General features: G+C 49.3%; 48 protein-coding genes and 1 pseudogene. 28 read left to right on the top strand and 21 right to left on the bottom strand.

Annotated elements, in window-relative coordinates:
- Positions 1–324 precede the first annotated feature (324 nt).
- The 5 genes from KNP87_RS15690 to KNP87_RS15710 all read left to right on the top strand — a co-directional run bounded on the left by KNP87_RS15690 (position 325) and on the right by KNP87_RS15710 (position 5,989).
- Positions 325–723 carry a MerR family transcriptional regulator gene (locus KNP87_RS15690; RefSeq protein ID WP_028107138.1) on the top strand — a complete coding sequence of 133 codons (399 nt, stop codon included), beginning with the start codon at positions 325–327 and terminating at the stop codon, positions 721–723.
- A 34-nt stretch (positions 724–757) separates the two neighbouring features.
- Positions 758–2,071 (top strand): hemolysin family protein, encoded by a 1,314-nt coding sequence (locus tag KNP87_RS15695; RefSeq protein ID WP_214722238.1) that lies wholly within the window; start codon positions 758–760, stop codon positions 2,069–2,071.
- Between the two features lie 174 nt (positions 2,072–2,245).
- Positions 2,246–3,931 carry a LytS/YhcK type 5TM receptor domain-containing protein gene (locus tag KNP87_RS15700; RefSeq protein ID WP_214722239.1) on the top strand — a complete coding sequence of 562 codons (1,686 nt, stop codon included), beginning with the start codon at positions 2,246–2,248 and terminating at the stop codon, positions 3,929–3,931.
- 103 nt (positions 3,932–4,034) lie between these two features.
- Positions 4,035–5,063 carry an aldose epimerase family protein gene (locus KNP87_RS15705; RefSeq protein WP_214722240.1) on the top strand — a complete coding sequence of 343 codons (1,029 nt, stop codon included), beginning with the start codon at positions 4,035–4,037 and terminating at the stop codon, positions 5,061–5,063.
- A gap of 71 nt (positions 5,064–5,134) precedes the next feature.
- On the top strand, positions 5,135–5,989 hold the full coding sequence (locus KNP87_RS15710) for a DegV family protein (RefSeq protein WP_214722241.1): 855 nt from the start codon (positions 5,135–5,137) through the stop codon (positions 5,987–5,989).
- A gap of 65 nt (positions 5,990–6,054) precedes the next feature.
- Here the strand turns inward: KNP87_RS15710 and crcB (KNP87_RS15715) are convergent, their stop codons facing one another.
- Entirely contained in the window at positions 6,055–6,402 is a 348-nt protein-coding gene (crcB, locus tag KNP87_RS15715) for a fluoride efflux transporter CrcB (RefSeq protein ID WP_214722242.1), read from the bottom strand.
- On the bottom strand, positions 6,399–6,800 hold the full coding sequence (crcB, locus tag KNP87_RS15720) for a fluoride efflux transporter CrcB (RefSeq protein ID WP_214722243.1): 402 nt from the start codon (positions 6,798–6,800) through the stop codon (positions 6,399–6,401). The genes crcB (KNP87_RS15715) and crcB (KNP87_RS15720) overlap by 4 nt, the downstream gene beginning before the upstream one ends.
- A 146-nt stretch (positions 6,801–6,946) precedes the next feature.
- Here crcB (KNP87_RS15720) and KNP87_RS15725 point away from each other — a divergent pair, with 146 nt between their 5' ends.
- Complete coding sequence (locus KNP87_RS15725) at positions 6,947–8,419, top strand: methyl-accepting chemotaxis protein (RefSeq protein ID WP_214722244.1); 1,473 nt, start codon at positions 6,947–6,949, stop codon at positions 8,417–8,419.
- Positions 8,420–8,520: 101 nt separating this feature from the next.
- A complete protein-coding gene (locus KNP87_RS15730; protein ID WP_026834143.1) occupies positions 8,521–9,450 on the top strand; it encodes an NADP-dependent oxidoreductase in 930 nt (309 codons plus the stop codon).
- Here KNP87_RS15730 and KNP87_RS17415 read toward each other — a convergent pair.
- Together KNP87_RS17415 and KNP87_RS15735 are read right to left on the bottom strand one after the other, a co-directional pair.
- Positions 9,399–9,621, bottom strand: a pseudogene (locus tag KNP87_RS17415) (hypothetical protein); the annotation flags it as partial. The gene KNP87_RS15730 and the pseudogene KNP87_RS17415 sit on opposite strands and share 52 nt — an antisense overlap.
- 102 nt (positions 9,622–9,723) lie before the next feature.
- On the bottom strand, positions 9,724–10,494 hold the full coding sequence (locus KNP87_RS15735) for a nucleotidyltransferase domain-containing protein (protein ID WP_214722245.1): 771 nt from the start codon (positions 10,492–10,494) through the stop codon (positions 9,724–9,726).
- Positions 10,495–10,601: 107 nt separating this feature from the next.
- Here KNP87_RS15735 and KNP87_RS15740 point away from each other — a divergent pair, with 107 nt between their 5' ends.
- Positions 10,602–12,515, top strand: a complete 1,914-nt coding sequence (locus KNP87_RS15740) for a 3'-5' exonuclease (protein ID WP_214722246.1) — start codon at positions 10,602–10,604, stop codon at positions 12,513–12,515.
- Between the two features lie 7 nt (positions 12,516–12,522).
- Here the strand turns inward: KNP87_RS15740 and KNP87_RS15745 are convergent, their stop codons facing one another.
- A complete protein-coding gene (locus KNP87_RS15745; protein WP_214722247.1) occupies positions 12,523–12,882 on the bottom strand; it encodes a winged helix-turn-helix transcriptional regulator in 360 nt (119 codons plus the stop codon).
- Between the two features lie 121 nt (positions 12,883–13,003).
- Here KNP87_RS15745 and KNP87_RS15750 point away from each other — a divergent pair, with 121 nt between their 5' ends.
- Positions 13,004–13,864 (top strand): VOC family protein, encoded by an 861-nt coding sequence (locus tag KNP87_RS15750; protein WP_026834138.1) that lies wholly within the window; start codon positions 13,004–13,006, stop codon positions 13,862–13,864.
- 329 nt (positions 13,865–14,193) lie between these two features.
- Here KNP87_RS15750 and KNP87_RS15755 read toward each other — a convergent pair whose 3' ends face one another.
- Positions 14,194–15,114, bottom strand: a complete 921-nt coding sequence (locus tag KNP87_RS15755) for an Rgg/GadR/MutR family transcriptional regulator (RefSeq protein WP_214722248.1) — start codon at positions 15,112–15,114, stop codon at positions 14,194–14,196.
- A gap of 365 nt (positions 15,115–15,479) precedes the next feature.
- Here KNP87_RS15755 and KNP87_RS15760 point away from each other — a divergent pair, with 365 nt between their 5' ends.
- Positions 15,480–15,896 (top strand): CPBP family intramembrane glutamic endopeptidase, encoded by a 417-nt coding sequence (locus tag KNP87_RS15760; protein ID WP_214722249.1) that lies wholly within the window; start codon positions 15,480–15,482, stop codon positions 15,894–15,896.
- A gap of 98 nt (positions 15,897–15,994) precedes the next feature.
- Here the strand turns inward: KNP87_RS15760 and KNP87_RS15765 are convergent, their stop codons facing one another.
- Positions 15,995–16,780, bottom strand: coding sequence for an NUDIX domain-containing protein (locus KNP87_RS15765; protein ID WP_119923755.1), 786 nt, complete (start codon positions 16,778–16,780; stop codon positions 15,995–15,997).
- Positions 16,781–16,957: 177 nt separating this feature from the next.
- On the bottom strand, positions 16,958–18,169 hold the full coding sequence (locus tag KNP87_RS15770; protein ID WP_214722250.1) for a dicarboxylate/amino acid:cation symporter: 1,212 nt from the start codon (positions 18,167–18,169) through the stop codon (positions 16,958–16,960).
- A gap of 302 nt (positions 18,170–18,471) precedes the next feature.
- Here KNP87_RS15770 and KNP87_RS15775 point away from each other — a divergent pair, with 302 nt between their 5' ends.
- Complete coding sequence (locus KNP87_RS15775) at positions 18,472–19,059, top strand: DedA family protein (protein WP_214722251.1); 588 nt, start codon at positions 18,472–18,474, stop codon at positions 19,057–19,059.
- Between the two features lie 99 nt (positions 19,060–19,158).
- Here the strand turns inward: KNP87_RS15775 and KNP87_RS15780 are convergent, their stop codons facing one another.
- Complete coding sequence (locus KNP87_RS15780; RefSeq protein WP_214722252.1) at positions 19,159–20,529, bottom strand: copper amine oxidase; 1,371 nt, start codon at positions 20,527–20,529, stop codon at positions 19,159–19,161.
- A 356-nt stretch (positions 20,530–20,885) separates the two neighbouring features.
- On the opposite strand from KNP87_RS15780, the gene KNP87_RS15785 reads away from it, so the two are divergent.
- The 7 genes from KNP87_RS15785 (at position 20,886) to KNP87_RS15815 (ending at position 27,866) form a co-directional block, all read left to right on the top strand.
- Entirely contained in the window at positions 20,886–22,259 is a 1,374-nt protein-coding gene (locus tag KNP87_RS15785; protein WP_251135655.1) for a PepSY-associated TM helix domain-containing protein, read from the top strand.
- Positions 22,256–22,708 (top strand): hypothetical protein, encoded by a 453-nt coding sequence (locus KNP87_RS15790; protein ID WP_214722254.1) that lies wholly within the window; start codon positions 22,256–22,258, stop codon positions 22,706–22,708. The genes KNP87_RS15785 and KNP87_RS15790 overlap by 4 nt, the downstream gene beginning before the upstream one ends.
- 117 nt (positions 22,709–22,825) lie before the next feature.
- Positions 22,826–24,202, top strand: a complete 1,377-nt coding sequence (locus tag KNP87_RS15795; protein ID WP_251135658.1) for a PepSY-associated TM helix domain-containing protein — start codon at positions 22,826–22,828, stop codon at positions 24,200–24,202.
- On the top strand, positions 24,195–24,683 hold the full coding sequence (locus tag KNP87_RS15800) for a FixH family protein (RefSeq protein ID WP_214722256.1): 489 nt from the start codon (positions 24,195–24,197) through the stop codon (positions 24,681–24,683). The genes KNP87_RS15795 and KNP87_RS15800 overlap by 8 nt, the downstream gene beginning before the upstream one ends.
- A gap of 169 nt (positions 24,684–24,852) precedes the next feature.
- Complete coding sequence (locus tag KNP87_RS15805) at positions 24,853–26,226, top strand: copper amine oxidase (RefSeq protein WP_214722257.1); 1,374 nt, start codon at positions 24,853–24,855, stop codon at positions 26,224–26,226.
- A 69-nt stretch (positions 26,227–26,295) separates the two neighbouring features.
- Positions 26,296–26,853 (top strand): copper resistance CopC family protein, encoded by a 558-nt coding sequence (locus tag KNP87_RS15810; protein ID WP_214722258.1) that lies wholly within the window; start codon positions 26,296–26,298, stop codon positions 26,851–26,853.
- On the top strand, positions 26,850–27,866 hold the full coding sequence (locus tag KNP87_RS15815; protein WP_214722259.1) for a CopD family protein: 1,017 nt from the start codon (positions 26,850–26,852) through the stop codon (positions 27,864–27,866). The genes KNP87_RS15810 and KNP87_RS15815 overlap by 4 nt, the downstream gene beginning before the upstream one ends.
- 44 nt (positions 27,867–27,910) lie before the next feature.
- Here KNP87_RS15815 and KNP87_RS15820 read toward each other — a convergent pair whose 3' ends face one another.
- The 4 genes from KNP87_RS15820 to KNP87_RS15835 form a co-directional block, all read right to left on the bottom strand.
- Entirely contained in the window at positions 27,911–29,701 is a 1,791-nt protein-coding gene (locus KNP87_RS15820; protein ID WP_214722260.1) for an acyltransferase family protein, read from the bottom strand.
- Positions 29,702–29,838: 137 nt separating this feature from the next.
- The gene (locus tag KNP87_RS15825; RefSeq protein ID WP_214722261.1) at positions 29,839–31,200 is read right to left on the bottom strand and encodes a sensor histidine kinase; all 1,362 of its coding nucleotides are present in this window, start codon (positions 31,198–31,200) and stop codon (positions 29,839–29,841) included.
- A complete protein-coding gene (locus tag KNP87_RS15830; RefSeq protein ID WP_028107114.1) occupies positions 31,197–31,886 on the bottom strand; it encodes a response regulator transcription factor in 690 nt (229 codons plus the stop codon). The genes KNP87_RS15825 and KNP87_RS15830 overlap by 4 nt, the downstream gene beginning before the upstream one ends.
- Positions 31,871–32,437 carry a class I SAM-dependent methyltransferase gene (locus KNP87_RS15835; protein WP_214722262.1) on the bottom strand — a complete coding sequence of 189 codons (567 nt, stop codon included), beginning with the start codon at positions 32,435–32,437 and terminating at the stop codon, positions 31,871–31,873. The genes KNP87_RS15830 and KNP87_RS15835 overlap by 16 nt, the downstream gene beginning before the upstream one ends.
- A gap of 167 nt (positions 32,438–32,604) precedes the next feature.
- On the opposite strand from KNP87_RS15835, the gene KNP87_RS15840 reads away from it, so the two are divergent.
- The 3 genes from KNP87_RS15840 to KNP87_RS15850 are packed head-to-tail and all read left to right on the top strand — an operon-like array spanning position 32,605 to position 35,029.
- A complete protein-coding gene (locus tag KNP87_RS15840; protein WP_214722263.1) occupies positions 32,605–33,657 on the top strand; it encodes a bifunctional transcriptional activator/DNA repair enzyme AdaA in 1,053 nt (350 codons plus the stop codon).
- A complete protein-coding gene (locus KNP87_RS15845; protein WP_214722264.1) occupies positions 33,654–34,706 on the top strand; it encodes a DNA alkylation repair protein in 1,053 nt (350 codons plus the stop codon). Before KNP87_RS15840 ends, KNP87_RS15845 begins: the two co-directional genes overlap by 4 nt.
- Positions 34,703–35,029 carry a hypothetical protein gene (locus tag KNP87_RS15850; RefSeq protein ID WP_214722265.1) on the top strand — a complete coding sequence of 109 codons (327 nt, stop codon included), beginning with the start codon at positions 34,703–34,705 and terminating at the stop codon, positions 35,027–35,029. The genes KNP87_RS15845 and KNP87_RS15850 overlap by 4 nt, the downstream gene beginning before the upstream one ends.
- A gap of 214 nt (positions 35,030–35,243) precedes the next feature.
- On the opposite strand, the gene KNP87_RS15855 is transcribed toward KNP87_RS15850, so the two are convergent.
- Both KNP87_RS15855 and KNP87_RS15860 read right to left on the bottom strand, forming a co-directional pair.
- Complete coding sequence (locus KNP87_RS15855) at positions 35,244–35,540, bottom strand: hypothetical protein (protein WP_119923945.1); 297 nt, start codon at positions 35,538–35,540, stop codon at positions 35,244–35,246.
- On the bottom strand, positions 35,537–36,121 hold the full coding sequence (locus KNP87_RS15860; RefSeq protein ID WP_028107109.1) for a DEAD/DEAH box helicase family protein: 585 nt from the start codon (positions 36,119–36,121) through the stop codon (positions 35,537–35,539). Before KNP87_RS15860 ends, KNP87_RS15855 begins: the two co-directional genes overlap by 4 nt.
- A gap of 136 nt (positions 36,122–36,257) precedes the next feature.
- On the opposite strand from KNP87_RS15860, the gene KNP87_RS15865 reads away from it, so the two are divergent.
- Positions 36,258–36,782, top strand: a complete 525-nt coding sequence (locus KNP87_RS15865; protein ID WP_214722266.1) for an NUMOD4 domain-containing protein — start codon at positions 36,258–36,260, stop codon at positions 36,780–36,782.
- A 44-nt stretch (positions 36,783–36,826) separates the two neighbouring features.
- Here the strand turns inward: KNP87_RS15865 and KNP87_RS15870 are convergent, their stop codons facing one another.
- Positions 36,827–38,482 (bottom strand): methyl-accepting chemotaxis protein, encoded by a 1,656-nt coding sequence (locus tag KNP87_RS15870; RefSeq protein WP_214722267.1) that lies wholly within the window; start codon positions 38,480–38,482, stop codon positions 36,827–36,829.
- A 118-nt stretch (positions 38,483–38,600) separates the two neighbouring features.
- Positions 38,601–38,786, bottom strand: a complete 186-nt coding sequence (locus tag KNP87_RS15875) for a hypothetical protein (RefSeq protein WP_214722268.1) — start codon at positions 38,784–38,786, stop codon at positions 38,601–38,603.
- Positions 38,787–38,945: 159 nt separating this feature from the next.
- On the opposite strand from KNP87_RS15875, the gene KNP87_RS15880 reads away from it, so the two are divergent.
- The gene (locus KNP87_RS15880; protein ID WP_214722269.1) at positions 38,946–40,031 is read left to right on the top strand and encodes a GGDEF domain-containing protein; all 1,086 of its coding nucleotides are present in this window, start codon (positions 38,946–38,948) and stop codon (positions 40,029–40,031) included.
- 57 nt (positions 40,032–40,088) lie between these two features.
- Here KNP87_RS15880 and KNP87_RS15885 read toward each other — a convergent pair whose 3' ends face one another.
- From KNP87_RS15885 to KNP87_RS15895, 3 genes are all read right to left on the bottom strand, one after another.
- On the bottom strand, positions 40,089–41,078 hold the full coding sequence (locus KNP87_RS15885; RefSeq protein ID WP_214722270.1) for a DNA/RNA non-specific endonuclease: 990 nt from the start codon (positions 41,076–41,078) through the stop codon (positions 40,089–40,091).
- Between the two features lie 188 nt (positions 41,079–41,266).
- A complete protein-coding gene (locus KNP87_RS15890; RefSeq protein WP_214722271.1) occupies positions 41,267–41,677 on the bottom strand; it encodes an NUDIX hydrolase in 411 nt (136 codons plus the stop codon).
- Positions 41,662–42,330 carry a Type 1 glutamine amidotransferase-like domain-containing protein gene (locus KNP87_RS15895; protein ID WP_214722272.1) on the bottom strand — a complete coding sequence of 223 codons (669 nt, stop codon included), beginning with the start codon at positions 42,328–42,330 and terminating at the stop codon, positions 41,662–41,664. Before KNP87_RS15895 ends, KNP87_RS15890 begins: the two co-directional genes overlap by 16 nt.
- 144 nt (positions 42,331–42,474) lie before the next feature.
- On the opposite strand from KNP87_RS15895, the gene KNP87_RS15900 reads away from it, so the two are divergent.
- The 3 genes from KNP87_RS15900 to KNP87_RS15910 are packed head-to-tail and all read left to right on the top strand — an operon-like array spanning position 42,475 to position 43,513.
- Entirely contained in the window at positions 42,475–42,852 is a 378-nt protein-coding gene (locus tag KNP87_RS15900) for a hypothetical protein (protein WP_214722273.1), read from the top strand.
- Positions 42,849–43,229, top strand: a complete 381-nt coding sequence (locus KNP87_RS15905) for a hypothetical protein (protein ID WP_214722274.1) — start codon at positions 42,849–42,851, stop codon at positions 43,227–43,229. The genes KNP87_RS15900 and KNP87_RS15905 overlap by 4 nt, the downstream gene beginning before the upstream one ends.
- A gap of 17 nt (positions 43,230–43,246) precedes the next feature.
- Positions 43,247–43,513, top strand: coding sequence for a hypothetical protein (locus KNP87_RS15910; protein WP_214722275.1), 267 nt, complete (start codon positions 43,247–43,249; stop codon positions 43,511–43,513).
- Positions 43,514–43,549: 36 nt separating this feature from the next.
- Here KNP87_RS15910 and KNP87_RS15915 read toward each other — a convergent pair whose 3' ends face one another.
- Positions 43,550–43,939 carry a RidA family protein gene (locus tag KNP87_RS15915; protein WP_214722276.1) on the bottom strand — a complete coding sequence of 130 codons (390 nt, stop codon included), beginning with the start codon at positions 43,937–43,939 and terminating at the stop codon, positions 43,550–43,552.
- A 110-nt stretch (positions 43,940–44,049) separates the two neighbouring features.
- Between KNP87_RS15915 and KNP87_RS15920 the strand changes: the two genes are divergently transcribed.
- Positions 44,050–44,373, top strand: coding sequence for a nucleoside triphosphate pyrophosphohydrolase (locus tag KNP87_RS15920; RefSeq protein ID WP_214722277.1), 324 nt, complete (start codon positions 44,050–44,052; stop codon positions 44,371–44,373).
- On the top strand, positions 44,370–46,715 hold the full coding sequence (locus tag KNP87_RS15925; RefSeq protein ID WP_214722278.1) for a DEAD/DEAH box helicase family protein: 2,346 nt from the start codon (positions 44,370–44,372) through the stop codon (positions 46,713–46,715). The genes KNP87_RS15920 and KNP87_RS15925 overlap by 4 nt, the downstream gene beginning before the upstream one ends.
- Positions 46,716–46,876: the final 161 nt, after the last annotated feature.

Consider the following 46,876-nt stretch of genomic DNA (forward strand, 5'->3'; position numbering starts at 1 on the left):
ATTCGATTTTATAATGAGCTACGGTATCAAAAACGATTAAACGGCTTAAGTCCGCTGGAATTCAGGGCTCAAGCCGTTTAAAAATTTTATATTATTTTACCTGTCTACTTGACGGGGAGTAGTTCAGTCAGAGACAAACAAGACCTTCTTTCCTGCCTGAATGAGGCAGGAAAACGGGCTTGTGTCTCGCCTGAGGAAAGGGCGTGGAAAGACGAGTGGTTCTTTTTTTGAGTCAGCCCCTTTTTCCTGTTGCCTAATAAGCATAACGTTGTTGTGTACGGTTTAACCGTGGTATGATAAAAACATTATCTAACGGAATAGGAGGTGAGGATCTTTGGGAAGGCGTTGCTTAAAATCGGTCAGGTCGCGGAGGCCACCGGCTTATCAAAACGGACGATCGACTACTATACATCGCTCGGTTTATTAACAACAGAGCGCACCGCATCCGGCTATCGTTTGTATACGGAAGATGTCATTCAACATATTCAAAAGATTGAGTATTTAAAAACACAACGGCTGTCCCTGCAAGAGATTCTTGCTTTCTTCACGGAGCGTGAAGTCAAAACGGGTGACGCCATTTATCAGGAAGTACAGCAGCTTCAAAACACGGTCACGGGACTCGAACAGCGTTTGATGCAGGCGACGGATTTTGAAAAACAGGAAATTCGGCTTGAATTGTCGCGTCGGTTAACATTGATTGCTTCGTTGATTGCTCAGCTGTAACAAAAAAATGGAGGTGACCCCTGTTTAGGGGATTTTGGATACTATATTATTTATCAATTTATTTTTAGTGGTGTTATTGATCGCGTTGACCGCGTTTTTCGTCGGATCAGAGTTTGCTGTCGTTAAGGTACGGATGTCGCGTCTGGATCAAATGATTCAGGAAGGAAACAAAAGTGCCATCTTGGCGAAAAAGATTGCCGGCGACCTGGATTATTACTTGTCTGCCTGTCAGCTTGGAATCACGGTAACGGCACTTGGTCTTGGGGCACTCGGTGAACCGACCGTCGAAAAAATCTTGCACCCTGTGTTTGATGAATTTGGTGTGTCGGCTGCCGTCTCGACCTTATTGTCATTCGGGATTGCCTTTATTTCCGTGACGTTTTTACACGTCGTTATCGGAGAATTGGCACCGAAGACACTTGCGATTCAGTATGCGGAAAAAATGACCTTATTGTTTGCCCGTCCATTGTATATTTTCGGGAAAATCATGTACCCGTTCATTTGGTTGCTGAATGGTTCGGCCCGACTGTTCCTTGGATTATTCGGTGTCAAACCGGCTGGACACGAACAAGCCCACTCAGAAGATGAGTTGAAAATCATCATGGCACAAAGTTTTCAAAGCGGTGAAATCAATCAGACGGAACTTGCGCTCATGCAGAACGTCTTTGCGTTTGACGAACATGTCGTAAAAGATTTGATGGTTCCGCGGATGCGGATGGCGACGATCTCAGAACGGTTGTCAAAAGACGAATTGATGGAAATCTTCATGGATAATCCGTTTACACGTTATCCGGTGACGGAAGAAAACGATAAAGACCGGATTCTCGGCTACATCAACGTCAAAGAGATGCTGACGGACTTCGCCAACGGGAATAACCATCCGGTCACACATTACGTGAAAGATTTACCGGTCGTCTCGGAAGTCACATCGCTCCAAGACACGTTGCGGAAGATGAAGAAAACGCGCTCGCACATCGTATTGGTCGTCGACGAATACGGCGGAACAGCCGGAATCGTCGCGATGGAAGACCTGCTCGAAGAGATCGTCGGTGAAATCCGTGACGAGTTTGACACGGATGAAGTCGAAGAAATCCAAGAGTTGCCGAACAATGAGTATCTGATTGCCGGTACTGTATTGCTGGAAGATCTTGAAAACCGATTCGGCTTGACGTTTACGAACGATGAGGACGTCGATACGATCGGTGGTTGGATTCAGATGCACAACATCGATTTACAACCGGGAGAACACATTGATACGGAAGCCTTCTCAGTCGAAGTGATTGAGATGGAAAACTATCAGATCAATCAAATTAAATTATGGTTGCACCCGCTTGAACAAGCGGAATAACCTGTTGCGTCTTTCGCCTTGTGCGGAAGGCGCTTTTTTTCGGGAAAAGATCAGTCGGAAATTGAAATTCACGGCGAATGTGTAAAGAATATTTCAGTTGGTAGGGAAACGGTGAAGCGACCGGGAAAGAGGTAACAAGACAAAATAGGGGGTTCATGAGAAGGGAGGTTTCCGGTGCTTGAGCAAATTCCGTTTTTACTCAGCCGTTTAGGCATGTTGGCTTTACTGGCCTTTTTATTATCGCAGTGGCGGACGTCACGGCACCTGTTCCAGACGTCTTCGCGACGTGCCCATCACCTGGTGTTGTTAAGCGTGTTTGTTGTGTCCGGCATCCTGATGAATTATGCCGGCATCGGGTTGTCGGCGGACCAGACAATTGATCCGTTGCTTGGACTTGCAGTCTCGCCCGATCAATGGGTTGTCGATACCCGACTGACGATTATCGTGACGAGTGGTCTGCTCGGCGGACCGCTTGTTGGCGGAGTGACCGGTTTGCTCGTAGGCTTTCATCGCTTTTGGCTCGGATCGTTTGGTGCGGAATCCGGTTGGATCATCGCCGTTTTAGCGGGATTGTTAAGCGGATTGTACAGCCGGCACTGGCGGATGAAGGATCAGTATGCCTTGCTCCAACCGATCGGGATTGTCTTGAGTGCCGTCATTCTTGATATCGGGATTGCCCTGCTGTTAGCTTCAGACGAAGCCCTTGTCCTGGAATTGACCCGCCAGGCCGTCTTTCCGATGTTGTTCGTCAATGCTGTCGGAATCAGTGTGTTCATTGCAATTCTGCGAGCCCAGTTAAAGCTTGAACATGAATTGTTTGTCCGGGAGTCAGCACGCGCATATCGCCTGCTTGATGCCATCCGTCCGTTACGTAAACATGGATTGACAGTCGATGTTGCCCGTCAGATCGGCACGACGATTTTGGCCGAGACGAAGATCAACCGTGTGGTGTTGCTCGGCGCAGACGGGATTCTGGCGGATGTCCGAACGGGACACGATACCGCCGATTTGTTTCAACATCAGACGATTCTCGAGTGGGTGGAAGCCGGAGTAGTCCACCGATCGGAGGATGCACTGACGCATCAAATCGTCTCCTTTCACCCGCTACAGATCGAAGGAAAAAAAGCCGGCATCGTCTGTTGGTTCCCGGCTAATTTATTTGACGATACGATGGAACAGACAATGGAACAACTGGTCGGACTGCTGGCGCGGGAACTGGTGCTTTATCAAGACGAGCAACTCGAGCAGTCCCCGAACCAAACGATCAAACCGATTTTGAGTATCAATTATCTGCTTGGCATCGTCGATGAAATTCATCAAACGGCGGATCCGGATACACCGGTCAAACATCAGCTGGGTGCGTTACGGCAACTGTTGACGACGGCTCGTCGGATTGATCTCTATCCGCTACGCGAAGAGTTGTTGACGCTGAAGTCGTATTTATCGCTCGAAGGGATACGCCGGCATCATCCGTTGACATCTGCTGCTGTCACGATTGATCTCGACATCGAGACGGCTGTCGAAGAACATTTTGTCTTTCCGCTGCTCGTGACACAACTGGTCGACAATGCGTTACGGCATGCCTTTCCGCAAAGTGGACCCCATCACCGGATCGATGTCCGGGCATTTCAGGAGGAAGCCCATTGGGTACTGGAAGTGACGGACAATGGAACGGGACTGCCGGGAGACTTCTTGAAACGATGGGAGCAGGACAAAAAGCCTGAAACGAGTAATCTCTTTTTGTTGCGCCGGGCCTTGATGCGGCGATATGGAACGACCGCTCAGTGTACGATCCATTCACGACCCGGGAACGGGACGCTGATCAAAATCGTCCTGCCGATGGAAAGTGACTGGACCTGACAATCGTTTGATTCCGCGCGTTGGAATCAGGCGATTGTTTTTTTTTAGCTGATCCTGGGTAAAAATGAAAGCAAGAGCAGATTGATACAGGAGGATAAGGCGCATGATTACAACAAAAGAAGTCGGGTATTCCAGCGAGCAACCGATCATCGCTTTTACATTGATGAATCGCAGCGGACACAGCGTAGAGCTACTCAATTTAGGCGGGAAAATCACGGCAATCCGCGTTCCGGATCAACAGGGAACGGTCGAAAATGTCGTCTTGGCCTTTGATGATATTGAAGAATATTTAGAAGATCCCCATCATTTAGGGGCGACGATCGGACGGGTCGGCGGTCGGATTGCCAACGGAGCATTTGCGCTTGAAGGGATGAACTATATCCTCGAACAAAACGAAGGGGAGCATCATCTGCATGGCGGCAGCGTCAACTGGTCGAACCGATTTTTTGAACATGAAATCGACGGCGACACGCTCCACCTGTTGTTGACGAGTCCGGATGGCGAAAACGGTTATCCGGGACAACTTGATGTCCGGTTGACGATTGACTGGACCGATGACGATGCGTTGATTTTAACGTACCACGCGACGACGACGGCTTCGACACCGTTCAGTCCGACGAACCACACGTATTTCAATTTGACGGGAAATGCGAAAACGACGATTGAGCAGCACCGTTTGCGAATGGATGCACCGTTTTATATTCCGTTAAATGAGGAGTCGGTTCCGACGGGTGAGATTTTATCCGTCAATGAGACCGTCTTTGACTTCCGGACAGCGCGTTCTCTGTATGAAGTGACACATGCGAGTGATGAAGCATTGCGTCAGGCCGGCAGCGGTGTCGACCACCCGTTTTTATTAAAAGAAGGCGGGGAAATCGTATTGGAAGAGCCGGTCAGCGGCCGGACACTGCGTGTCGAAACCGATCAACCGGGCGTCGTCGTCTATACGGGCAATCATCTGGCGGGCGACTTTACCATCGCCGGACGTCGCGCAACACCGTATCTTGGAATTTGTCTTGAGACCCAAGGGTTGCCGGATGCCATCAATCAGCCGGATTTTCCGTCTGTCGTCTTGCGGGCCGGTGAGGTCTATGAAAAACGGACGACCTTCCAATTTAGTCGGATGCAGTAACGTTTTTTTGCTAACATCCTAAGCGAGTATGGTAGGATAAAGCGAGAAGAATCTAACGGAGGCATAGGAAAATGACTAAAATAGCATGGGTGACCGATAGTATGGCCTATTTCAAAAAGGAAGAGGCAGAAGCAATCGGCGTCAATGTCGTACCGATTCAAATCTTGCTCGGTGAGACAGCATATAACGAAGATACGATTACCGTCGAACGGTTATTCCGCGCGCTTGAGGCAGACAAGAAGTTGGTCGCCAAAACCTCGCAACCGATTTTTGGGGAATTCGTCGGGACGTATGAACGATTAAAAGAAGAAGGATATGACTGTGCGATCGCTGTCCACTGTACGAACGGTTTGTCGAGTACGGTGCAAAGTTCAGCATCGGCAGCGGAAGCAGCCAGCTTCCCGGTCCATATCATTGATTCCCATACGGCGTTTGAAAACCAACAGGAATTCATCCGTTACGGCATGGAGCTCGAAGCAGCAGGCAAGTCAGTCGAAGAAATTACGGCAGCCTTGCATGCACTGGCGAAGAAAACGCATTTCTACATGATTGTCGGAAACATGGAGACGATGCGCCGGGGCGGACGTGTCTCATCCGGTGATTTGTTCCTGGCCAACCTGCTCAGCATCAAACCGATCATCACGACGGACGAATCCGGAAAAATCGTCCCGTTTAAAAAAGCGCGGTCGCTGAAAAAGGCGTACATCGAAATCATTAAACAGGTCGAAGAAGCGATGCGTCAGCAGACGTTTTATAAAAACCGGATTTATGTCGCAACGACGATGGCACCAGAGATGGCGGCTGATTTAAGGACACAAGTCGCAGCAAAATTCCCGGAACTGACGGTGCTCGACGGGACGTTCGGTCCGGCAATCGGAACACACGCCGGAGCAGAAACAGTCGGCTTGTTCTGGCTGAATGACTAAAAAACAGCGAAAAACCAGAATCGATTCCTTGAGGCAGGGAATTGATTCTGGTTTTTTCATGTCGATCAGGCAAGAATAATTCCTAAAAAAGCGGCACCAATTCCGCAAAGGTAACTGAGTCCGAGATACAGCACCAATGTCTTTCGATTTTGATTCTGAACGAGTTGTAGCGTTTCTAGCTTAAAAGTCGAAAACGTCGTAAATGAGCCGAGGAATCCGGTCCCGAGCAACAACGTCCAGGTCGAATCGAGGTGTGAGCCGATGACAAGGCCGAGTAAAAACGAACCGAGCACATTGATGAGGAATGTCGCCAACGGAAAATCCTGTTTCCACACCGTTTTCATCCACTGGCTTAAGGCGAAGCGGCTGATTGCCCCAAAAAAGGCACCGGTCGCAAGAGCGAGGAAATTCATGAGACCTCCTCCTTTTGAAAGCGGCGTAACCGGCGTGATCCGAGGAGGTAACCCACGTAAGACAACAACAGGCCGCCAAACAAACTGAGACTGATATAGGCGAACGCATAACTGTACACACCAGCCCGCAACAATTCAACCGATTCGACACTGAACGTCGAGAAGGTCGTGAAGGAACCGACAAAACCGGTTCCAAGTGCCGTCATCGCATACTGATGCAGCAAGGTTGTCTTAAATAAAAAATGTGTCGCGTAGCCGAGTACGAAGCAACCGATTAAATTGATGCTTAACGTCGCCCACGGGAACGCACCCACCGCAACGTGTCCGATGAGAAGACCAAGACCATACCGGGCAGAGGCACCGAGTATACCGGCGAGCCCGACTAATAGATAGAGCATAGAGAGCCTTCTTTCACTCATTTTGTATTTACCATACGCTTTTCAGAAATCAAGCGTCAAGTCATGAAAATTTTTATGGAGACTAAACGTCATCTCAAAATTGGACGATAAGAAAGTGTACGAATCCAACAGAAGGAGTTTTGCAGATGGTCTCACCGCTTGAACGATTGAGTACAAAAATACTCTCTCGTCTGATCCCTGTATTGATTACAATTGCCCATCCCTTGATTTTTATTTTTGCCCAAATCGGCTATGTCCCGATGAGTGTCTTTTATCAGTTTTTAGCCGGCGGACTGTTACTAACAGTCGCATTGCTTGCCGGAAATCAGTTTTTCGGTGAAAAGCCGAGCGGGAAATACATTCAAATCGTCTTGACGTACCTCGTCCTGGCACTGGTGCTTATCACCTTACCGTCCCAAAGCATCTGGACGATTGCTTATCTCTATCTGACAATCTCGATCGTCTATCTTATCCCGCACCTGGTCGTGCTCGCAGGTGTCCTCGGATTGTTTGAACTGGTTCTCTTTACGATGCTTGGAACCATCGTCTTTACGAACACGTTTGACATGATCGTCGCTTTCGTCATCTACTTGATGGTCTTTTCGGCAGCGACATTCGTCGCCGTATTTGGGCGAAACGTCATGCGGGAAGTGAAGCGCCAACAAGAAAAAGCCGAACATTATGCGGAGACGTCTCAACTGACGCTTCGTCAGTCAGCGGCGACCGCAACGGATGTCACGACGTTCACGGAAGAGATGAGTGAAACGGTCGATACGGCAAAAGCCTCGTTCGAGAAAATTGATCAAGCGATGCAGATGCTGGCTGATAATTCTTCGAAAAATGTCCAATCCGTCCGACAGATTAAACGGATGAACACTGATAACGTCGAGTTGATGGCAGATGTGGCAACAGCCGTCGATCGGGCACTTGCTCTCAGTTCATCATCAAAAGTCACGGCTGAGCAAAGTCAGGCTACGATCAGCGAAGCCGGCGAGTCGTTACAACAATTAACCGAAAGCATGGATGAATCGGTCACCGCCTTTGGACAGCTTGCAGGACGTTTCAAAGAGATCGTCAGTATCACTTCGAGCATCAATGCGATTGCGACACAAACCAATCTCTTGAGCTTAAATGCCTCAATCGAAGCGGCACGTGCCGGTGAGTTCGGGAAAGGGTTTACCGTCGTCGCTCAGGAAATCCGGAATCTGTCCGCGCAGACGGCTGCGGCTTCGACGGAAATCAATCAGATCATCGAACGGGTCGATCGTGATGTCATGCATACCGGAAACTCAATTGATGCCAGCACCAATTTGCTACGGGAGCAGGAAGCGCGGATGCAACGGAGTCAAACCGCGTTGCAGACGATTGCAACCGATTCGAACGATTCCGTGCAAGCGATCAGCGGCGCACAACAACAATTCGTGACGATCACAAACAGTCTGACGAACATCGCACAGGCGACGGAACAGCTCGACGCCTTCATGGATCTGTTACTGACGAGCAGTGATCAACTGTCCGGATTGACACGGTCGCAAGTCGAACAAATCGCTGATTTACAGCAGGCCATCCATACGTTAAATGCCACGGCATTAACACTGCAACAGACAGCTCATGCCTGACACACGTGTACCGATTCTGACGAGTCGGTACACTTTTTTCGTTTGTCGCAAGTGGTGAACGGGAACAACTAGAAGGTACAACAATCAGAGGAGGAAATGACATGAAAGCAGCCTATATTGAACAGTACGGTGGTTCGGAGCAATTTAAAGTGGGGGAACTCGACCGTCCGGGTATCGGAGCCGATGACGTCTTGATTGCAGTGCATGCAGCAAGTGTCAATCCGGTTGATTGGAAGTTGCGTGAAGGATACTTAAAAGAAATGCTCAGTTACGATATGCCGCTCGTCATCGGTTGGGATGTGTCCGGTATTATCGAAGAAGTCGGGGCGAATGTCACGGACTTGAAGGTCGGCGACGAAGTGTTCAGCCGTCCGGATATCGCCCGTCAAGGAACTTATGCCGAGTATGTCGCGGTCGATGCTCATCTTGTCGTCAAGAAACCGGAAGCGCTGACGTTCGAAGAGGCAGCGTCACTCCCGCTCGTCGCCCACACGGCATGGCAGGTCATGTTTGAAGTGATGGACGCGAAAGCAGGGGACAAAATCTTTATCGGTGCCGGTTCAGGCGGCGTCGGAACAGTCGCGATTCAACTCGCGAAAGCGCACGGATTACACGTCATTACGTCAACAAGTACAAAAAACGTCGACTGGGTCAAAGCGCTCGGAGCAGACGAAGTCATCGACTATAAACAGGAAGACCCGGCGGATCGTGTCCGTGATCTTGATTTTGTGTTTGATACGATGGGCGGCGACGGACAAGCGAAGTTGTACCACATGCTTAAACCAAACGGAATGCTCGTCTCGATTTCGACACCACCCGATGAAGATCAGGCGAAGGAAGCGCAGGCACGCGTCGCCTATGTCTTCATGCAACCGACAGGCGAGCGGCTGCAACATATCGCCCAGGCCGTTGAACGGGGAGAGTTAAAACCGGTCGTCGACCGGATCTTTGATTTAGACCAGATTAAAGAAGCGCATGATTACGGCGAAGAAGGACATGCCAAAGGGAAAATCGTCATTAAAGTGAAGTGAGCAAGAAAACAGAACGCGCTCTCAAATAGACGAAAGTCAATATCCTTACGTAATCCATGAGATACACAGGCAAGACTTCGCTTTCCTCGGGCGAAACGTGAGCCTCCTCGTCGCCTGCGCGACTTGCGGGGTCTCACCGGTTCCACTTTTCCCGTAGGAGTCTTCGTCTTGCCTGCTTCTCTAGTAATCTCCTGAAAATCACACAAGAAAGCCGATTCCTTCTTTTTTTAAGAGGAGGGATCGGCTTTTTGCACGAAGCTGGATTTTATGGTCTCAATAGACTTGTTCGGATGCCAACAGTCGATCGAGTAACTGTAACGTATCCGGCTGACGGATCAGCATCTGTTGCAGATGTGGTAATTCTGCCTGCAGAAATTCCCGGTAGAGACGAGCTGCTTCGCCATGCGTGGCCGGAACGAGGACCGCATAAATCGCTTCCAGGCGCAGGCGTGGAGCGTCCGGTAAATAATCAGGAATCGTCTTTAAACCGAGTTGGGCCCGGTCGGGGACGTAACGGTGCAGCAACACTTTGGCGAATTTCGTCAAGGCACTCCGCAACATTTCAACCGCCCATAAGGCATTGCCGCGTCCGGCTGCTTTTTGGTACTGGAACAGGAACCAGATCGCATCAATCGCTTCGTCTTCTGCTTCTTGTGTACTCAGTGCCAGAGAAGACGTGTCGGTATAACGATCGAGTTGTCCGGCCGGATCGTACAGAACACGGATCGTATCGTGGTGATTCAAGGAATCGAGTGTCACCGTAAACAAATCAATATGTAAGAGGTCGTCATAGACGGCAATCAACTGCGGGGCGACGATGAAGATGTCGTCTTTCCAGATGATGGGGCGGTAAGCAGACAGATGATCCATCCGGCGTGTCAAAAAATCGGGCAATGTGTCACCGGCGACCAGGCAATAGAGGTCAATATCTGAATAGACATCTTCCTCTCCACGGCCAAATGATCCTTTCAGAAAGACGGCTTCGACGGCAGGATCTTGTTTTAAGCTTTCAAGCAACTGTTCAATCGCATAAAGTTGACGCATTGGTTTCGCTCCCTTACGTAGTCTATTCCGTCAGTTTACTTAAATGGATACTAAATGGCAATTGTAAATGTTAAAATATTCTTAAAAATCAAGAGGAGATGAGCGAAATGGCGACGACTGTGCCGGAAACGATTCGAACATCGGCAACAACGGGAGAACGTCTGTTGTTTCGAACACTAAAAGAATATCTACCGGATGACTATATCGTTTATTTTGAACCGGAAATCAAAGGAGTACGCCCTGATTTTGTCATTATCGGACCTGATATTGGTTTGCTGGTGTTAGAAGTTAAAGATTATACAAGCAATACGTTATACCAATTAAATCAAGATCAGTGGACCATTCAATCGACGAGCGGGAATTTACATACAGTTAAAAGTCCATTGGTCCAAGCGAGAGAATATGCTTTTAAAGTGGTCGACGTATTAAAAAAAGACAAAAATTTGATTCAAGGCAGCGGGAAATATCAATTTCAGCTTAAGTTCCCTTACGGTTACGGCGTCGTATTCACCCGTCTGTCAGAACAGCAGATTGTCAAAAATCAGTTGTATCATGTAATCGATATGGAATCGATGCTAGCGCGTGAGTCCATTAATCCGGAAGATGATCTTTTTTCGGAAGAACAACTTATTGAACGCTTGATTGGAATGTTTAAAGTGAACTTCAGATTAAAAGAGCCGTTGACGTATGAAGAGATTAATACCATCCGCTACTATCTGTTTCCGGAAGTACGATTAGGTGCAGAATTTCAAAAAACAATTCCTCATCAAGATCAATTACTGTTGTCATTGTATGACATCAAAACAATGGATTTGCATCAAGAAAATCTGGCAAAACAGATCGGGGATCGTCATCGGATGATTCGAGGTGTAGCGGGAAGCGGAAAAACGCTTATTTTAGCGAGTCGTGCTAAAATGCTGGCAAAACAGCATCCGGATTGGAAAATTCTTATCCTTTGTTACAACATCTCACTGTCACAAAACATCAAACATATGGTGCAAGCGATGTATGCCCAGCCGGAAGATTTATTTGATTATGCCTACGAACAGGGAGACGCAGTAACAGGTAAGATACCTGAAAATCTCCATATTTTGAATTTTCACCAATGGTTAAAGCAAAGTCTCAAAACATCAGAACAGCGGATTGATGGATTGATTGAGTCGCTTGAAAAAAAAGAAGCGATTGTTCCCAAATACGATGCGATATTAATCGATGAAGGACAAGATTTTCAAATGTCTTGGTTGCATCTTGTCAGCCTGTGTTTAAATCCTGAGACACAATCTCTTTTACTTGTAGAGGATCGTGCGCAGTCAATCTATAAGAAAAAAGGAAGTTACGTAAAAGAAACGGGACTCGATTTTAGAGGACGCTCAAAGATCCTGAACATCAATTATCGAAACACGTCACAAATCGTTAAGTTTGCATGGGAGTTTTTCCAAAATCATTCTGTGCTAAAAAATAAAGTTGTATCGGGACAAACTGAAAGTTTCGAATTGATTTCACCGTTAAGTACCCGGCGAAAAGGACCGGAAGTAGCTCTAATGAAGGTTGACCATTTTGCGAAGGAAGTGGATTTAGTCGCAAGGCAAATCTTACGGCTAAATCAGACGAAGCAGGTGCCCTTCTCAGAGATGCTGATCCTATATCGGGTAAAGCGAACGCATAAACATGATGTCGTTGATGCCCTGCGTCGGAGCTTAACTCGATACGGCATTTCGTATCAATGGATATCTGAGAATGAAGCATCCAAACGTTCCTATAACCCGGAATCAAACAGCGTTAAGCTGAGTACAATCGACAGCAGTAAAGGACTGGACTTTCAAGCTGTTTTCATGATTAAGGTGGACTTAATACCGTTTCCTCTGGAAAAAGATGTCGAACGTGAAGTTTCTTTAATGTACATCGGCATGACGCGAGCGAAAGAATATTTATACCTGTCTTACTCAGATGAGTCCGATTTCACGAAATATTTAGATCAAGTCAGGACAGCTCAATCATCTGATTCATCTAAACAAGCATAGTAAAAACTTACGGGGTGGAGATGGACACATCATGTGATTTTTCTTTCTGCGCCAAATGTTCGACGTGTTTTTCGCCCCACGCGTTGATGGCGTTGAGAACGGGGATTAACGTCTTGCCATAATCGGTCAGTGAATACTCGACACGGGGCGGGACAACTTGATAGATTTCCCGGTGGACAATATCGTTCAGTTCCAGTTCCCGGAGCTGTGCCGTCAGCATTTTTTGCGTGATGTTCGGCAGATGCCGTTTCAGCTCGCTGAAGCGAAGGGTGTCATGGGTAATTAATTCGAGCAAAATCGACGGTTTCCATTTTCCGGTCAGAATTTCGAGTGCGGTCTCGACGCGACAGCTGGGTGTCTGTTCCATCGTGGTGCCTCCTTCGTGGTATCGTTTAGGATACTATACCACCTTTTAGTGCCTACTTCCGTTCCGGTCGCTCCTGATGGATAATGAACACACGAAGCGAACCCATGAGGAGGAAAAAAAGATGAACATTGACCCAAACATTACACTCGGACCCGTCCGTTTACGGATTACGAATTTAGCACAATCGATTACCTTTTACCGTGATTCACTCGGCTTGACTGTCTTGGCACAAGACGAACAGACGGCCACACTCGGTGCCAAAACGACACCGCTCGTGGTGCTCGACCAGCACAGTACGGCAAAACAACTGCCGAACAATTCGGTGGCCGGCTTGTATCATTTTGCAATTTTATTGCCGAACCGAAAAGAGCTCGGATTTGTCATCCGTAATCTGATTGCCCAAGGGGTTGAACTCGGACAAGGCGATCATCTCGTCAGCGAAGCGTTCTATTTGTCGGATCCGGACGGGAACGGCATTGAAATTTATGCCGATCGTCCACGCGAGACGTGGACCTACGAAGCGAACGGTGACGTCAAGATGACGACCGATCCGGTTGACTGGCAAAGCATGCTCGTTGAAGCGGGTGAGGAAGAGTGGTACGGAATGCCGGCGGATACGGTCATGGGACACGTCCATTTCCACGTCAAATCGCTGGAAGCGGCGCGGAAGTTTTATGTCGAGACGCTCGGCTTTGATGTGGCGGCGGATGCTTCGAGAATGCGGGCATTGTTCCTTGCTGCCGGTGGTTATCATCACCATATCGGAACAAACGTCTGGGCAGGTGTTGATGCGCCGGAAACACCGTCGGACGCCGTTGGACTTTCGTACTGGACACTGATTTATCCGACTGAAGCGTCACGTGAAGCAGCAGTTTCGGCAATCGAACAGACGTCGTATGAGATGAAACGTACGGACGACGTTATTTACGTGACAGATGACGCCGGCATTACCGTTCGATTGGCTCTGGCTCCGTCTGTCTGATCGAAAATGCAGATAAAACAACATCCCCTGCCACATGACGATGTCGTGTGGCAGGGGATGTTTGGGTTGAAAAGTAAATGGATACTTACATGATTTTAAAGCAAAAACAGTTGCACCGATAGGAACCCGGTTAACGGTATCATTAGCTTCGATCCGAATAAATGCGTCTGCATGTACATGTAAGCAAGCCAAAATAAAACAATGGAAATCAAAACTCGTTCTAGCAGCATCGTTCCCGAATAACGTGTTTTTTTCAAAAAAGTCACCGTCCTCTTATTTGATATAGCTTTACTTTATCGATATCAAGAGGAACGAATGTAAAAAGTCACTTATTTGATATCCGAATCCGGTCCTTCTTCTTCGAGAAGGGTGACATAAAAAGAGCGGGAGAGTTCTTCTTGATGGTGATAACCGAGTACGTTGTAGATCATCAACGTCTGCTCGACGTCCTGTTTCCCAGTGTTGTGCTCACCTTTGGCAATCAGGAGGAGTCCTGTATAAAAGAGATGAGTATTTCGATAAAACATCGTTTCGATCCCTTGCGAAAATTCATCGAGTTGGATGAGTAAAGTTTGCGCCATATTCAACTCAGAGCTCATGATCAATTCATGGATTTCATTAATCAGCAAAGTACAGATGACGGTCCGTCCGCGCTTAAAGTGCTTGTAACGATGCAGGGAGGGGAGGATGCTACGGAAGTACTCTGTTTTCCGCTCATAGTCAATGAAATCAAGTGTGTTCGCAAAAAAACGTAGTTCGCCAATCGTCCAGGTTTGAATCTGGTCCAAGTAGTCGTGAATCGTATCACGAGTCTCTTGTGAGACCGCTTCTTTCGACAGCACACCGTATTGATTGAAATAGGAAAGTTGCTCGATACGAGCATCTAATTCGGCAATCCGTAAATCATTTTGGTAGGAATCAGGAAAGTCGCGATAGGTCTCCCGTAACGTCATCAATCCTTTAATATCATTCGCATTGCCCTTTAATCCATACTCATCATAAAATTGTTCGACGAGCGATTCCTTGTATTCATGTTGAATGTACAGGAATTCATCAAGTTCTATACCGAGCCGTTCGAGGAGTAATTGGATGAGATGAAACGAGATCTCATGTTTTCCCTGTTCAAATCGGATCGCATAGGATTTGGACATGACATCGCTGTACAGTTCTTTTTGTGTGACGCCTTTTTTGATCCGCAGTTCCCTCAGTAATTCTCCGTGAGATAAGATAAAAATCCCTCCTGTATTCATAGTCAATGGACTGCTACTTCCTAATGAGAAAAGAACGAGACAAAAGAATAAACGTTCCTAAAAAGGACAGGTACTAAATAGGAGACTATTGGAATTATTCCCGAATATACGTCTTATACTTCAAGTATCAAATCAAACACGATTTAGACATCGTGTAACTACTCAAGGAGGAACATGTCATGAAAACGATGCGGACGACAAACAGTGGCTTAGTAATAGGAGCAATTTTATTATTAATTGGTTTTGGAGCGTTAGTACAGTGGGAGTCAGCATGGTCAGCACTATTTGTTTGTGGGCTTGTCGCATGGGCAGTAGCTTTTAAAAAGGATAGTCTTCAAGTACTTTCATTTCCGAAGAAAATTTGGATGATTCCCCTTAGCGTCATCCTTTACTTTGTCGTGGGTCTGCTGATTGGGTTATTATCGGGTATGGCAGGAATGGAATGGGCGGCTAATCCGGCATCCGGTCATCTGGGACAAATCATTTTTATCATGCCGTTCATGCTGATGGGTGAAGAATTGCTCGGGATCGGTATTCTTGAAGGCGCACGGAGTAAAGGATTATCAATGTGGACGAGTACGCTGTTAAGTGCTGTCGTCTTCGGTCTCATGCATATTCCGTCATACTGGGATGGTTCATTCGTATCGACACTCTTGCATGTTCTTCTTCTGCAAGGTGTGGCTCGAGTGATCTTCAACTACCTCTATATTAAAACAGGTCGTAGTATTTGGGGTTCCTGGATTGCGCACGTGATTGTCGACCTGATTGCACTCTCCCTCTAACAGAATGCATGTATGAACCTGAATTCAAAAATCCAGCAGTAGACGTATAGAGTCTACTACTGGATTTTTTTGTTGAGTACGGATGAATTATACGTTAATTAACGGAAAGATGACGTTGCATTTCCGTCATAACGGCTGATCAGTTCATACGGTCTGACTTTATATAAGGCATGCGGGAAGTAATGTGGATCCATCGCGTCAAGCGTCCGCAACTGGAAGTGTTCCCGCTTGATATACGTGTCGATAGTGTCGCGCGTCAGCGGGAAGAAGCCGACTTCCGCCGTTTCCCCTTCCTGCGGACGAAGTTCTCCGCTTGTGTACGTACCGCGGAAAGCAACGCAGAGCACGTGGCTCGAGATATTTTGATAAATCCCCGTGATGCCGTCGATTGTGACATCAGCGCCGGTTTCTTCTTTGACTTCACGCTTGATGGCATCAAGAATCGATTCATGATTTTCGACCTGACCGCCCGGCATCTCATACGTGTCCCCACGATGGAGATTGCGGACAAGCAGGACTTCCCCGGCTTCGTTCGTGATATAAGCGGTGACGCTGACGATGGCACGCGGCGGCGCATAAACACCGGTCGCCGTCAAAAAGTCTTCCGTTGATTTAATATAAAGGTTTTTTCCGAGTCGGGCGCGTTTTTTCATCGCTTCGCGGCGCAACGTGCTGCCACGGACGTCCCGGTCGACTTGTTCGTAATGTTCACGATCACGGTATTCCCAGATCGCAATGACTTCATCTTCTGCTTCGTTTACCCAGCGACCCACAAGACGGGCGCCATGGCTGATTTGTAACGGGTAGAGATACGTGTGAAAGAACTCGGTAAATTCCTGCAGTCGTTCCGGGCGAATCGTATAGGTCTTCCGGCGATGTAACATGGAAATTCCTCCTCTATCGTTTCAGCAGTTATGTTCTTAGACTACCTTCTCGTACGCGAAACGAAATCCCTGCTTTTCCCCGGAATCCGTTCACGAAAAAACGACTTCGCGTCATGCGAAGTCGTTTGGAATGTGCCGTTCAATGAATCGTTTCAGAAGGCACCGCTGAGATCCGCATCAAGCAATTTCACGCGGCTTTTTTTCATCGAGAATCGATGTGTTGCGTTTGACGGCATGTACCATTTTCGCGATGGCACCATCACCTGCAACGTTAGCGGCTGTACCGAAGCTGTCCTGCGCGATATACAGGGCAATCGCCAGACTGACCATCGTTTGATCAAATCCGAGCATCGACACAAACAGTCCGGTTGCAGCCATGACAGCTCCACCCGGAACGCCCGGTGCAGCAATCATCGTGACGCCGAGAGCGAGAATGAACGGGAAGATTTGACCAAATGTCACCGGCAGATTGTTCAAGTAAAGAATCGCAATGACTACAGAGGTCAATGTAATCGTTGAGCCGGCGAGGTGAATCGTCGCACAGAGCGGGACGACGAAATTGGCGACTTCCTCATCGGTATCGTTCGCCTTCGTTTGACGCAGCGTAACCGGAATCGTTGCTGCCGAAGATTGTGTCCCGATGGCAGTGAAGTAAGCCGGCATCATCGTCTTGAGGAGGCGGAACGGATTTTCTTTATTGACGATGCCTGCGATGACATATTGAAGTGTCAGCATGACAAAATGCAAGATGATGATGACGACGAAGACAAGGGCAAACACAGAAAGGATTTCTGCGACTTGACCGGCATACGTCATGTTCATGAAAATTCCCGCGATATGGAATGGAAGTAACGGAATGATGACTTTCGCAATTACGAGTTCAATGATGCTGCGGAAATCAACCGCCAGTTCCAACAGTCGATCACTCTTGACGGCAGCGATCCCGATGCCGAACACGAATGCCATGACAAGAGCTGTCATGACGCCGAAGACCGGCGGGATTTCGATTTCCATGAAGCCTTTCAGCAACGCTTCTTCTGGGTTTTCCATCTTGCCGAATGAGCCGCTCAACATTTTAGGGAAGAGGCTGACGGCCGTTCCATAAGCGAGGAGTCCGGCGGTAACCGTTGACAGGTAAGCGATGAGGGCAGTGATGCCAACCAGCTTTCCGGCACCTTTACCAAGTTCTCCGATCCCGGGAACGATAAAGCCGAGGATGATGAGTGGGATGGCGAACGATAAGAATTGACCAAATATGCCGTTAAACGTTACAAAAGAACGGACGATCCAATCGAAGCGTTCGGTGACGAGACTACCTACTATAATTCCAAATGCGATGGCGATCACGATACGTCCCAGTAGACCGATGTTAAACTTCAAACCAATCATCCTTTCTCAAAAGAGTAGTAAAGCTGAATAGGTGCTATTTTCGCACATTCAAAATGGTATTACCACCGTGTTTGAATCATTCCAATTATTTCGAAAACAGAAACCGATTGCAGGGTTTCCCGAAAAAATGCTTCAGTACTTTAGTACAGCCACTTCTAATCGAAACAATGTACGGATTTAAAATCATATTTTTAGGACATCGTGAAAATATAAGAACTAGTTAAGAAAAGAAAAGGGCTCAACTATAGAAAAAAAGGGCATACTTGAACTATAGAGAGAAAAAAGAGGGAAGTGAAAGAATCATGGATTTTATGGCGTTGGTTCGGTTAGCGGGCGGCATTATGTTTACCCCTTTATCGGATGATGTGCTGATGATGGGACACGTTGCATTACGGTTACGGGAAGGCATTCATCCGATTTTGATTTGGCTTGCGGCATGGCCGGTCTTTTTTATTGCGTTTACTTGGTTTTATCTGCTCGCACGTTTTTTCCGGGAGATTCCGCTCGTGAAACGTTTCATGAAATCTAAATTTCTGGAGCAGGCCGAGTCGATTTTGGAACGCCGTGGGTTGTGGGCAATCGGTTTATCGTTCTTTTTACCGGGTGTGCGGCACCCGATTCATTACGTTGCCGGGTTGCTCGGTTATCCGTTACCGCGCTATTTGGCGATGACATTCGCTGCGGCAGGTCTCTACACCGGGTTATGGACGTTTTTGATTGTTCGAATCGGAGAGGCGGTCACATGGTCGGAGCTTTGGATGTGGTTAATTCAAAACCCGAGTATGGTGATGCTGATCTTAGCTGTCCTGCTAACGGTAGTTGTTTCAAGTCTCGTACATGCGAAACGTCGGCAACGCATTAAAAAAGAAGAAAGTTACGTGACGGAATAAGACAACTGAACACTGAGAAGTGGACAGGTTGTCTTTTTTACATAAAAAGCCCCCCTTCAGAAACGAATTCTGAAGGGGGGCTTTGTTCATCCATTAATCTTATGCATTTTGACGTTTGCGAGCGAGGACGATTCCGGCTGCACCAAGTGCGAGACCGAAGAGTGCGATCGCACCAGTCGTTGCTGCTGTGTTGTTGTCGCTCATGCCGCCGTTACCAGTGTTTGGCATTGAGCCTGGTGTACCGTCCATGAACTTCTCTGGTGATTGTTTGACGATTGCGTCACCGAGGTTTGCTCCCACGCCGTACATGTAAGCGTAAGACTCACGGAACGTATCAACTGATCCTTTGTAGTCGCCTTCCGTGTACTGCATGAATGTATCTTGGATATACGTTTCGTGGCCAGATACGGCTTCTTGTGCTGCTTTTGTCGGAAGGTTTTCTTCCGTTGCTGCGCCAAGGAACGCACCGAAGTCATTTGAGAACATTTTAAGCATCTCTTGAGCGTCACCCATCAATTTCTTGTCGTCATTGATGGCTGCTGTGACAAGGTTGGCTTGTGCTTCGATGTGGTTTTTCGTCCAAACTTGCTCGAACTGGTCCGCGCCTGCTTGACCGTAAACCGATTTCATGGCCGCTTTGAAGTCAGCTGTGTGCATGTCTTCTGCCCAGTTTGCTGCATCGTAGTCTTTCGCTTGATCGACGCCTGCTGTCATGCTGATGTTAGCCAGTGCGACGTGCTCTGCTGCCAGACTGTTGAGTGTTGACCGGAGGTCAGCTGCTTTTGTATCCGCTTTTGTGTTGTCGAACTTCTCAGGCATCTGTGTTGTGATCGCGACTGAGAGTGCTTTCGAGATGTCATACATGCGGCTGTATCCTTCGCGGAACGTGTTGTACGATCCTTCGTAGTCACCGGCTGCATATTGTTGGAATGTTTTATAGACGTCCGCTTCATGGGCACGGAGAACTTCTTCCGCTGCTGCCTTCGGCAGTTTACCTTCTGTTGCTGTATCAAGGAAGCTCGAGAGATCTTGGACGAACTCTTCTGTTTCCGCTTTTGAAGCGTTGATGCCGTCTTGGTCGTCCGCTTTGACGGCTTTGACGAGATCGGTTGTGTATTTGTTATGGTCGACGAAGATTTTCTCGAACTGTTTCGCGCCTTCTTCACCGTAGACCGATGCGATCGCTGGCGTCATGTCGAGTGCGTTCTGTTTGAGAGCCGCTTCGTAATATTCTGCGTCTTTTGATCCGTCATATTGTTTTTTCATGTCCATGACGGCAAGCACGAAGTGCTCAGAGAGTAGTTGATCAAGTGTTGCACGAAGATCAGCGGCTTTTGTTTTGACCGTGACATTTTTCGCGCCATCCTCATGTTTCATCTCATCTCCGCCACCAGAAGCGAATGCCGCTGTTCCTGGTAATACGAGTGCTGCTGCCATTGCTGTTGCTGCGAATTTTTTCGTGTTTTTCATTTTGTCTCATCCTCTCAAATTTGGGTGTGTATTTTAACCAATTTGGTAATTCATTTCCTCATCGTTCTGAACAGCATACGCACCCGGATTTCGTTTGGATTTAAAAAAGATTAAAAAATATGAAAAGATTTCAAAATCATTTAGAGAACTTGTAGAAAAAGTAAGTACTATCATATAGAAGCTATGAAGTAATTGTGGAGAAAGACCTCATAATCTCACTTAATTAATACGCAGAGATATCACCGGATTGGCAAAAAATCGCCATAGTGTCAACGGTCTAAAGGTTATGTAAACGCTTATACTTATCCTGTGTTCACAGGGTGGACATATTTTTTAGGGGATAAGGGGGATTCATGATGAAAGGACGGAATCGAACTCCGAAACAACAGCGGAGTTGGTACCAATCAATGTGGCGGTGGCATTTTTATGCAGGCATTATTTTTGCACCTATTTTTATTATTCTTGCCGTCACAGGGTCGATTTACTTATTTAAACCACAGATTGAAGACAGGCTTTACAGCGAAATGGTATTTACCGAAGAGTCCGGGGAACGTGTTGCTTTAGAAAAACAAGTGCAGGCGGTGACAGAGAAGTATCCGGAAGCAACGGTTTCGTCCATCGGGCAATTTGAAGAAGCTGACCGGACAACACGGATGGGGGCAATGTTTGGTGAAGAATCCGGATTCGTGTATGTGGATCCGTATACGGCAGAAGTAACGGGTAAGCGGGTGGGTGAAGGTCCGCTTGGCTTCATCAAAACAATTCATGGTGAGTTGTTTGCCGGGAAAGTCGGCAATCTGCTCGTCGAGCTCGCAGCAAGTTGGGCCATCATTTTATTGATTACCGGTACATATCTCTTTTGGCCGCGCGGCGAACAGGGAAGCTTCAAACGGGTGTTTTTCCCGTCTTTCAAAAAGAAGGACGGATCGCGTAATTTTTGGAAAGGTCTTCACGGTTCGGTTGCCGTCTGGTCGACGTTTGGTCTTGTCCTCATCATCGGTTCGGGTCTCGCTTGGTCGGGTGTTGCCGGAGAATGGATCAATACGGTCGCGACGAAAACCAATTCGAACTTCCCGCAATATGCATTTGGACCGGATGAGACCTTGACGTCACAAATCGTCACAAAAGATATTGCGACAGACATACCATGGGCGACGCAAAATGATGTCGTACCGACTTCGGGACCGGCGAAGCCCCTGACGATGAGCGTATCGGAAGCCGATGTCGAGGCGAAACAACTGGGCATCGTCAAACCGTATCAAATCACGCTCCCGCAAGGGGAACAAGGCGTGTATACGATCTCATCTTTACACAGTAATCCGATGAACGAGAAGACGATGCATCTGGATCAATATTCAGGGACGGTGTTATCGAGCGTGACGTTTGCTGATTATGGACTGCTTGCGAAAATGATTTCGATGGGAATCGGTTTCCATGAAGGAAAGCTGTTTGGTCTGTTGAATCAACTGGTGGGGCTGGCGCTTTGTCTCGGCTTGATTTTCATCGTCGTCAGTTCAGTCGTCTTGTGGTGGAAACGCCGGAACGGAGCCGGAAAGTTAACCGCTCCGAAACGTGCCGTCGACCAACGTGTCAAAAAAATCGTGGCCGGTTTAATTTTACTGATCAGCTTGACGATGCCGCTTGCCGCCTTGTCGGTCATTGCCATCATTGTACTCGATCTGCTGATCTTTAGCCGTCGTCGCAACAAAAGTCAGGGGGTAGCTGCATGAAACGACTGTTTATGACAGGAGCATTGGTCAGCAGTGTCCTTTTACTTGCCGGATGTCAGTTTGAAACGAAAGCAGCACCGCCGATGATGAAGGTTGGGCTGTACGCACCTGAAAAAATTGCAGCCGATAAACGCACGACGGTCGCTGTTGAAATTGAAAATCCGCAGGACATTGATGTCGTCCACGTACAGGTCACGCCGATTGGAAGTGAGGACACGGAGACGTTTGAAACGGAAAATAAAGAGGGGCATTACGTAAGCAGCATTCCGTTTAAAAAGTCAGGTGTCTACGTCGTGAACGGGATGGTCCATGTGGGTGAAAAAGTCTATACACCGAAGTCACTCGTTCAGGTGGGAGACGTTTCAGAAGCAGAGCTTGAGCAGGCACAAGCGATGTATCAGTCGCAGGCACCGGCAACGCATGACGGACATGGTGCAGATCATCATTAAAAAGCAACATGGGGCGGAACTACCGCCTCATGTTCTTTTGTTTCGTCATCGCGTGCGCTAAACTAGGTAAGTTACTGAAATATTAATGTCAGGAATCGAGGAAAGTACATGAATCAAATGGAACCTACGGAATCATCGACGCAAGCCAAGTCGGCGAAACAGACAGCGTCTTCTTTCTACCGAACGGTTTGGCGGTGGCATTTCTATGCCGGGATTATAATTGCACCGTTCCTTGTCATGCTGGCTGTGACCGGATCGATTTATTTATTCAAACCGCAAATCGAACAGAACTTATATCAACACTATTATGAGGTCACACCGCAAGACGAACGGATATCGGCGACAGAACAAATCAATGCCGTCAAAGCGAATTATCCGGACGCAAGCATCACAACATATCGGCCGGGAGAATCTGACGAACGGTCCAGTGAAGTGAAGATTGCGACAGCTGATGCGTCAGCAACCGTGTTCGTCAACCCCTATACTGGGAGAATCATCGGCGAATTGGCGGATGACGACCGGATCATGAATAAGGTGGAAGAGATTCATGGTGAGTTGATGGCCGGAACGATTGGTGACCGCATCGTCGAACTGGTCGCGTGTTGGGCAATCGTCTTGATCGTGACAGGATTGTTCTTGTGGTTCCCGCGCAAGAAAACAACCGGTTGGTCAGGTGTCTTCATTCCACGCGTGCGGCAAGGGAAAAAGATATTCCGGCGCGACTTGCATGCCGTCCCGGCGTTTTGGATTACGGCCGGAATGCTGTTTCTGATCTTGACGGGTCTTCCATGGTCCGGCTTTTGGGGTACTAACTTCCAGTCGCTTGCGACCAACCAAGGGCTCGGTTATCCGCCATCGATCTGGGGAGGCGAGGCACCGGTGTCAGCCGTTCAAACGAAAGATGTGGCGGAAGTTCCTTGGGCGGCGGAGACGCTCGATGTGCCGAAATCAAACGTCGAAGGGTTGGTTCCGGCGTCGATTGACGACATCGTGTCGATTGCGAAACAACAAGGCATGGATCCGAGCTATGCCATCAGTATTCCAAACGATCCGACAGGGGTGTATACATTGTCGGCTTATCCGGCGAAAGCGGAGGACGAAGCGACGATCCATCTCGATCAATACTCAGGTGCTGTCTTGGCAGACTATCGTTTTGACAACTACGGTCTTGTCGGCAAAGCCGTTGCGCTCGGAATTACTTTGCATAAAGGAACGGAATTTGGTTTGATCAATCAGTTGATCAGTTTGTTGATTTGTCTCGGGATTATTTTGGTAGCTGTCAGTGGATTTTATTTATGGTTGAAACGTAAACCAAGTAAGGGAACAGGAGCACCCAAAGGACCACCGGCGAAATCGGTCAAGTGGTTTATCCTCGTGTTGATTCTGCTGGGCATTCTGTTCCCGCTCGTCGGTCTGTCGTTGATTATCGTTTGGTTGGTTGATTTCCTGATCATTCGACGGATTCCGGCTGTCAGGAGGTTTTTAAATGCGTAAACACGTAATTGGACTGGGCGTATTCATCAGTATCGTATCGGGCAGTGCTTTAGCCGGATGTACGGTGGCACCGGATGCGGCAGATCAGTACGCGGTCGCTGAGCCGCTTTCGGTACAGCTAGAACTGCCGAAAAACAAGCAGCCGGATCAAGAAGGGGAAAGTCACACATTCAAAGCGACGGTCTGGCAAAATGAAAAACAACTCAGTCAGGTCGACTTTGTTCACTTCGAGATTTGGAAGGCGGACGGGACGCTGACATACAGTATGGAACCGGCTGAAACAGAAAAAAACGGGGTTTACTCCATTCAAAAAGCGTTGCCGAAATCAGGACTGTATTATGTGAAGGTTCATGCGGGTGTTGACAGTACGATGATCATGCCGACAAAACAGTTTATCATCGGTGAACTTTCGAAGGCAGACCTTAAAATGTTACAAGACGGCGTGCAACCGGAAAACGGGAACAGCGGTCATCATCACTAAGGAAAAAGCATCTTTCTGCGCTCATGCAGAAAGGTGTTTTTTTAGTTGGAATTCGTGAATAGTTTGGGATTAAAAATATTTTTAATAAAAAATGTAAAAAAAGAAAACTATTTGTGAACTTCTTACGTTATCTGTGTGTAGTCCAAAAAAATAAAGGGGTGTTCACAAGATGAAGATGAAAAAGTCGTATCTCGCCGTCCCACTCAGTGCCGCATTATTGATTCCAGCAGCAGGCGTCAGTGCCCATGGTCATGAAGATCACAGTAAGATGTCGCACAGCTCAGGTAAAGTGTCTCTGGATGTCTCTTCTCCCGCATCGGATTTGCGAGCGACGCTTGATCAGCTTTTATCTGAACACGCGTTTTTAGCGGTCGTCGCGATGCAAAAAGGCATCGACGGAAAAGAAGACTTCGAACAAGCAGCAGGTGCCTTAAACCAAAACACGGATGACTTATCCGCCGCTGTCGGATCCGTCTATGGGGATGAGGCAGGCGAAGCCTTCAAAGAAATTTGGTCGAGCCACATCGGTTACTTCGTCGATTACGTCAAAGCGACTGGTGCCAAGGATGAAGACGCTAAACAAAAAGCGTTAAAAGAACTTGATGAATACCGCGTCGAACAAGCCGCTTTCCTCGACAAGGCAACGGAAGGCCGCCTGAAAGCAGCGGATTTAGAAGGTGGATTAAAAGTTCACATCACGCAATTGCTGACATCGTTTGACAGCTATGTCGCCGGTGATTATGACGCCGCCTACAGCAATCTCCGCATCGCCATCGAGCATATGTACATGGTGGGAGAAGGCTTATCCGGTGCCATCGTCGATCAATACCCGGACAAATTCAAAAATACGAAAGTCGATACACCAGCGGCTGACCTTCGTGCCGGCTTAAACCGAAACTTCTCGGAACACGCCGCACTGGCCGTTCTGGCAATGCAAAAAGGGATAGACGGAGCAAAAGACTTCGACGCAGCAGCAGGAGCGCTTGGTGAGAACACGGACGATCTGACAGCATCGATCGGTTCCGTCTACGGCAGCGAAGCGGCACAAGAGTTCAAGAAAATTTGGTCGAGCCACATCGGTTACTTCGTCGATTATGTCAAAGCGACCGGTGCAAAAGACGAGGAAGCACGCGACATGGCCGTTCAGGAACTGGATGAGTACCGCGTCGAACAAGCCGCCTTCTTGGATGCAGCAACAGAAGGACGCCTGAAGTCGAAAGACTTGGAAGAAGGACTCAAGGTTCACATCGATCAACTGTTACTGGCGTTCAACAGCTACAATGAAAAAGATTACGACAAAACGTACCCGGCGATCCGTGAAGCCTACGGTCATATGTACGGTGTCGGTGAAGGCACAGCAACCGCAATCGTCGATCAGTTCCCGGATAAATTCAAAGGCGCACCAGCCGGTATGCCGAATACGGGTCTTGGTGGAGCAGCTGAAGCACAATCTTCAGCCGGCATCCTCTGGTCATTACTCGGAATCGCGGCTGCGTCCATCCTCGGATTCTTCGGACTTCGTGGACGTCGTTCACAACACTAATCGGACAACCGAACCCGCTGGAAACAGCGGGTCTTTTTCTACACATTTTCTGTAAAGGAGGAGTTTAGGATGAAGATCAAATGGTTGATGTTGCTCGTTCTCATCGTGTTCGTCGTTCAACCGTTTTCGGTTTCAGCTCACACGAGTCTAACGAATTCCAATCCGGAAGAGGGAGCCGTCTTAAAAGAAAACGTGGAACGGATCCGCCTGACCTTTGATGCACCGATTGAAAAAACAAGCACACTCGAACTGAAGACAGCCGAAGGAGGAACCGTTCCCCTGGAAAAACCGTTGATCATCGGGAATGAATTAAGTGCTGTCTTGAAGCAGGAACTTGAGCAAGGCACCTACTTGATTACCTGGAAGTTGATTTCCGAAGATGGTCATCCGGTCGAAGGAACGATTCGTTTTGAAGCGAAGCCGGCGACGGAAGAAACCGTTCAACCGGAAGAAGCCGAACCAACCGTCGACACCGAACAGGCGAGCATCGTCCCGACGGAATCAACGGAATCGACGGAATCCGTCAAACCGGGTCTCGTTCCGACCGTCTTACCGTGGGTCGTTGCAGGACTCGTCCTGGCAATCGTCGCGACCCTGTTATTACTCCGTCGCCGCAAACGGTCATGATCGGCATCGTCAGCGAACTGCTCGTCTACCTCGGCGGGGCGCTGTGGGCGGGACGACTCGTGTTTCTATTTGTCGCACCGGATAAAAAACCATCCCTGGGTGCACTCGACGGACTGGTACTCGTTGCCTTGATCAGCATCGTCATCGGAACCAGTCTGCCGCTCGGACGGGTGTTTGACTATTTCCGTCACGAGCTCGACTTGCCGGTGCGAGACGCCTTGCGCGCCAGTCTGTTTGACGTCCGGATCGGGCACTATTTTTTACTGGTTTATTTTTCAGTGCTGATGGCAATCATCATCGTGTGTATAAAACGACTTGTTTTCATCAAACGATGGCTGCTTGTTGGCTTAACGATTCCGTTGTTTTTCGGAATTGCCGGCACCAGTCATGCGGCAGCCAAACACGGCGTACCGGGTCTGATGCTGCAGACCGGTCATTTTAGTCTGATGGCGCTTTGGATTGGCGTGGTGCTCGTTGTGGGATGGGGTGCCCGGGATGCGGCAAATTGGTCGGCCTTTTTACGCTGGTTCAGTCCATTGGCGCAAGTGCTCTTTGTCGGTGTTGTCGTGACGGGCTTCTTTTTGATGCGTCCGAGCATACCAATCAGCGAATACCGCAATGTATGGAATCTGCCGTACGGGCAAGCGCTATTGCTGAAACACCTCTTGCTCATCCCGTTGCTCGGTTATGCCTTTATCAACGGAACGCTCGTCAAGCGACGTCTTCAGAAAACAGAACCGTTTGATCCGCGGCTCGGTCTGCGCTTCGAAAGTGTCATGATTTTCGGCGTATTTTTGGCAAGTGCAACACTCAGTAATTTAGAGCAGCCGGTCTTACCACTGATTGAAGCGGAAACGTGGTTGTGGTCAAACGGGCTTGTCCTTGCTCTTGGAATCAGCTCTGTCTTTCTGTTGGTGTTCACGTACCAAAAACGTTTACCGCTGGTGCTCGGCTGCCTGTTCAGTCTGCTCGGTGTCAGTCTGCTCTACATCGGACTCGTTTATACGCTCTAAAACAGCCACCTTCTCGACTGACGGAGAATGGTGGCTGTGTTGTGTCATTTTGTTGTAGTCGCACACCCGGTCGCTTTCGCGAGCAGCTTCGAGTAGGCGCGGGCACCTTTGATGTTCAAGTGGACGCCGTCCTGTTCGAAGTAGGACGGATGTTTGACGGCAACGGCATGCCAATCAATGAGCGTCACCCGTTTGCGTTCAGCGGCTTGCTTCAGCATCGTGTTGACCTCTTGCTCCCACGGACGCGGCACCCGTGTCGTCACCAGGTACACCTGATCGGCATTGGCGAACCGGTCGAGTAATTCCTCTAACTGTTCGGGACGGAAACTGCCGTTTGTCCCGAGGTGGAGGAGGACTCGATGGTCGGTGTGATTGTACGCCGCATACTTCGTGCTGAGCGGAATGGCTTCCCGGAGCTGACGTCCGAGCTTGGCGTTAATCGTCACTTGCTGAAGCGTACTGCCGAGGTAATCTTCAACCCCGAGCAGCACCGAGTCGCCGATCGCAAGCGTCGGCCGGCACATCGACCGTGTACGTTTCTCCGACACCGGGTTTGCCGGCTTTTTGACAAGTGCCGGTTTCGAATGCGGCGCCGCGACTGTCGGAATCGATTGTTGAGCCGATTCTTCCGATACGGCAAGAATCGATAAATTCCCGATGAAGCTGAGGAGAAGCAGACTGGCAAGGGAAACAGAGACCCACTTCGTCCGGGAAAACTGCCGGAAGGTCCGCGGATGAATCTGAAATTGCCGGATGTATCCAAGCAGACCAAGCCGGCGGACCGGACGTTCGATGAACTGATAGGACAGTTCTGTCACGACGATCAGGATTATGAGAATCCCGAGACTCCGGAGCCAGGAAAATGTTCCGATTTGTTCAACGGGCGTCAACAAGGTGATCAGCGGGAAATGCCACAGATATAGACCATACGACCGTTTACCGACGGCAATCAGCCACTGGGCTGCGAACAACCGGCTCCAAAAAGACGCCGGATGAGCAACGACGGCGATCAGTAACGCTGCAAGGACAGCGACGAATACAAACCCGCCATAATACAGAAAACGACCGTACTCGCTTGTCACGAGCATCAGCACAACAAGCAGCGGAACAATCACGGCACCGGTCATGTTCAATAACCGGACACCCCGTGACGGAATCTCTTTCTTAAACCGTTCCGGTCGCCAGGCGAAGGCAAGCAGACTGCCGATCAACAAGGCAAACAACCGGGTATCGGTCCCGTAGTAAACACGGCTTGGATCCGCACCCGGCGTAAACAGAATCGCCATCAGGAGTGCGGACAGCAGGGCAAGGAGTCCGATTCCCCGGAGCAACAGCCGTTTTGATCCGAGTCCAAAACTGAGCACGATCGGAAATATCAAGTAAAACTGTTCCTCGATCGCAAGCGACCACAGGTTTTGAATCGGCGACGGTTTGCCGAACGATTCGAAATAAGAGACGTCATGGATGATATACCACCAGTTCGTCGTATACAACAGAGCCGCCACGCTGTCCTGGCGAAGCGAATGCAACAAGTCCCGTTCAAACAACGTGACATAACTGAGGACAAGCACAAGCAGGACGAACAGAGGCGGGAACAACCGGCGGAACCGGTGCACCCAAAACCGTTTTAAGTCGATGCGACCTGTCTGTTGCCACTCACTGAGCAACAAGCCGGTAATCAAGTAACCCGACAGGACAAAAAACACATCCACGCCGAGAAATCCGCCGGTCAGCATCGGTACCGAAAGATGGTATAAAATGACAGCGATAACGGCGAACGCGCGCAGACCATCGAGTCCGGGCATATATGTGGTCGAACGATTGAATGATTTCATAAGTAAGGAACTCCTTCATAGCTGTGCCTAAAGAATGACATTCTCTAGTGTATCGAATTCCATTTCCGAAGGAGTGTCGAACCAGTAACAACCAAAAAAGATGAACTCAACTTTTGTGAGTTCATCCTGTACCGTCATCACTCTTTATAAGCATCCGGCAAGACAATCGAGACGATAAACCGGTTTTGTTCCGACGTTAGTTGCATCGTCCCGTTGTGCCGGGCAACGATTTGTTCGATGATCGACAGGCCAATGCCGGATCCACCATTGGACCGTGACATGTCGGACGTGACGAAAGGGGTTGCCAGCTCCGTGAGTTGATGTGGCGTTAAGGTCTCCGCGATAGCATTGGAGCAACGGAAGGTCAAGTGACCGTTTTCTTGAAGCACTTCAAAAGATAGATCACCCGTTCCGTGAAGCGTCGCATTCCGCACAAGATTTTCAATCAAGCGCCGCAACAGGTTGGGATCAGCCTGAACAGTCAGATGAGCCGGTCCCGCGTATTGATAGGTCGTTTCCGGATGTTGTTCAGCGACCTGATGCAGGAGCGTCACGAAATCCAGTGACGTCATGTGCACCGGATAATCTTTATTCGACAATTTTGCGAGCATGAACAGCTCATCGATTCGTGAGGCGAGCGTCTCCGATTGCCGGCTGACGATTGCCAGCACATCGGTCCGTTCCTGATCGGATAATGTCGTGTGATGTTCAGACAACCACTGAACGAATCCTTGAATCGATGTCAGGGGGGTTCGCAGATCGTGTGACAGACTGGTAATCAGGCGGAGTTGTTCCGTAAAACGTTCCTGCTCGTTTCGTCGGAGGACATCCAGTTCATCGCCAACCCGTTCAATCGAATGGGCAAAGGTTTTGAACTCACGTGGTCCTTTGACCGGACGCAGCGGACTGACGGCGTGGTCCGGTTCGACGAGCCGTTCGAGCCGTGTCTCGAGTTGGCGGAACAGACCGGCGATCCAGCGGGTCATGCCAAATAAAAATAAGATGAACAAACCTAATTGTAGAAAGAAAAACGCTGTTGAATTGCCGACCTGGTATTGATTCAGGCGGGGCGTGACCGTTTCGATGGAAAGAAAATAACCGGGTGAGCTTTCACCGAGGTTAATCGCCTGCATATGATGCAACGTCCGCACGTCCGATTCGTCAGATGGGTCCCGTTCACCCGGCGTTTGCGCGGCTAATAAGCGACTCGGGGTCATCGTCCGCGGAAAGTCGGGTGAGGCGTCGACCCGTGTCCCGTTGGACCGATAGACGGCCCACTCATAATCACCGTTCGGAGTCTGACCGGATTCGTAGCGTTTGATATCGCGTTCGACCCGCTGCGTGATGTCCTGTTCCGTCGGATAATAATAACGGGGGACGTTTTTTGTTCCGAGCGGGAGTTGACTCGCAATCAACCAGGCCAATGCCGTACTCAGAAACGCTGCGGCCAACAACAGAACCGTCATCCAGGAAGTCAGTTTGAAGCGGAAGCGTCTCATGGCTCGACCTTGTAGCCGACGCCCCAAACGGTTTGGAGGTGACGCGGCTCTTTCGGCACGTCCTCGATTTTTTCTCGTAACTTATGAATCAGAACCATAACGGCATTGGTCGCAGAACCGAGCGCTTCCTCCTGCCAAATCCGTTCGTACAATTCATCGGCTGAAAAAACGCGGCGCGGATGGTTCAGTAAAAGCGCCAGGCAGTCAAACTCCCGGCGTGTCAACGCTAAGGGAATCGTTTCTTTTAAGATGACCCGCTCCTCCTGACGTAAGGTGAAGGGACCGACTTGCAGGCTGCTTGCCGATAGCGGGACTTGATACTGGGCGACCCGGCGGAGCATCGCCTTGATCCGGGCGATGACTTCGAGCGGATTAAACGGTTTCCCGATGTAGTCATCGGCACCGAACGTCAGCCCTTGGATTTTATCGAGATCCTCCTGTTTTGCCGTCAGCATCAGGACCGGGAAGGTATAGTTCGCTTGCCGGATGGCTTGGACGGTCGAAAAGCCGTCCCGGACCGGCATCATGACATCAAGCACCATCAGATCGATCGGCTGTTGCTGAACAAGTGCAAGGGCCTCTTCGCCGTTGGCGGCTTCGAGAATCAGATAATTTTCGTTTTGCAGATACAGTCGCAACAATTGCCGGATATCGGCTTCATCATCGACGATTAAGATTGTGGGCACGGGGGATCCTCCTTTTGGACACCTTCGAAGACATAGGCGGGCGGCATGTTTTGCAGTGTGTAAGAATAACTGTGCTCAAAGAAATACCGGCGGAATGTCTTGAAATGGAGTTTGGTATATTGAAAGGCGATGAAATGACCGCCTGGTTGCAACAGGGTCTGGAAGGTTTCGAGCAAGTCATGGCGTAACGGAAGCGGGAACGAAGCGAACGGTAAGCCGCTGACCAGGACACCGGCCTGATGATGCCACTCTTCCGGACAGTTTTGAATGTCGCCGATGAACAGTTCGACGTTTGTCTCATCAGCTAACAGCTTCGCCAAGGCTTCTTGAAACACCGGATTTTGTTCACAAATCAATAAAGTCGTTTCCGGGTGTCGCGCGCGCAATAAGGCTTGGGTAATCGCCCCGTCACCGGCACCGACTTCGACGATGACGGCTGGCCGGTCAGCGACCGCCCGCTGCGCCATCATGTTCGCTAACCGGGAACTGCTTGGGGCAATCGCGCCGATTGTTTTCGGGGATTGGATGGCTTCTTTCAAAAAATCAAACATGCGAAACCTACTTTCTTCTTGAGTATACCATCGATGATACAGGGCATATCTTTCACAAACAGGAGAGTTTTCTTAAGTTTGTCTTAAGAAAAAATCCATGCCTGATTTTCGGCGACATGCAGGGTGGTAAACTCGGTATACTGAGGAAAAGAAGGGGAGGGCATGAGATGAATACCTTACCGGAAACGGATTATTATGCAGCACTCGTCCGCCGCGACAGCTCGTACGAAGGGACGTTTTTTGTCGGAGTCAAGACGACGGGAATCTTTTGCCGGCCGACCTGTCCGGCGCGGAAGCCGAAGCAGGAGAATTGCGAATTTTTTGAGACGGCAAAAGAGGCGCTACTTGCCTCCTACCGTCCGTGTTTACGCTGTAAACCACTGGCCTATCCCGGTGACAGTGAGGTCATCAGCCGCTTGGTTGCCGCCGTCGAAGCGAGTCCTGAGAAACGGTTCAAAGATGCCGACTTCCGGGAACTGGGGCTCGATGCCTCGACCGCCCGGCGGCAGTTCAAGAAACGGTTCGGGATGACGTTCGTCGAATACGCCCGGTCCCGTCGAATGGGCCTTGCGATGAAAGAAATCCGGAAGGGGCAACCGGTCATCGAGGCGCAACTGGCGAGCGGCTATGAATCGAGCAGCGGTTTTCGCGATGCGTTTGCCCGCATCATGGGCGAGACACCGAAACGATGGGACGGAACATACCTTCAAGCGAAGTGGCTCGATACGCCGCTCGGACCGATGTTGGCGATTGCCGACGAACAAGGACTGCACTTACTCGAGTTTGTCGATCGTCGCGGACTCGAACGGGAAGTGGAACGGTTGCGGCTCGCAGCCCGTGCCGTCATCATTCCCGGTGAGACACCGGTGTTTGAGCAGGTGACGGCTGAACTGGACGCGTACTTTGCGGGAATGCTTGACCGGTTCGAAGTTCCGCTCGTTCTGTACGGGACACCGTTCCAAAGACAGGTCTGGGAACAGTTGCAACAGATTCCTGCGGGTGAGACGATTTCCTATCAGGAACTGGCCGTCCGCATCGGGAATCCGGCAGCCGTCCGTGCTGTCGCCCGGGCAAACGGCGCCAATCAACTGGCACTGATCATTCCGTGTCACCGGGTCATCCGCTTGACGGGCGATCTCGGCGGATATGCCGGCGGCTTGGCACGAAAGGCGGCCTTATTAAAATTAGAACGGACGAAGAGAGGATTGAATCACATATGAGTTTGATTAAAGATGTGTTTACACCAGACTGGTTGCACCGATTAGGGGAGGCAGTGCAGGCACCGGACTTTAGAGATATCGTGCAACAAGGAGACTGGGAGGAGCTGGCGTTTAAGCAACGGGTCCGCCGGATTGCAACTGAGCTTAACCGTTATTTGCCGGCTGATTTTGAGCAAGCAGCGACGCACCTTGAAACGATTGCGCCGGAGTTTCCGGGACTGCCGGGCATCGTTTTTCCGGACTATATCGAAGTTTATGCGCCGAGTGATGCCTGGGACCGGGCAATGGTAGCACTGGAACGGTTGACCCGGCACTCGACGTCGGAGTTTGCCGTCCGGCGGTTCCTGCTCGAAGATCAAGAGCGGTTTTTAAAACTCGCCGTCCGGTGGAGTCAGTCGAGTGACGAGCACGTCCGGCGCCTGGCGTCAGAAGGAACCCGTCCGCGCCTGCCGTGGGGACAACGGATACCGGCATTGATTGCTGATCCGCGTCCGGTCCTGCCGATTTTAGATGATTTGTTGCAGGACGAGGCGCTTTACGTCCGCAAAAGTGTCGCCAATCATTTAAACGATATCGCGAAGACCCATCCGGAACTCGTCATCGAACGGTTGGAACAGCTTGGGACTCATCCGCATACGGACTGGATTTTACGGCATGCCTCACGGACACTCCTGAAACAGGGACATCCGGACGTCTTGAAGGCGTTTGGTCTCGTCACGCGGGGAACGGTGACGGTCGACGAACTGACGGTGACACCCACATTACCGATTGGCGGGGGGCTGACGTTTACCTTTGCCCTTGCGACAACCGAACCGCAAGTCCTGCGAATTGAATATGCGATCGACTATGTCAAAAAGCGGGGGACGAGTCAAAAGGTCTTTCGGATCAGTGAACGGCAAGTGATTGGACGGGAGACGTTTACGAAACGGCAGTCGTTCCGGAACTTGACGACGCGGGTCCATTATCCGGGTACGCACCAGCTGACGATTCTGATTAACGGTGAAGCCTACGCGACGGCAGCTTTTGACGTAGAGGAGGAAACAGAATGAACGGTCGCCATCCGGACTTTACGACGTCCCGCCTGCACATTGAAGCAGCAGATACGACAGACGGTTGTGTCTGGACACTGCAGACACGGGAGAGACAACAGATTGCGACGATTCAGTTCAGCGGTCAGCAACTCAGTTATGACGCAATTGATCCGACCGATCGAGCAGGCTATATCGAAGAAGCGTTGACGGTTATCGTCGCGTATCTCGCCCGGACGTTGTTATTGCCGTTCGTAATCGGACAGGACGGAGAAGCAACGGTTTGGCTCCGAAATGGGTTTCATGCGGACGGACCGGTCTTTCGGCGTGACTTGATGCATTGAATGATAAAAAAATCGTCTTTCCTCCACTCGCTTTTCTCAGGCGGAACGCAAGCCGCGGTCGTCCTCGGACGACCGGGTCTCGCCTGTTCCTGACGGAAGCACGCTTCCTTTTCCTGTAGAAGTCGAGTGGAGTCGACGATTCTTTTGAATAAACAAAAATAAAACCGTCTCTTCAGAAAACGTGCTTCTGAAGAGACGGTTTTTCGTGTCCGGATTACGGTTCTGAGATGCCGTTTGCGAGCAACAACAAAAAGGTGATGACCGATAACGACAGCAAAAAGGCAATGTTCGCGAAGACACTGAACCATTTGACGTAGTTATTGGTCGACCGGAGACCAAGCACCAGCGAAACGATATACCCGAGTCCGACCAAGATGTTGAGACCGATCGGTACCCACAGGCTGAGATTCGGGAAAAACCGTCCGCTCAGTAAATAGGACGTCAACATATTAAACAGCAGCAAACCGAGCGTCAAGAAGACTGGAAAATACGTCTGCTTGGATTGGTTCATCGTTCGACCAGATTCGTTGACCAGTTAAAGTGTCGACAAATCGTCTCGGCACTTTCGCCGGCTGAACGGCCCTCGGTATCAAGCCGTAAGTAGTTCGGATACGGCAGTTCTCCCGGAAGCGAATGCGTCCGGTACTGTTCAGCGGTTTCAAGTAAGTTGGCTTCCGACGCAGCGATGTCCCGTTTTGTGAACTTGTGGAGTAAACGGTTCTCGGTCTGGTTTCGGGCCAGACGGGTCGACAGTTCGGCTTCCAGTTCAACGATGAAGACTTCGGCACCGGCTTCTTCAAACAGTTGAACGGTCTCTTCGATGAATTCGATGCCGCCGTCTTCGACGCCAAACAAGCATAAAAACGTAAAAATCACCCCTTCGAGATCACTGACCGCCATTTCCTTGAACATTTCCCGCCGGATCAAGTCCTTCAGTTTATGATGCGCCGGTTTCGTGAAATCAAAATACGGATGCAACAGGTCGATCGTCTGATGGTTGTGGAATAATTTCATGCCCGTTTTTTGTTCGAGTTCCTGACCAATCGTCATTTTGCCGACCGCTTGCGGACCAAGTAATAGTACAAACTTCATCCTGACACCTCTTCCTTTTTTTGTTAATACTAGCACAGAAAAACAGAGTGTCCATATTAGAACGTTTGTTCGTTAAATGGTATAATGGCAGTAGGGAATGTTGTCGTTTTAGGACCGAATGGAGGTCGTTGATTATATGGAACATTGGAAGGCAGTACAGGGCTATGCAGGCATGTATCAAGTCTCAACATCAGGGAACGTCCGGTCGCTCGACCGGATCATCGAGACGAGTCGTGGTGTTAAACAACGGCGGCAAGGTGTCGTGTTGCGCCCGCGAATCAATCAAGAAGGTTACCGGAAAGTGACGTTGTACAAACAAGGACGGGGGGAACGGTTTTATATTGCCGAGCTTGTCGCTAAGGCGTTTCTCGATTCCGAGGCCACGCACGACCGGATTATCCGGGCGGACGGTGATCGCGTAAACGATCAGATTGATAATCTGACCGTCAAACCGTCGACGAGTCAAGCGTACGCGTCGCTCCTTGACGAGTTCGACTTGTTATTGACGCAACATGTTGAATTATCGCCTCGACAGATTCGGGAGATTCGGAGTCGCTATCAAACCGGGCTTTCGATTCGCCGGTTGGCGTTGACGTATCAGGTGACGGAAAACCGGATTCGCAACATCATCGACAAAAAGGAAGCCCAGTATATTAGTTAAACAACAAACAGACTCTGTGCTTGAGGCACGGGGTCTGTTTGTCTTTAATGAGACGGACCACCGATTGTCTGGTTGAGGGACTCGATTTGTTCGCCGATGATGTGACCATGCTGTTTCAATTCCTGTTGGCGGGCACTGTTGGCTTGCATGTTTGCTTCAAGGGATTGACTGTAGTGGGTCAGTTCAAACAGAATCGTTTCAATCAGTTGGAAGTGTTCCCGAATCCGCGGTTGGACCGAATAGACGAGCGACCGATCCGTCTCGACCTGGACGAGCGCGGCTTCAATCTGTTCCGCGTTATCCAAAACGGAAGCAATCCGTCGGGTGCTCTGTTCAAGCTGTTCGTGTGTCGTCTCGATCTGATTCGTCATCTCGACAACATCTTGTTCAATCTGCCCGATGCTGTCCGTCAAATCCCGGTTTGCCTGGTTGATGTGATTGATGCTCCGTTTGATGTCGAGCGCAAGTGACTCGACCTCCTTGGCGACGATGACGAAACCGCGGCCTTCTTCGCCTGCCCGCGTAGCTTCGATCAAGGCATTCAGCGATAAGCGGCGTGTCGCTTCCGCCACCTGTTGGATGTAGCGGATTGAGGCGTGCATTTGTTGATTGCGTTCCGTCGCCTCGTCCAGTGACTGGGATGTATGGACGGACAGTGTCCGCAACAGCGTCGTATCCTGTTGCAACGACTCGAGAATCCGATGACTCGTTGTCGCTTCTTCAGTAAAGGCGCTGACCCGTTGATGGCTCGTCTGGATTGATCCGTCCATCGTCGCGAGTGCGTCGATCGAGGTCGTCAACAGTTGACCCGATTCGCTGATGATCTGTTCCATCTGCGTCGACTGGTCCGTCAATGACGTCGCCACTTGATGGACGGCGAGGACGGATTCATCAATCGAGGCGAGTTGGGACGAAAAACCGGGTTGAGTCGCCTCCAGTCGTTCACTCGCAATGGCGATTTCTTGTGTCAGACTGCCGACTTGTTGCATCAGTTGGTTGTATTGGTGCGTCAATTGCTGTAATTCAAACGTCGTCGTCTTGATGCTGATCGGCTGATAGGTGCGTCGTGCATAGGCCTCTTCAATCTTTAAGGACAAGACGGACAGCGGAGCCAGTTGTTTTTTGATACGGGCCCGGATCAGCAGACTGACAAAACAGAGGACAACAATCCCAAGGATACCTAACTTCATCGCCAGTGCCTTGGCAGGGGCGACCAACCGTTCCTGATCGACCGATAAAAACAGGACATCGTTCACTTCGGGAATCGACATCGCGAGAACGAACCGGTCGTTGCTCGTAAATGTCGTCACGCGTGCTTGCTTTAATTGTTGCGTCACGTCTTTTTTCTGTTGCGCCGTCAACGTCAACGGTTGAAGGGCTACGTTTTTGGTTGCAAGCGACTGAATCGCTGCATCGTACTCGTCCCGTGCCATATCAGCGAGCTGTTGATTTTTTAAACGTTTGATGGCGCGTGTCCGTTCCTGTTCGTCTTCCGGATACGCTAAGTAGATGGAGCGGATATTTGCATCGAGCATCGTCATTTCGCGTTCGAGCCGTTCGCTGACGGACTTTGTCGACGCGCGGTAGAGTTCTTCAACGCTTAAGGCACTGATCAGTAACAGTCCCATCGCGACGATTGGGATCAGCCAGTTGTTTAATTGTTGGGCCAATAATCTTTTTTTCTGTGTAGGTTGCTTCATTCGTTTTATCGCCTCCATGCTTCCTATCGGGAAGTGGGGCGGTAGATTTTATGAAGGACATGTAGTGTTCTTGTAAAGGTTCAGCCCACAAAAAAAGGACATCCGAGGATGTCCGCTGTCAGCCGGCATGCGGCAGGTAAGTCGAGACGAAACTGGTCGTCATTTGGAGCAGCTGTTGTGTTTCTTCTTTTGGTTCGGATGTGACATAAATAATCAGGGCAGCGGCGACGGCAACAAAGATGATGATGACGAGAACAACAAAAAACGGCATCTTACTTTTACGTTTTTCTTCTTTCATATCCATAACAATAATCCCCCTTATCCAAAATAAGCAAAGCCTGTATGGAATGTTTCCCTCGTTGCAGAAATGGAAACCTTTGGTTGCTTGAAAAAGGACTTAAATCATCCGATAGAGAACTGTACAGAGTATGAAGTTTGTCAGTCGAAGGGGTGTCAGGGTGCCATGTTGAGTCAGTTTAATCAGTTTCTGTTGAATTTTTCATTGTTGATTACATCGCTCTTGTTTGCGTTTTTACCGCTTCGGCATACGGAACGGATTTCACCGGCATCCCCACTTCGGATCCGGTTAATTGTTGGTGTGATTGCCGGTTTGATTGGTGGATTATTAGTCCTGAACAGTATTACTTATGACGGGGCAAAAATTGATTTACGACTCGTTGCGCTTGTGACGGCGTTTTATTATGGCGGCTGGGTCAGTGGCGGTATCACGACAGTCGCGATCATTGGTGCCCGCTTCATCATTACACCACCCGGCGCCTATGACGGATTAATTTTGACGACATTAATTTGTATGGCGTTACTCGTTACTGCCAGTATTTACCGTCGGTTTGCGTCGCATACGCTCAAGGATTACTTGATTTTGATTGGCATCGGCATCGGATATAGTTTACCGGCACTCTATTTATTGACGGAAACGTTCACCCGGTTTCTTGAGATCTCACTTGTCTACATCATCTTCATTCTGCTTGGCGGCTACGTCACGTACCGCTTCCTGCAGGAGTTGCGGAAACATTTCCAGTTCGTCCAGACGCAACAGGAACTGGCGTTGACCGACGGACTGACGAATCTCGCCAATCGACGGAAGCTCGACGAGACGTTGGCGCATTACGACCAACACGGTTATGCGTTCTCCGTCCTGATCGTCGATATCGATTTCTTCAAATCGGTCAATGATACATACGGCCATGACGGCGGTGACGTCGTCTTACGTCAATTGAGTCATCTGTTGCAACACTGTAGTCCCGATGAAGCACTCGTTGGGCGGTATGGCGGGGAAGAGTTTGTTGTCTTGTTGCCGGACATGCCGCTTAAAGAAGCCGTCCGGCTCGGGGAGACGATTCGCCTGGCCTGCGCCGATCAACATTTTGTCTTCAGTACGTATCCGGCATTTCATGTCACGTTATCAATCGGGGCGGCCTCGTCGGATCAAGGCGAGACATCGTTTGAAGTCGTCCAAAAGGCCGATCAGTCCCTTTATCAAGCGAAACAGACGGGTCGGAACAAGGTCGTCGGTTACAGTGATGAATAATCCAACACCAACAGGCGGGCTCCTCGGAGTCCGCCTGTTTCATGTTGCACGTAAAATTTATTCCCCGACCATCCCGTCATGGTCATTGTCCCGCATATGGGGATAGAGCCAATGGTCATCCGTGATCGGCATAGCGAAACCGGCGTCCTTCGCCTCTTGGATCGTGACTTGTCCGTTGCCGTCGGTGTCGACAGTTGAGACATCACCCGTGTCCGGAGCAGGCGCCGTTTCAACAGCGTCTTCTGCTGTCTCATCCTCGTCTTCTGTCAAACCGAGTGCGGCATTGACTTCATCCGGATTCACATTGTCGAAGTCATCGACGATGACATTGCCCTTTAACGTGTACGTGTACTGATAATGGGACGGAATTTGCGTCTTGGTATCGGGGTAGGTGATGATCGCCTCAAAATCCGTCACCTCGCCGGCCTGGCGGATACTGTTCTCCATATAGGCTTGATCGCCGTGGCGGTTGAGCGTGCTGTCCTGCGGCGTGATGTTGTAGGCGTTCGAGACACCACCGAGCGAATCGGCAATGACATGTCCTTCGTCTAACTGAGGACTTTCGACACCCGGAACCTTCGCTTCGTCCGAATAATAGCGACCGGATGATGTCACGTCTTCCGTCTCCTGCTGGAGCGTGATTTTTTTAGCGGTGACTTTAACGAGTTGTGCGTGTTCATTCGTGAAGGCCCAGTACTCGCGTTCGCCAAAACCGATGTTCACGACGACATTGGGTTCCCGGTCGCCGGACAGGTCGCCGCCATCGACTTCAATGGGTGTATAGCCGGGGAACGACTCGTTCTCGGAAGAGACGGTCGACTTGTTTTCCTGAACCGATTCCGTTGCTTCTGCCTCGGCAGTTTCTGCGGAAGCGGTATCAGCAGGTGTTGTCTCTTGCTGTTTTTCTTCGGTCTTCTCTGCGGCAGACGTTTCTTGAGACACCGGTGGGTCGACCTTTGGTGTCGGCGCAGATGATTCTTCCGCAGCACAACCTGTCAAAAGCAGGGCGGCTAACGGTAAAGCAAAATAAGTAAAGGATGATTTCATCAGTGGACTCCTCGCGTGTCATGACATACTTGTCCATTGTAGAAATCTTCCAGTCCGAATACAAGGTGATTTTTAATATCTAACTAATTTCAATATATCGTAAGACACCTTTCGGAGAAATCGCCATAAAAAACACGCCACGATACGTGACGTGAGAAGAATCTTATGCCTCATAATGCACCTCTTCTTCAAACGAAGGCAAGTTGTTGAAAAATCTGATGCTGTTCAAAAGCAGTTAAGATGCTTGGCGCAATCTGTTGCCGAATCAGCTGTTCATCGGCCCATGAGTAGGCGTCATGCTCTTCCGATAACGTTACACTGCTGGTCACGGCTGTACAGAAGTAGACCAACAAGATGACCTGGCGATCGGGATGTGTCAGAATGCTTGAGGCATAAGCGATTTTGTCGACGGTCACCGTCAACCCCGTTTCTTCCCGGATTTCACGAATCAGACTGTCTTCCGGTTGCTCCCCAAAATCGATTTTTCCACCCGGACATTCCCACGTTCCGCCACCGGAGTCGGCAGCAGCACACTGAACGATTAAAATCCGGTTGTCGTGCCGCACGATCCCTTTGACGGCTGTTACGATGGTCGACATGTCATTTCCTCCTTTCGCTTCAGTACAACTGCTTTCGGTCCTTCTTGTTGAATCAACTGACCGTCTTGCAGGTAAATACCGGTTTGCTCGGGTAAGCCGTAGCCGAAGCGACTTTGTGTTGCTTCAAACGCCTGCAACAAGCTCGTCTCTTCCTGCCACGTATCATAGTGGACGGAAATCACGGCGTCCATTAGACCGAGTCCTTCAAGGACGAGCGCCTTGCCCGCCCGTTGATCGATCGCGGGAATCCGGCACGCGTCCGGTGTCAGTAAGGCGCCGGCGGAAAAACCGGCGACCGGAACACCGTGCTGAAACCGTTCTTGAATGAGCGCTCCGATTGGCGTCTGCACGATGAATTGTTGATACAGTTCCGTTTCCCCACCCGAGATGATGATGCCGGCGCAGGCACTCAGCTGCTCGAGTTGGTCGTCTGTTGGACTGGCGGACAACGGCAAGTGGAAAAATGCTGTTGCGCCGCAAGCAGTTAACATCTTCGTATAGATCGGCGCGTAATCGGACCAGGAGGAACCGGGACGCGGCACATACAGGAAAGCGACGGGACCTGTCCCGTTCAAACACGAGACAAACGTTTGACACAAATTCGGCGTAAACGGGGGACTACCGCCAAATAAAAAGAGGTGTTGATTGACCATGACTGCTGCCTCCTTACTCAAACTATTCTCTTAGAATAAAAGAAAATCGAAAACAAGGGTACCTGACTCTTTTTTGGGATAGGTAGAAAACGGAAAATGAATTACAATGGTAATACTAGGGAGAAAACGAAAGGGTTAAGTGAAATGATGAAAAAGCACATCAATCAGATAACATACCGGGAATCAGGCATGGGGAAAGGTCAAACGTTCACGTGGACGAAAGCAACACGGGAATTACGGTTAGAAGATGAAGAAGGAAACGTCTCGGAAGACGTTCATCTATTATCCGAGCACGAACAACTGGAACTCGAGCAATTGTTGCTACACGTCGATCTTATGCACTGGCAACCGGTTTATACGACGGAGTGCCTGATTCTCGACGGCACGGACTGGGAGATCAGGTGGAGTGGTCCAAATGGAGAGGGGACGTCTCGAGGCAGTAATGCTTTTCCGGACAAGTGGGAGCTTCTTCGGGACTGGTTGTATGGACAGTTTGTAAAAAACGGGGAGGACAACAAATGAAAAAATGGTGGATCGGACTCATTGTCTTAATGGGATATTCCATCCCGTTCGTGTACTTTGCATTATTAGAAGACTTCAAGACCAGCACGTTACTCGGCTATGTCGCTTTACTTGGGATGTTTACGATACTTGCCTTTATTGGGCAGCGGTTTAGTCATCTGCTGTTTGTCGTTGTCGGTAATATCGTCTCGTATTTCGTATCGCTTTATTTTGCGAAACAGATGAGCGATTTCGGTTGGGACGGTTACTTCAAACCGTTGACGGCGGAACAACTCATTTTGCTTGTCAGTCTGTTGATGGTCATTCCGCAGTGGATTGCAGTTGTAGTTGCGATGTCACGTGAAGCGAAACAACGGATGAAGAAGCAGACGACCTAATAAGTGGAGGGGAACATATGAATGAAAGTAGTGAAGCACTTTTAGAAGCGATTATCGAGATTTTAGGGACTGGACTACAATTGGATTTGACAGAGCTTTATCAGCGTGTACGAGAGCGGAGTGATTTGGATATTTCTCGTTTTTCGACGGAAGCGGGATTAGACGCACGCATTCGAAAATTGATTTATCTTCATGCAAGTGAGTGTGAATTATATGAAGGAACTCAGGACTTGTTCTACAGTGAGACCGGAAAAGGGACAGGACGTTGGGGATTACGGAGGTAAAAAAACACGCCACCAAAAGTGACGTGTTCCAGAGTATTAGACTAACCCTAAAATCTCAACCTCGACCAAAGCACCTTTCGGTAACTCTTTGACGGCGATGCAAGATCGTGCGGGGAAGTGGTTATGTGGAGCAAAGTAATCGGAGTAAATATCATTAAACGCAGCGAAATGATCCATGCTCGTTAAGTAACACGTCGTTTTGACGACACGATCCGGTGTCAGACCCGCTTCTTTTAAGATGGCATCAACGTTTTTCATAACCTGCTCCGTCTGTTCTGTAATACTACCGGCTACCATTTCACCCGTCGCCGGATTGATCGGGATTTGACCTGAGGCATATAACGTACCGTTAGCGATGAAACCTTGCGAATAGGGACCAATCGCAGCGGGAGCGTTGGTTGTTTCGATTTTCTGGAATGAACTCATGAAAACTCCTCCTCTAATCTAAAATAAATCGTATGTATAACGTGCTATCTGCCTTGAACTATAGGATAATTTTTACAACACCATCACCATACTTACAAGGAGTGAATCTAATGCCTCTTTATCATAAATTAGTCCGGGATCAGATTCCAACTATCATTGCTCGGAACGGAAAAAAAGCAACGTTCCGGACACTTAACGAGGAAGAATTCCTCGTCGAAGCGAAACGGAAATTGCATGAAGAAGTAGCCGAATATGAAGAAGCAACGGAGACCGAAGAATTGGTCGAAGAATTGGCCGACTTATTGGAGCTGGTTCACGCGCTGGCTCGGACGCACGGGACGACACCGGAACAACTGGAAGCAATCCGGCTGACGAAACACGATAAGCGGGGCGGCTTTGATGACAAGTTGTATCTGATTGAGGTCGAAGATTGATTCCGGCAGCAAAACTGACGACACACGATTTGTATACGTCGTTGGTCGATGCCATTGACCAAGCCGATGAAGTCTATATCGTCGCCGCCTTCGCCCAACGCTCGGGTGTTGAACTGTTGTTACCGGCGTTACGTCGCGCCATCGAACGGGGCGCTGATGTTCATTTTTTGGTTGGCGACTACTTACATATTACGGACCCGGAGGCATTGGCAGAATTATTGAAACTGGATGGTCTGTCGATCCGGTTTTATCGCTCCGGCGGACGGGCGTTTCATCCGAAAGCCTATTTGTTCCGTAATGCAGAGACGGGGCTGTCGATTGTCGGCTCATCGAATATCTCCAAAAGCGCGTTTCGGACCGGTGTCGAGTGGAATCTCCATTTGCCGCAAGCTGTCGCACCGCATATCTTGGATGATGCGATTGAGGCATTCATGGATCTTTATTTAAGTGAAGCAGCTCAAGACCTGAATCCGATTGTCCTGGAAGTGTACCGGCAAGAACATGACGCACGGCAATATGTTGCGGAACCGGAAGTTGATTATGCGGAGCAACAGCTCGTCACGTCCGATGAAGTTCTGCCGCACCGGGTGCAGGAGGAAGCATTACGTGCACTCCAGGAAACAATAGAAGAAGGAAGGACACGTGCTTTGACTGTGCTTGCGACCGGACTTGGGAAAACGTATCTCAGTGCATTTTTTGCGCGTGATTTTAAGCGGGTACTGTTCCTCGCACATCAACGCGAGTTGCTGGAACAAGCGGAACGTTCGTTTAAAAAGGTCGAGCCCAATTGGCAGACGGCTTTGTATATCGGATCAGACCGCACGAACGATGAACAGACGGACGTGCTGTTTGGATCAGTCCAAACGTTATCCCAAAACCGGCATCTCGAACGGTTTGCAAAAGACCATTTTGATTTGATCATCATCGATGAGTTTCACCATGCAGCAGCTAAAAGTTATCAAAAAGTGCTGGCGCATTTTGAACCGCGTTTTTTGCTGGGACTGACAGCGACGCCGGACCGGATGGACGGAGCGGACGTCTATGCACTTTGCGACAATAACGTTGCCTTTCAAATGCACTTCACGTCAGCGATCAATGAAGGATTCCTGACACCGTTCCATTATTACGGGATTCATGACGTCATCGACTATTCGCAATTGCGGCGGATGGGACGGAAATATGATGCGATGGAACTGGAACAGGCGCAGATTGATCGGGCAGTCTCAGAAAACATCTATGCCGCCTGGTCGAAGCACCGGCAGACGAAGACGATCGGCTTTTGTTCGTCGATCCGTCAAGCCGAGTACTTAGCGCAGACGTTCCGAGAAATGGGCCATCAGGCGATTGCCTTGACCGGACAGACCGTCAATCGACGGGAACGGATTCAAGAGTTTGAGCAGGGGGCGTTAGAGATCGTCTTTACGGTCGATTTATTTAATGAAGGAGTCGACATTCCAAAAGTCGATACGTTACTGTTTTGTCGTCCGACGGAATCGATTGCAATCTACACGCAGCAAATCGGACGGGGCTTACGTTTAGCGAATGAGAAATCACATTGTGTCATCATCGATTTGATCGGCAACTATAAAAACGTCGAAACGAAGCTGATGTTGCTTGGAATAGTAAAAGACAAACTCAAGCGTGGCGATACGGAGCCGATTACGCCACCAAAGGGATGCATTATCGAGTTTGATACAGAAGCATTGAATATCATTCATCGGATGCGTCAGCCGAATCAGCGTAAACTCCGATTGATTGAGAGCTATGAACAACTGAAGCTCGATCTCGGACGTCGTCCGACTTACGTTGAAATCGGTCAATTAACAGCTGTACCGACAGGCTATAAGCAAGAGTGGGGCTCCTACGTCGGTTTCCTGAAAGAACAAGGTAAATTGACAGGTGAAGAAATCGAGACTTACGATGCTACCCGTGAACTGATTGAACAGGTCGAAAAGACGGTCATGAACCGGAGCTACAAGATGGTTGTCTTGCTGGCAATGCTCGAGCGTGGAGAAGAACGATGGATGGAACCGATTACCGCAGAGGAAGTTGCGCCGTTCTTTTATGAATATTTGCATGCGGAGAAGTATAGGGAAGTAAAGGATGCGCAAGGAAGGGCATTTGAAAATGGATACAATGAATCCAAAATAGTGGCATTGCTGAAGCAACAGCCGTTTCCGAAGATCGGGTATCCGTTTGAAACAACTAAAGACCAAAGAACATTATTTATTCAACAAGACCTTAAAATAAATAGTAGGGTATTAACAGGGTGGATAACTGATATTGTTCAATTCAGATTGAAATCATATTTTCTACGAAATATCTACAGACATAGTCAGTAAGTTCCTAATCAAAAAGCCATTTGATGACAAGTGATTGAACTGAACCCTGAATGGTGGACACTTGATAAAAGACCCCATTCGGGGTTTTTTGTGTTTAAAGAAATCGATATACTGTACCTATTCAATTTAGACGGGAGAACTATTCATGAACAGACGCACCT

It is taken from the genome of Exiguobacterium sp. s192 (assembly GCF_018618795.1).
Lineage (GTDB): Bacteria > Bacillota > Bacilli > Exiguobacteriales > Exiguobacteriaceae > Exiguobacterium_A > Exiguobacterium_A undae.

Bases quoted from the DNA above. Each gene is read 5' to 3' on its own strand.
- KNP87_RS15705 (WP_214722240.1), top strand. From the start codon at position 4,035: ATGATTACAACAAAAGAAGTCGGGTATTCCAGCGAGCAACCGATCATC.
- KNP87_RS15710 (WP_214722241.1), top strand. From the start codon at position 5,135: ATGACTAAAATAGCATGGGTGACCGATAGTATGGCCTATTTCAAAAAG.
- crcB (WP_214722242.1), bottom strand. From the start codon at position 6,402: ATGAATTTCCTCGCTCTTGCGACCGGTGCCTTTTTTGGGGCAATCAGC.
- crcB (WP_214722243.1), bottom strand. From the start codon at position 6,800: ATGCTCTATCTATTAGTCGGGCTCGCCGGTATACTCGGTGCCTCTGCC.
- KNP87_RS15725 (WP_214722244.1), top strand. From the start codon at position 6,947: ATGGTCTCACCGCTTGAACGATTGAGTACAAAAATACTCTCTCGTCTG.
- KNP87_RS15730 (WP_026834143.1), top strand. From the start codon at position 8,521: ATGAAAGCAGCCTATATTGAACAGTACGGTGGTTCGGAGCAATTTAAA.
- KNP87_RS15735 (WP_214722245.1), bottom strand. From the start codon at position 10,494: ATGCGTCAACTTTATGCGATTGAACAGTTGCTTGAAAGCTTAAAACAA.
- KNP87_RS15740 (WP_214722246.1), top strand. From the start codon at position 10,602: ATGGCGACGACTGTGCCGGAAACGATTCGAACATCGGCAACAACGGGA.
- KNP87_RS15745 (WP_214722247.1), bottom strand. From the start codon at position 12,882: ATGGAACAGACACCCAGCTGTCGCGTCGAGACCGCACTCGAAATTCTG.
- KNP87_RS15750 (WP_026834138.1), top strand. From the start codon at position 13,004: ATGAACATTGACCCAAACATTACACTCGGACCCGTCCGTTTACGGATT.
- KNP87_RS15755 (WP_214722248.1), bottom strand. From the start codon at position 15,114: ATGAATACAGGAGGGATTTTTATCTTATCTCACGGAGAATTACTGAGG.
- KNP87_RS15760 (WP_214722249.1), top strand. From the start codon at position 15,480: ATGATTCCCCTTAGCGTCATCCTTTACTTTGTCGTGGGTCTGCTGATT.
- KNP87_RS15765 (WP_119923755.1), bottom strand. From the start codon at position 16,780: ATGTTACATCGCCGGAAGACCTATACGATTCGCCCGGAACGACTGCAG.
- KNP87_RS15770 (WP_214722250.1), bottom strand. From the start codon at position 18,169: ATGATTGGTTTGAAGTTTAACATCGGTCTACTGGGACGTATCGTGATC.
- KNP87_RS15775 (WP_214722251.1), top strand. From the start codon at position 18,472: ATGGATTTTATGGCGTTGGTTCGGTTAGCGGGCGGCATTATGTTTACC.
- KNP87_RS15780 (WP_214722252.1), bottom strand. From the start codon at position 20,529: ATGAAAAACACGAAAAAATTCGCAGCAACAGCAATGGCAGCAGCACTC.
- KNP87_RS15785 (WP_251135655.1), top strand. From the start codon at position 20,886: ATGAAAGGACGGAATCGAACTCCGAAACAACAGCGGAGTTGGTACCAA.
- KNP87_RS15790 (WP_214722254.1), top strand. From the start codon at position 22,256: ATGAAACGACTGTTTATGACAGGAGCATTGGTCAGCAGTGTCCTTTTA.
- KNP87_RS15795 (WP_251135658.1), top strand. From the start codon at position 22,826: ATGGAACCTACGGAATCATCGACGCAAGCCAAGTCGGCGAAACAGACA.
- KNP87_RS15800 (WP_214722256.1), top strand. From the start codon at position 24,195: ATGCGTAAACACGTAATTGGACTGGGCGTATTCATCAGTATCGTATCG.
- KNP87_RS15805 (WP_214722257.1), top strand. From the start codon at position 24,853: ATGAAGATGAAAAAGTCGTATCTCGCCGTCCCACTCAGTGCCGCATTA.
- KNP87_RS15810 (WP_214722258.1), top strand. From the start codon at position 26,296: ATGAAGATCAAATGGTTGATGTTGCTCGTTCTCATCGTGTTCGTCGTT.
- KNP87_RS15815 (WP_214722259.1), top strand. From the start codon at position 26,850: ATGATCGGCATCGTCAGCGAACTGCTCGTCTACCTCGGCGGGGCGCTG.
- KNP87_RS15820 (WP_214722260.1), bottom strand. From the start codon at position 29,701: ATGAAATCATTCAATCGTTCGACCACATATATGCCCGGACTCGATGGT.
- KNP87_RS15825 (WP_214722261.1), bottom strand. From the start codon at position 31,200: ATGAGACGCTTCCGCTTCAAACTGACTTCCTGGATGACGGTTCTGTTG.
- KNP87_RS15835 (WP_214722262.1), bottom strand. From the start codon at position 32,437: ATGTTTGATTTTTTGAAAGAAGCCATCCAATCCCCGAAAACAATCGGC.
- KNP87_RS15840 (WP_214722263.1), top strand. From the start codon at position 32,605: ATGAATACCTTACCGGAAACGGATTATTATGCAGCACTCGTCCGCCGC.
- KNP87_RS15845 (WP_214722264.1), top strand. From the start codon at position 33,654: ATGAGTTTGATTAAAGATGTGTTTACACCAGACTGGTTGCACCGATTA.
- KNP87_RS15850 (WP_214722265.1), top strand. From the start codon at position 34,703: ATGAACGGTCGCCATCCGGACTTTACGACGTCCCGCCTGCACATTGAA.
- KNP87_RS15855 (WP_119923945.1), bottom strand. From the start codon at position 35,540: ATGAACCAATCCAAGCAGACGTATTTTCCAGTCTTCTTGACGCTCGGT.
- KNP87_RS15860 (WP_028107109.1), bottom strand. From the start codon at position 36,121: ATGAAGTTTGTACTATTACTTGGTCCGCAAGCGGTCGGCAAAATGACG.
- KNP87_RS15865 (WP_214722266.1), top strand. From the start codon at position 36,258: ATGGAACATTGGAAGGCAGTACAGGGCTATGCAGGCATGTATCAAGTC.
- KNP87_RS15870 (WP_214722267.1), bottom strand. From the start codon at position 38,482: ATGAAGCAACCTACACAGAAAAAAAGATTATTGGCCCAACAATTAAAC.
- KNP87_RS15875 (WP_214722268.1), bottom strand. From the start codon at position 38,786: ATGGATATGAAAGAAGAAAAACGTAAAAGTAAGATGCCGTTTTTTGTT.
- KNP87_RS15880 (WP_214722269.1), top strand. From the start codon at position 38,946: ATGTTGAGTCAGTTTAATCAGTTTCTGTTGAATTTTTCATTGTTGATT.
- KNP87_RS15885 (WP_214722270.1), bottom strand. From the start codon at position 41,078: ATGAAATCATCCTTTACTTATTTTGCTTTACCGTTAGCCGCCCTGCTT.
- KNP87_RS15890 (WP_214722271.1), bottom strand. From the start codon at position 41,677: ATGTCGACCATCGTAACAGCCGTCAAAGGGATCGTGCGGCACGACAAC.
- KNP87_RS15895 (WP_214722272.1), bottom strand. From the start codon at position 42,330: ATGGTCAATCAACACCTCTTTTTATTTGGCGGTAGTCCCCCGTTTACG.
- KNP87_RS15900 (WP_214722273.1), top strand. From the start codon at position 42,475: ATGATGAAAAAGCACATCAATCAGATAACATACCGGGAATCAGGCATG.
- KNP87_RS15905 (WP_214722274.1), top strand. From the start codon at position 42,849: ATGAAAAAATGGTGGATCGGACTCATTGTCTTAATGGGATATTCCATC.
- KNP87_RS15910 (WP_214722275.1), top strand. From the start codon at position 43,247: ATGAATGAAAGTAGTGAAGCACTTTTAGAAGCGATTATCGAGATTTTA.
- KNP87_RS15915 (WP_214722276.1), bottom strand. From the start codon at position 43,939: ATGAGTTCATTCCAGAAAATCGAAACAACCAACGCTCCCGCTGCGATT.
- KNP87_RS15920 (WP_214722277.1), top strand. From the start codon at position 44,050: ATGCCTCTTTATCATAAATTAGTCCGGGATCAGATTCCAACTATCATT.